Annotated in this window: 52 protein-coding genes (2 of these 52 only partly in view); 8 read left to right on the top strand and 44 right to left on the bottom strand. The window is 53.4% G+C overall.

Going from position 1 to position 57,671, the window contains the following annotated elements; translation table 11 throughout:
- The 20 genes from dapA to DESAC_RS12300 all read right to left on the bottom strand — a co-directional run.
- Window positions 1–273 carry the 5' portion of a 4-hydroxy-tetrahydrodipicolinate synthase gene (gene dapA, locus DESAC_RS12395; RefSeq protein ID WP_013707419.1) on the bottom strand. Its footprint begins 600 nt before the window's first position, so the window shows 273 of its 873 coding nt (coding positions 1–273); its start codon is at window positions 271–273; its stop codon lies beyond the left edge, outside the window.
- Window positions 274–288: 15 nt separating this feature from the next.
- Window positions 289–1,110: a diaminopimelate epimerase gene (gene dapF, locus DESAC_RS12390; protein WP_013707418.1), complete on the bottom strand. Its 822-nt coding sequence runs from the start codon at window positions 1,108–1,110 to the stop codon at window positions 289–291.
- Between the two features lie 34 nt (window positions 1,111–1,144).
- Window positions 1,145–2,407: a diaminopimelate decarboxylase gene (gene lysA, locus DESAC_RS12385; RefSeq protein ID WP_013707417.1), complete on the bottom strand. Its 1,263-nt coding sequence runs from the start codon at window positions 2,405–2,407 to the stop codon at window positions 1,145–1,147.
- 226 nt (window positions 2,408–2,633) lie between these two features.
- Entirely contained in the window at window positions 2,634–3,695 is a 1,062-nt protein-coding gene (locus DESAC_RS12380) for a fibronectin type III domain-containing protein (protein ID WP_013707416.1), read from the bottom strand.
- 81 nt (window positions 3,696–3,776) lie between these two features.
- On the bottom strand, window positions 3,777–5,174 hold the full coding sequence (gene argH / locus DESAC_RS12375) for an argininosuccinate lyase (protein WP_013707415.1): 1,398 nt from the start codon (window positions 5,172–5,174) through the stop codon (window positions 3,777–3,779).
- A gap of 83 nt (window positions 5,175–5,257) precedes the next feature.
- A complete protein-coding gene (locus DESAC_RS17040) occupies window positions 5,258–5,764 on the bottom strand; it encodes an REP-associated tyrosine transposase (protein ID WP_013707414.1) in 507 nt (168 codons plus the stop codon).
- A gap of 819 nt (window positions 5,765–6,583) precedes the next feature.
- The gene (locus tag DESAC_RS12365; protein WP_013707413.1) at window positions 6,584–7,015 is read right to left on the bottom strand and encodes an SdpI family protein; all 432 of its coding nucleotides are present in this window, start codon (window positions 7,013–7,015) and stop codon (window positions 6,584–6,586) included.
- A 35-nt stretch (window positions 7,016–7,050) separates the two neighbouring features.
- Entirely contained in the window at window positions 7,051–8,253 is a 1,203-nt protein-coding gene (locus DESAC_RS12360; RefSeq protein WP_013707412.1) for an argininosuccinate synthase, read from the bottom strand.
- Between the two features lie 17 nt (window positions 8,254–8,270).
- A complete protein-coding gene (locus DESAC_RS12355; protein WP_083800291.1) occupies window positions 8,271–9,095 on the bottom strand; it encodes a potassium channel family protein in 825 nt (274 codons plus the stop codon).
- A 65-nt stretch (window positions 9,096–9,160) separates the two neighbouring features.
- On the bottom strand, window positions 9,161–9,364 hold the full coding sequence (locus DESAC_RS12350; protein ID WP_013707410.1) for a RelB antitoxin-like protein: 204 nt from the start codon (window positions 9,362–9,364) through the stop codon (window positions 9,161–9,163).
- A 155-nt stretch (window positions 9,365–9,519) separates the two neighbouring features.
- Window positions 9,520–9,801, bottom strand: coding sequence for a type II toxin-antitoxin system Phd/YefM family antitoxin (locus tag DESAC_RS12345; RefSeq protein ID WP_013707409.1), 282 nt, complete (start codon window positions 9,799–9,801; stop codon window positions 9,520–9,522).
- Window positions 9,802–10,001: 200 nt separating this feature from the next.
- Window positions 10,002–10,922, bottom strand: coding sequence for an ornithine carbamoyltransferase (gene argF, locus DESAC_RS12340; protein ID WP_041283968.1), 921 nt, complete (start codon window positions 10,920–10,922; stop codon window positions 10,002–10,004).
- Window positions 10,923–10,981: 59 nt separating this feature from the next.
- On the bottom strand, window positions 10,982–12,220 hold the full coding sequence (locus DESAC_RS12335; RefSeq protein WP_013707407.1) for an acetylornithine transaminase: 1,239 nt from the start codon (window positions 12,218–12,220) through the stop codon (window positions 10,982–10,984).
- 76 nt (window positions 12,221–12,296) lie between these two features.
- Window positions 12,297–13,181, bottom strand: a complete 885-nt coding sequence (gene argB, locus DESAC_RS12330) for an acetylglutamate kinase (RefSeq protein ID WP_013707406.1) — start codon at window positions 13,179–13,181, stop codon at window positions 12,297–12,299.
- Window positions 13,182–13,218: 37 nt separating this feature from the next.
- Window positions 13,219–13,590 carry a four helix bundle protein gene (locus DESAC_RS12325; protein WP_013707405.1) on the bottom strand — a complete coding sequence of 124 codons (372 nt, stop codon included), beginning with the start codon at window positions 13,588–13,590 and terminating at the stop codon, window positions 13,219–13,221.
- Window positions 13,591–13,650: 60 nt separating this feature from the next.
- Window positions 13,651–15,042, bottom strand: a complete 1,392-nt coding sequence (gene hslU, locus DESAC_RS12320; protein ID WP_013707404.1) for an ATP-dependent protease ATPase subunit HslU — start codon at window positions 15,040–15,042, stop codon at window positions 13,651–13,653.
- Between the two features lie 75 nt (window positions 15,043–15,117).
- Window positions 15,118–15,669 carry an ATP-dependent protease subunit HslV gene (gene hslV / locus DESAC_RS12315; protein ID WP_013707403.1) on the bottom strand — a complete coding sequence of 184 codons (552 nt, stop codon included), beginning with the start codon at window positions 15,667–15,669 and terminating at the stop codon, window positions 15,118–15,120.
- 33 nt (window positions 15,670–15,702) lie between these two features.
- On the bottom strand, window positions 15,703–16,728 hold the full coding sequence (locus DESAC_RS12310) for a tyrosine recombinase XerC (protein WP_218915679.1): 1,026 nt from the start codon (window positions 16,726–16,728) through the stop codon (window positions 15,703–15,705).
- Window positions 16,729–16,914: 186 nt separating this feature from the next.
- Window positions 16,915–17,196 (bottom strand): antibiotic biosynthesis monooxygenase family protein, encoded by a 282-nt coding sequence (locus DESAC_RS12305; RefSeq protein ID WP_013707401.1) that lies wholly within the window; start codon window positions 17,194–17,196, stop codon window positions 16,915–16,917.
- 267 nt (window positions 17,197–17,463) lie between these two features.
- A complete protein-coding gene (locus DESAC_RS12300; protein WP_013707400.1) occupies window positions 17,464–18,360 on the bottom strand; it encodes a DNA-methyltransferase in 897 nt (298 codons plus the stop codon).
- A gap of 368 nt (window positions 18,361–18,728) precedes the next feature.
- Here DESAC_RS12300 and DESAC_RS12295 point away from each other — a divergent pair, with 368 nt between their 5' ends.
- The 4 genes from DESAC_RS12295 (at window position 18,729) to DESAC_RS12280 (ending at window position 22,491) form a co-directional block, all read left to right on the top strand.
- Window positions 18,729–19,895: a deoxyguanosinetriphosphate triphosphohydrolase family protein gene (locus DESAC_RS12295; protein ID WP_013707399.1), complete on the top strand. Its 1,167-nt coding sequence runs from the start codon at window positions 18,729–18,731 to the stop codon at window positions 19,893–19,895.
- Window positions 19,896–19,922: 27 nt separating this feature from the next.
- Window positions 19,923–20,684, top strand: coding sequence for an endonuclease/exonuclease/phosphatase family protein (locus DESAC_RS12290; RefSeq protein WP_013707398.1), 762 nt, complete (start codon window positions 19,923–19,925; stop codon window positions 20,682–20,684).
- A gap of 342 nt (window positions 20,685–21,026) precedes the next feature.
- Entirely contained in the window at window positions 21,027–21,935 is a 909-nt protein-coding gene (locus DESAC_RS12285) for a L,D-transpeptidase family protein (protein WP_169311541.1), read from the top strand.
- A 61-nt stretch (window positions 21,936–21,996) separates the two neighbouring features.
- Window positions 21,997–22,491, top strand: coding sequence for a hypothetical protein (locus DESAC_RS12280; RefSeq protein ID WP_148231243.1), 495 nt, complete (start codon window positions 21,997–21,999; stop codon window positions 22,489–22,491).
- 400 nt (window positions 22,492–22,891) lie between these two features.
- On the opposite strand, the gene DESAC_RS12275 is transcribed toward DESAC_RS12280, so the two are convergent.
- Entirely contained in the window at window positions 22,892–23,794 is a 903-nt protein-coding gene (locus DESAC_RS12275) for a L,D-transpeptidase (protein ID WP_013707395.1), read from the bottom strand.
- An 85-nt stretch (window positions 23,795–23,879) separates the two neighbouring features.
- Between DESAC_RS12275 and DESAC_RS12270 the strand changes: the two genes are divergently transcribed.
- On the top strand, window positions 23,880–24,230 hold the full coding sequence (locus tag DESAC_RS12270) for a Smr/MutS family protein (protein WP_013707394.1): 351 nt from the start codon (window positions 23,880–23,882) through the stop codon (window positions 24,228–24,230).
- 10 nt (window positions 24,231–24,240) lie between these two features.
- Window positions 24,241–25,083 carry an amidohydrolase family protein gene (locus DESAC_RS12265; protein ID WP_013707393.1) on the top strand — a complete coding sequence of 281 codons (843 nt, stop codon included), beginning with the start codon at window positions 24,241–24,243 and terminating at the stop codon, window positions 25,081–25,083.
- Between the two features lie 60 nt (window positions 25,084–25,143).
- On the opposite strand, the gene glmS is transcribed toward DESAC_RS12265, so the two are convergent.
- The 20 genes from glmS to DESAC_RS12165 all read right to left on the bottom strand — a co-directional run bounded on the left by glmS (window position 25,144) and on the right by DESAC_RS12165 (window position 49,653).
- Window positions 25,144–26,973 (bottom strand): glutamine--fructose-6-phosphate transaminase (isomerizing), encoded by a 1,830-nt coding sequence (gene glmS, locus DESAC_RS12260; protein WP_013707392.1) that lies wholly within the window; start codon window positions 26,971–26,973, stop codon window positions 25,144–25,146.
- An 8-nt stretch (window positions 26,974–26,981) separates the two neighbouring features.
- Window positions 26,982–28,343 (bottom strand): bifunctional UDP-N-acetylglucosamine diphosphorylase/glucosamine-1-phosphate N-acetyltransferase GlmU, encoded by a 1,362-nt coding sequence (glmU, locus tag DESAC_RS12255; RefSeq protein WP_041284580.1) that lies wholly within the window; start codon window positions 28,341–28,343, stop codon window positions 26,982–26,984.
- 237 nt (window positions 28,344–28,580) lie between these two features.
- Window positions 28,581–29,360, bottom strand: a complete 780-nt coding sequence (locus DESAC_RS12250; RefSeq protein ID WP_013707390.1) for a 4'-phosphopantetheinyl transferase family protein — start codon at window positions 29,358–29,360, stop codon at window positions 28,581–28,583.
- Window positions 29,361–29,884: 524 nt separating this feature from the next.
- The gene (locus DESAC_RS12245) at window positions 29,885–33,838 is read right to left on the bottom strand and encodes a non-ribosomal peptide synthetase (RefSeq protein ID WP_013707389.1); all 3,954 of its coding nucleotides are present in this window, start codon (window positions 33,836–33,838) and stop codon (window positions 29,885–29,887) included.
- A gap of 347 nt (window positions 33,839–34,185) precedes the next feature.
- Complete coding sequence (locus DESAC_RS12240; protein WP_013707388.1) at window positions 34,186–34,593, bottom strand: F0F1 ATP synthase subunit epsilon; 408 nt, start codon at window positions 34,591–34,593, stop codon at window positions 34,186–34,188.
- 23 nt (window positions 34,594–34,616) lie between these two features.
- Window positions 34,617–36,029: a F0F1 ATP synthase subunit beta gene (gene atpD, locus DESAC_RS12235; protein ID WP_013707387.1), complete on the bottom strand. Its 1,413-nt coding sequence runs from the start codon at window positions 36,027–36,029 to the stop codon at window positions 34,617–34,619.
- 28 nt (window positions 36,030–36,057) lie between these two features.
- Window positions 36,058–36,927: an ATP synthase F1 subunit gamma gene (gene atpG / locus DESAC_RS12230; protein ID WP_013707386.1), complete on the bottom strand. Its 870-nt coding sequence runs from the start codon at window positions 36,925–36,927 to the stop codon at window positions 36,058–36,060.
- 41 nt (window positions 36,928–36,968) lie between these two features.
- On the bottom strand, window positions 36,969–38,489 hold the full coding sequence (gene atpA, locus DESAC_RS12225) for a F0F1 ATP synthase subunit alpha (RefSeq protein ID WP_013707385.1): 1,521 nt from the start codon (window positions 38,487–38,489) through the stop codon (window positions 36,969–36,971).
- Window positions 38,490–39,041, bottom strand: a complete 552-nt coding sequence (gene atpH / locus DESAC_RS12220; RefSeq protein WP_013707384.1) for an ATP synthase F1 subunit delta — start codon at window positions 39,039–39,041, stop codon at window positions 38,490–38,492.
- Window positions 39,038–39,640 (bottom strand): F0F1 ATP synthase subunit B, encoded by a 603-nt coding sequence (gene atpF, locus DESAC_RS12215; protein WP_013707383.1) that lies wholly within the window; start codon window positions 39,638–39,640, stop codon window positions 39,038–39,040. Before atpF ends, atpH begins: the two co-directional genes overlap by 4 nt.
- The gene (locus DESAC_RS12210; RefSeq protein ID WP_013707382.1) at window positions 39,637–40,065 is read right to left on the bottom strand and encodes a F0F1 ATP synthase subunit B; all 429 of its coding nucleotides are present in this window, start codon (window positions 40,063–40,065) and stop codon (window positions 39,637–39,639) included. The genes atpF and DESAC_RS12210 overlap by 4 nt, the downstream gene beginning before the upstream one ends.
- 257 nt (window positions 40,066–40,322) lie before the next feature.
- Window positions 40,323–41,441, bottom strand: a complete 1,119-nt coding sequence (rodA, locus tag DESAC_RS12205) for a rod shape-determining protein RodA (RefSeq protein WP_013707381.1) — start codon at window positions 41,439–41,441, stop codon at window positions 40,323–40,325.
- A 116-nt stretch (window positions 41,442–41,557) separates the two neighbouring features.
- On the bottom strand, window positions 41,558–41,824 hold the full coding sequence (locus DESAC_RS12200) for a type II toxin-antitoxin system RelE family toxin (RefSeq protein WP_013707380.1): 267 nt from the start codon (window positions 41,822–41,824) through the stop codon (window positions 41,558–41,560).
- Window positions 41,821–42,060 carry a hypothetical protein gene (locus DESAC_RS12195; protein WP_013707379.1) on the bottom strand — a complete coding sequence of 80 codons (240 nt, stop codon included), beginning with the start codon at window positions 42,058–42,060 and terminating at the stop codon, window positions 41,821–41,823. Before DESAC_RS12195 ends, DESAC_RS12200 begins: the two co-directional genes overlap by 4 nt.
- A gap of 198 nt (window positions 42,061–42,258) precedes the next feature.
- Complete coding sequence (recR, locus tag DESAC_RS12190; RefSeq protein ID WP_013707378.1) at window positions 42,259–42,864, bottom strand: recombination mediator RecR; 606 nt, start codon at window positions 42,862–42,864, stop codon at window positions 42,259–42,261.
- A gap of 118 nt (window positions 42,865–42,982) precedes the next feature.
- Window positions 42,983–43,294: a YbaB/EbfC family nucleoid-associated protein gene (locus DESAC_RS12185; protein ID WP_013707377.1), complete on the bottom strand. Its 312-nt coding sequence runs from the start codon at window positions 43,292–43,294 to the stop codon at window positions 42,983–42,985.
- Window positions 43,291–44,931 (bottom strand): DNA polymerase III subunit gamma/tau, encoded by a 1,641-nt coding sequence (dnaX, locus tag DESAC_RS12180; protein ID WP_013707376.1) that lies wholly within the window; start codon window positions 44,929–44,931, stop codon window positions 43,291–43,293. Before dnaX ends, DESAC_RS12185 begins: the two co-directional genes overlap by 4 nt.
- A 374-nt stretch (window positions 44,932–45,305) precedes the next feature.
- Window positions 45,306–46,574 carry an MFS transporter gene (locus DESAC_RS12175; RefSeq protein WP_013707375.1) on the bottom strand — a complete coding sequence of 423 codons (1,269 nt, stop codon included), beginning with the start codon at window positions 46,572–46,574 and terminating at the stop codon, window positions 45,306–45,308.
- Between the two features lie 107 nt (window positions 46,575–46,681).
- Window positions 46,682–48,559, bottom strand: coding sequence for an ATP-dependent zinc metalloprotease FtsH (gene ftsH / locus DESAC_RS12170; RefSeq protein WP_013707374.1), 1,878 nt, complete (start codon window positions 48,557–48,559; stop codon window positions 46,682–46,684).
- Between the two features lie 188 nt (window positions 48,560–48,747).
- Window positions 48,748–49,653 carry a prenyltransferase gene (locus DESAC_RS12165; RefSeq protein ID WP_013707373.1) on the bottom strand — a complete coding sequence of 302 codons (906 nt, stop codon included), beginning with the start codon at window positions 49,651–49,653 and terminating at the stop codon, window positions 48,748–48,750.
- 264 nt (window positions 49,654–49,917) lie between these two features.
- Here DESAC_RS12165 and DESAC_RS12160 point away from each other — a divergent pair, with 264 nt between their 5' ends.
- Together DESAC_RS12160 and DESAC_RS12155 are read left to right on the top strand one after the other, a co-directional pair.
- Window positions 49,918–51,423, top strand: coding sequence for an acetyl-CoA hydrolase/transferase family protein (locus DESAC_RS12160; protein ID WP_013707372.1), 1,506 nt, complete (start codon window positions 49,918–49,920; stop codon window positions 51,421–51,423).
- Between the two features lie 159 nt (window positions 51,424–51,582).
- Window positions 51,583–52,587 (top strand): zinc-dependent alcohol dehydrogenase family protein, encoded by a 1,005-nt coding sequence (locus tag DESAC_RS12155; RefSeq protein ID WP_013707371.1) that lies wholly within the window; start codon window positions 51,583–51,585, stop codon window positions 52,585–52,587.
- An 89-nt stretch (window positions 52,588–52,676) separates the two neighbouring features.
- Here DESAC_RS12155 and DESAC_RS12150 read toward each other — a convergent pair whose 3' ends face one another.
- The 3 genes from DESAC_RS12150 to DESAC_RS12140 form a co-directional block, all read right to left on the bottom strand.
- Complete coding sequence (locus DESAC_RS12150; protein ID WP_013707370.1) at window positions 52,677–55,304, bottom strand: PEP/pyruvate-binding domain-containing protein; 2,628 nt, start codon at window positions 55,302–55,304, stop codon at window positions 52,677–52,679.
- A gap of 37 nt (window positions 55,305–55,341) precedes the next feature.
- Complete coding sequence (locus DESAC_RS12145) at window positions 55,342–56,190, bottom strand: prohibitin family protein (protein WP_013707369.1); 849 nt, start codon at window positions 56,188–56,190, stop codon at window positions 55,342–55,344.
- A 659-nt stretch (window positions 56,191–56,849) separates the two neighbouring features.
- A protein-coding gene (locus DESAC_RS12140) for a Glu/Leu/Phe/Val family dehydrogenase (RefSeq protein WP_013707368.1) crosses the window boundary here: on the bottom strand, window positions 56,850–57,671 show its 3' portion. Its footprint extends 438 nt past the window's final position; only the last 822 of its 1,260 coding nucleotides appear in the window; its start codon lies off the right edge, out of view; its stop codon occupies window positions 56,850–56,852.

Here is a 57,671-nt window from a genome sequence, read left to right as displayed (position 1 = left end):
GGCGTGTTTGGTAAGCTCCACCGCTTCGGCGGTGTTGTTGGAACCGGTGCCGGCGATGACCGGAACCCGTTTTTTCACCTGCTCAATACAGATTTCTACCACACGCTTGTGCTCGTGGTGGGAGAGGGTGGCGGATTCCCCGGTGGTGCCGCAGGGTACGATGCCATGAGTACCGCCGGCAATCTGGAACTCAATGAGTTCCCGATAGGTCTCTTCATCCAACTGGCCATCCTTAAACGGCGTCACGATGGCGACAATAGCTCCTTGGATCATACTTTCTCCTCCTTACTACAATTCATCGCGCCATAATTCACCCTGGAAGACTACCGCAGCGCCGCCTTCCAGAAATACTGACCGAAAAATATCCCCTGCAGCATCAAAATAAATCTTTAAGGTTTCACCGCTGGCAGGGTGGACAACGACTGGTGAGGCCATACCCCACAGGCGGGAGGCGATCAGGGCCGCGGCCACGGAGCCGGTGCCGCAGGCCAGAGTCTCGGCTTCAACGCCCCGTTCATATGTTCTCACCTGTAATTCCCGGAAGCCTGAACGTCGGATAAAATTGACGTTGGTGCCGGCCGGTTCGAATAGACTATGAAACCGTATGGCCCGGCCTACTTCCGTCACCGGAGCGGCCTCAAGATCGGCAAGCGGCAGGACTACATGGGGGACACCGGTGTTGATGAAATGGCCGGTCCAGGTCTTGGCCGACAGCGGAATTTCCAGGCCAAGCCTGAGACCGTGGGGCGGACTTAATTCGAGTTTCACCCGTCGGTCCAGGACTTCGGCATGGATGACCCCGGCCAGGGTTTCGAATGCCATCTTTTCCCCGGCAATGCCATGCAAATAGGCGAAGCGGGCGGCGCAGCGGCCACCGTTGCCACACATCTCGGCCTCAGAGCCGTCGGCGTTAAAAAAGCGCCACCGGAAATCGACCGTTGCCGACGACTCAAGAAAAATCAGCCCATCGGCCCCTACCCCAAATTTAGGGGCGCAGACTTTTCGGGCAAAACCGGCGCGCTCGCCATCGCTGATGAAAGATCGGCGGTGGTCGATGAGAACAAAATCGTTGCCGCTGCCCTGCATTTTCCAGAAGGGAATACGGTTCATAAAAGGATATTAACCATCACAGAGTCTTCCCAGATTAACCGCCGGTTAGACATATCGGTATTTCTTCACCCCGAATCAGATCTTCGTAGGTTTCTCGTTGTCTGATAACATAAAACTCATTTTTGTGCACCAAAATTTCCGGGACCCGGGGGCGGGAATTGTAATTCGAACTCATGGTGAAGCCATAAGCCCCGGCGCTCATCACCGCCACCAGCTCGCCCGGATCAAATGCCGGCATCAGCCGGTCTTTGGCCAAAAAGTCGCCTGACTCGCAGATAGGACCGACCAATGAGGCGGTTACTTCCCGCCGGTCTTTCTCCACTACCGGCTGTATGCCGTGATAGGAGCCGTAGAGGCTGGGGCGGGCCAGATCGTTCATCGCCGCATCCGCGATGATAAAGTATTTGGCTTCGGTCTGTTTGGTAAATAAAACCTTGGTGACGAGAATACCGGCGTTTCCGACCAGCACCCGACCGGGTTCCAGGATCAGGGTGCAGTCCAGGCCTTGCAATTCCTGAATGATGCTGCGGCCGTATTCCACCGGATGCGGGGGCGTCTCTTCGTTATACTGAATACCCAGGCCGCCGCCGATATCCAGATAGCGGATCTGGATATCCTCGCGCCGCAGTCGAGCGATGAGTTCCTTCAAACGACCCAGGGTTTCGATGAAGGGAGAGAGCTGAGTCAACTGTGAGCCGATGTGACAGGCCACCCCTACGATCTCCAGGTGCGGTAATTGCTTGGCGATTAAATATTCTGCCACCGACCGATCGATATCGATGCCAAACTTATTCTGCTTCAGACCGGTGGAGATATACGGGTGGGTCTGAGGGTCCACATCCGGATTGACCCTTAAGGCAATGCGGGCCCGCCTGCCCATCTGACCGGCGGCCTGATTGAGGACCTGCAGTTCCTGGGGCGATTCGATGTTGAACATGAGGATGCCCTGTTCCAGGGCATACCTGATCTCATCCGGCCGCTTGCCGACACCGGAATACACCACCTTGCCTGGAGCCACCCCGGCCCTGAGGGCCCGGAAGAGCTCCCCTCCGGAGACGATATCCACGCCGCCCCCCTGATTAATGAAAATCCGCAAGATGGCGAGATTGGAGTTGGACTTGACGGCAAAACAGACCAGATGGGGGGTTTCACCAAAGGCCCGGTCAAAGACCTGGAAATGGTGTTGCAGCGTGGCATGGCTGTACAGATAAAATGGAGTGCCCACCTTAGCGGCGATAGCGGCGACGGCCACGCCTTCACAATACAACTGACCGTTGGAGTAATGGAAATGGTGCATCGCTCTCGACCTGTAAAGGAGTATCCGGTTTGCGGTTTCAAGGAAAAGAAGATATCACAGTATAGGCTATTTCGAAACTCCCAAATGTACGAGATTGTCATCCTGAGCCGAGCGATGAATCCCGTATTTTTAAAAACATCAGATTATTCACGTTGCTCAAGGTTACAAAAAAACCGTTTTTAACAGTCTCTAATATAACCTGCTAATACCGATATACTTGGCTGAACTAGCGCGTTGCCTCCACCACCTCAGAGGGTTGGCTCGGGTTGGCGCGGCGGGAGTTATCGACCGCGATCACATAGTAATAATAGCTTACACCTTTAGTTGTCTGTTGGTCTATAAAATAGGGTTTAGTGAGCAACTGCGTATTGAGCAGCCGGAACTGCGGTTCCGCCAGGGAGCGGCGGTAGAGGCGATAACCGGCCAGGTCGGGTTCCGGGCTGGCCTCCCAGCGCAACTCCAGGCCCTTCATGGTGGGCGCCGCCACCAGGTTGAGCACCGGCGCCGGGGGAGTCAGATCCTCGGGTTTAGCCGTTTGTATGGCAGAATCGAGGCTTTCCAGGGTATCTGAGCGGATAGGGCGCACTGCCCGCACCAGGTAGCGATAGTCGATATCGTTAAGAACTGCAATATCCTGAAACCTTGGCTCTCCCAACGGCTCGGGGTTGGCGGCGACAAAACTCTCCCCTGGGGCCTGCCGGTAGACGTTGTAGCTCACCGGACCTGATAAAGGACGGCCGTTGGCCAGAAGGTTTACCGGCGTCCAGGTGAGCAGCACCTGTCGATCCCCGGCTTGCGCTTTTAAACCTCCCGGCGTTTGGGGAAGGATGTCCCACTCACGCGAGACAGTAGGCGATTCCAGGCCAAGTTTGCCGTTCGGGTCGTAACCCACGATCTGATAAAAATAGCGATAACCCGGTTCCAGCATCTCATCCCGGTATCGCACCTGCTCTCCCTGAACCTCCCCTGCCTGGGGAAAGGCCAGATCAATATCCGCCAGCCTGGTCAACTCCGGCGGACACGCGGCAGTAGAATCCAGGCGGTCCTGACTGCGCAGAATCCGAAAACCTTGGATATCGGTGAGCGGCTGGCCTTCGATATTCACCCTGGGGAACAGCCATTGCAGGCTTAATCCCTGACCATCCTGAACTACCGTAAAATTGCGCACCGCTCCGGGAACCAGGGAATCCGGCGGTATGGGATTCATTTTTTTGCCGCAGCCGCAGGCTATTAAGGCCCCGAGAAAAATAATCAGGCTTATCCGAAAAAAGAGATCAATCAGTTTCATAGAATAATATGTGATGGCACAACCCCTCCGGGTGTATTGCCATTATCAGTATTTCATAAAAATACATTAGCTTACGCCATTTCAGGAAGTCAGTCCCAATTCCTGCTCCACCGCGGCCAAGGCCTCCGCCACCCGCCCGGCGGCAGTACCACCGGGGGAGCACCGCCGGTTGACGGACTGCTCAATCTGCAGCCACCCAAAAAGGTCGGCTTCTGCCAATGGTGCGAACTGCTTGATTTCCTCCAGAGTCAAATCTGCCAGCTCTTTGCCCTGGGTCTCGGCGAAGCGCACCGTCTGTCCTACCTGCGCGTGGGCGGTGCGGAACGGCACGCCCTGGGTGACCAGATAGTCCGCCATATCAGTAGCCGTCAGGAATCCCCCCTGCAAGGCGGCGGCGATTTTTTCCTTTTTTAAAGCGAGATTGTCAAGCACCCCGGCCATGAGGCGGACGCACGGCAATACCGTATCCACGGTGTCAAAAAGTGGTTCTTTGTCTTCCTGCAGGTCCCGGTTATACGCCAGAGGCAGGCCTTTCAAGGTTACCAGGAGGCCGGTGAGATGGCCGATAACCCGACCGCTTTTACCTCGGATCAACTCCGCCACATCCGGGTTCTTCTTTTGAGGCATGATAGATGAGCCGGTGCAGAAGGCATCGGCAATTTCAATAAAGGCGAATTCCGCCGAGGACCACAGGATCAATTCCTCCGCCAGGCGGCTCAGATGCACCATAATCAGACTGGCGGCGGCGGCGAACTCCACGATAAAATCCCGGTCGCTGACGGCATCCAGACTGTTGTTTAAGATGGCCGGGAAATCCAGCAGTTCTGCGGTATAGGGCGGGTCGATCGGGAAGGTGGAACCGGCCAGCGCCGCCGCCCCGAGCGGGCAGACATTGAACCGTACCAGACAGTCCCGCAGCCGCCCCTGATCACGCCGCCACATCTCATCATAGGCCAACAGGTGGTGGCTGAAGAGCACCGGCTGGGCCCGCTGCAGGTGAGTATAGCCCGGCAGGATGACGCTGAAATAACGCCGGGCCAGCCGCACCCCGGCCCGCCGCAGGTCCTGCAGGGCCTCTATCAGGACGCCGACCTGATCCCGTAGAAACAGCCGGATATCCAAGGCTATCTGATCGTTGCGGCTCCGGGCGGTATGCAGTTTGCGGCCGGCCTCCCCGATAATCGCCGTCAGGCGCCGCTCTACGGCCATGTGGATGTCTTCATCGCCAGGGTCGAAAAGGAACGTCCCGGCGTCGATCTCACCCTGCACCGTCTGGAGCCCGTTTACGATGGCCTCAGCCTCCGCGGCGGTCAGAATCCCCTGCCGGGCCAACATGCGGGCATGGGCCATGGACCCGGCGATATCATAGCGATACAGGCGCCGATCAAAGTGCAGGGAACAGGTGAATTCCTCCACCAGCTTGGCGGTGCCACCGCCGAATCGCCCGCCCCAGGGTTTTTCTTTGTTGTTGCTGTGCATGGTTTTCCGTAAAAACTCTTATTATAGGGCGTGCCGTGCACGCCAATTTTTTTTCGGCGACCGCGGGCCGTCCTATGACTTGATCATTCACGGCCGACATGATCGGGGATATGTATTGATTCCCCCCAATTCGGTGGGTATAATCCTTCCTCTATCAATCGATGTAGGCTGGTCCATTGCCAATCTCGGGGGGTTTCAACATACCCGTGCTTTACCGGATTATAATGGATATAATTCATATGGTTTTCAAAATCCTGTTCGTCATTAATTACATGGGCCCAAAACCGGCTTTGCCAAAAAGGAGGATTTCTTTTCTTGCCATCTCTGAAACCCTGAGTAAATCGGCGTTTGATTATGCTCCATTGGCGAGAATAATTTGTATCCGAATGATCCAATCGCCATATACAATGTAAATGATCGGGCAATACAACCAAGGCCTCAATGGAAAAAGGATATTGGTTTTGGCATTCGTGCATCGCAATTCTAAGAAGATGAATTGTGTTATCGGTTATGAGAATTGGCCTTCTTTTATAGGTAACAACTGTAAAGAACCAAAGGGTACCAGAATAGAATCTGCGATAATTTGGCATTTTGCTATGAGTGCTCTTAGATAAGAAGCTTTTCATAGGGCGTGCCGTGCACGCCGTTTTTTAAGCGGCGGCCGCGGGCCGCCCTATGGTATATTTTGTTTTATTCTGGAAGTGACAAAGAGCCTATAGTCCCTTTCCGACCTATTATTTCGATTCTGGCACGGCAAACTGGACGCCTCGCATCGGGGCGTAGTCAAGTAGGTAAGAAGCTTTTCATAGGGCGAGCCGAGCACGCCGTTTTTAAGCGGCGGCCGCGGGCCGCCCTATGGTATATTTTGTTTTATTCTGGAAGTGACAAAGAGCCTATAGTCCCTTTCCGACCTATTATTTCGATTCTGGCACGGCAAACTGGACGCCTCGCATCGGGGCGTAGTCAAGTAAGTAAGAAGCTTTTCATAGGGCGAGCCGAGCACGCCGTTTTTAAGCGGCGGCCGCGGGCCGCCCTATGGTGTAATTTGTTTTATTCTGGAAGTGACAAAGAGCCTATAGTCCCTTTCCGACCTATTATTTCGATTCTGGCACGGCAAACTGGACGCCTCGCATCGGGGCGTAGTCAAGTAAGTAAGAAGCTTTTCATAGGGCGAGCCGAGCACGCCGTTTTTTAAGCGGCGGCCGCGGGCCGCCCTATGGTGTAATTTGTTTTATTCTGGAAGTGACAAAGAGCCTATAGTCCCTTTCCGACCTATTATTTCGATTCTGGCACGGCAAACTGGACGCCTCGCATCGGGGCGTAGTCAAGTAAGTAAGAAGCTTTTCATAGGGCGTGCCGTGCACGCCAATTTTTTTTCGGCGGCCGCGGGCCGTCCTATGACTGTCATTTCAAATCCGGTACGGCCGACCGCACGCCTCGCATTGAGCCGTGGAGAGGGCCGCATCGTCGGGCAGTTTCTGGTAATGCCCGCAATGCCGACAGCGCACCACCGGATGATAGGCAATCCAGCCCTGGTCTTTCCAGAAACGCAAGGTGCCGTATTTGCGGTAGTATATCACCATGGGGCAGCCCAAGCTCACCCCCAGTAACACCACCGTGGCCGCGATGAAAACCTGCCACGAGATGAATGCCCCCAACCCCATACCCAGGACCAATACGATTCCCAAACGCCAGGATGTATCCCACAGCTCCCGGTCGGCATAGGTCCACGGCAACCGCACCCCGATCCAGGCGTTGGGCCCCGGATGCCAGCACAACATCAAAATACTCAGGCCGCACAACACGGCTCCCACGATAAAGAGCGGCAGGGGAGGAATCATGCATCCATCTTTCTGATGATTATGATCAACGTTCCTTAACGCTCTCCCAACTTGGCCCGGATCTTCAGGCGCAGGGCATTGAGGCGGATGAAGCCGGTAGCGTCGGCCTGCTGGTAGTCGCCTCCGGCCTCGAAGGTCACGAGATCGGGGCGGTAGAGTGACTTCGGAGCCTTGCGGCCCACTACGGTAACATTTCCCTTGTATAATTGCAAGCGGGCCGTGCCCGTCACCGGTTTCTGGGCCTCGTCAATGAGGGCTTGGAGGGCGGTGCGCTCCGGCGCAAACCAATAGCCGTAATAGACCAGTTCGGCGTAGCGGGGGATGAGGCTGTCCCGCAGATGCATGACCTCCCGGTCCAGGGTGAGGGACTCCACGGCGTGGTGTGCCGCCCGCAGGATCGTGCCGCCCGGGGTCTCATAGACGCCGCGGGATTTCAGGCCCACATAGCGATTTTCGACCAGGTCCACCCGGCCGATGCCGTGCTCGCCGCCTACCTTGTTCAGGTGGTCGATGATCTGGAACGGACTCATTTTCTTGTCGTCCACCGCCACCGGGTCCCCGGACGCAAAGTCAATCTCGAGGTACTGGGGGGTATTGGGGGCCTCCTGGGGGGATTGGGTGAGCACAAACATATCCGCCGGGGGTTCGGCCCAGGGGTCTTCCAAAATGCCCCCCTCAAAGCTAATGTGCAATAAATTGCGGTCGCTGGAATAGGGCTTCTCTTGAGTCACCGGCACCGGAATGCCGTGCTTTTCGGCGTAGGCGACGCAGTCGGCCCGGCCCTGCAGACCCCATTCCCGCCAGGGGGCGATGATCTTCAGCTCCGGGGCCAGGGCCATGTAGGTCAGTTCAAAACGCACCTGGTCGTTGCCCTTGCCGGTGGCCCCATGGCTCACCGCGTCGGCCCCGGTCTTTTTGGCCACCTCCACCTGGGCCTTGGCAATGAGGGGCCGGGCGATGGAGGTGCCCAGCAGATAGGCTCCTTCATAGAGGGCATTGGCCCGGAACATGGGAAAGATGAAATCTCGGGCAAACTCTTCCTTCAAATCCAGGATATGTACTTCCGCGGCGCCGGTGGCCTTGGCCTTCACCGCCACCTCGGACAACTCATCCCCCTGCCCCAAATCGGCGGCATAGGCCACCACCGGGCATTGGTAGGTCTCCATGAGCCACTTGAGGATGACCGAGGTATCGAGGCCGCCGGAGTAGGCCAGGACGATTTTATTTAGTTCATTCATAGTGACCTTCTCCAGAATCAATGTCCTTTTATCTTTCTTGTTATAATACCTATTCCAAGTCCAAGTAATAAATAACCTATAAAAATATTAAAAATGATTACTAATTGCGCTTCCCATCTTATTGGAAAAATATCACCATAACCTAATGTGGATATTGTCACAATTGAAAAATAAACAGGTGATATAATGTTATGCCATTTGCTTTGTCCATTGATTATAATATATTTATATCGATAAAGATATTCATAAAGAAAAGAAAATAACAATATAAAAAGCAACACAATACAATACCATCTTTGAAAACTAGTTCCAAAAATGCTTGATAATTTCCATATTTTTAAGGAAAAACAAGAAACTTTTTTTGATGTAAGTAATTTTATTTTAGTTTCTTGTTCTTCAATATACATCTTCTCTGACAATTCAGAATTTCCGATGTCAAAATAACAATTTTTTGATTGAGCAAAAGATCTTACGGCAAGTTCTATGTTTTTGCTATCTTGACAATCTTTTAATACAGAACCTGCATTAGCGTATGCTCTTGCAGCTTGATTAATATAATTTGTGATTTTTAATATATGGCCTGCATAATGGAAATACTTTCCTGACTCTTCTTTATCTATTTCTTTATTAAATTTTGCAACAGCAAGAGAATAGAAGCCAGCCTTGACATGTTCTTCAGGACTTGATGCAAGTCTATTATTCTCAATGAATTTTTTTACATCGCTTTCCTTAGAATTTTTACATAATTTGAAAGCTTCTTCAAAAAATGCTTTTGCCTTGGGGTCAGAAATATCATTATTATATAAATTCATTTTTGGTAATCTTTTTCTTTCATCATTCATAAATTTATGCTACTGAAAATTGAATAGTTCTTTCTGAGCGCGCCTTCCCATGGAAATATGGTATTTCATCGCGGTTGATGTTCAATTTCAGCCACGGCCTGCTCAAAGGGGATAATCTCCTCCCCGGATGCCTTGGCGGCATCGTAAGCACGAATGGATTCCAGCTCTTCCAATTCTTCTAATAATCTTTGATGGTCGGCAATATCTAAAACCACGCCAATCCGATTGCCATTGGCATCGGTGATAAATCGTTCGTGCAAGGTAGGCATAGCAATCCCCTTTTCCTTTCTTGTCGCCAGTTGGCATTTACCATCACGGACTATCCCACCCGATTAACCACTCCAGCGGGCCTTCTGGAAATGCAGGCGGTTCTTGGCCTAGTCCCACGCCGCCGGTTTAAAGGTGATGTCGTAGGCCACGAAACCTATAGTCCCAGGTCGCGTTCAACCTCTTCCAGAGAAAGCACTCCCGGTTCCTTCAGGGCTTCTGCCGCCGCCTCTCCATCCACTCTGTCCTCCAAGGCTCGCAAAATCTCCACATCCTCCCAAGGCACAATGGCCCCCATGGGTTTGCCTTGGCGGGTGATCACTACTCTTTCTCCGGACAGCAAGGCCCGTTCGAGTAAAAGGGAAAATTCTTTAAAATTATCTAATAGTTCCATACTGACCGACGGTTCCTCAGTCATTATTTGGGCAGGTGCGGTCATCGTATTACTCCAAAAGCTCATTAGGGATGGGCAACGACCACTATTTTTGCACAGGCTAGCAAGCCTGTGCCACCAGATTTTATCGGCTTATTTTCTTCCGACATTCAATCTGTCAACCAGTTGTGTAGGAATGTATCATGGATACTGCCTACCATTTTCTCTTACTGAGCCGCCTCCACCCCCCCATTTCTCCCACAATATCAAGGCGTATCCCACCCGATCAGCCATTCCAGCAGCGCCTTCTGCAGGTGCAGCCGGTTCTCGGCCTGGTCCCAGGCAGCGGACTGGGGGCCGTCCAGGACCTCGCCGGTGATTTCCTCTCCCCGGTGGGCCGGCAGGCAGTGCAGGATGATGGCATCGGGCCGGGCGTGCTGCAGGAGAGCGCCGTTCACCTGGTAGGGGGCAAAGACCTTTTTTCTCGCCTTAGCTTCAGCCTCCTGTCCCATAGAGGCCCAGACGTCGGTATTGATGACATGGGCCTCCTGTACGGCCCGGACAGGATCATCCTGGAGATAAATAGGCCGCCCCTCTTGGCGGGCCTGCTGCAACAGTCCGGCGTCCGGTTCGTAGCCCGGCGGGCAGGCCAGAGACAGGCTGAAATCCAGGCGCAGGGCCGCAGTAATCCAGGAGTTGGCCATGTTGTTGCCGTCGCCGATCCAGGCAACCTTTAAGTCCGTCACCCGGCCGAAGCGCTCCTGGATAGTCTGCAAGTCGCTTAAGACCTGGCAGGGGTGATGACTGTCGGTCAGGCCGTTGATGACGGGGATGTCAGCCCAGCGAGCCATGTCCTCCACAATATCATGGCCGAAGGTGCGGATGACGATGCCGTCCACATAGCGGGCCAGGACCCGGGCCGTATCGGCAATCGGTTCACTGCGGGAGAGTTGGCTGTCATTGCGGCCTAGATAAATGGTGCTGCCGCCCAGGTGGGCAATGCCGGCTTCAAAAGAGACCCGGGTACGTGTCGAGGGTTTCTCGAAGATCAGGGCCAGGGTCTTTCCGGCCAGCGGCTTGGGATCGTGGTCTTGTTGGTGCAAGACCTTCAGCGCCGCGGCCCTTTCCAGGAGTTGGTAGATCTCGGCAGCAGTTAAATCCAATATAGTCAACAGGTCGCGGTTCATTGTATTATTCGCATTCTGGAGGGGTCGGGTTACCCGCCCCCCATGCATTGCTAACAACGCTACGGTAAAACATCATCCAAAATAGCCAGGAACCGGTCGATCTCCTCCCGGCTGACGACAAGCGGCGGCAGGAAGCGCAGCACATTCCCTTGGGTGCAGTTGATCAGGGCGCCTTTCTCCCGGCAGGAGTCCACTAACGGAACGCCATCGCCGTCGATCTCTATTCCTAAGATGAGCCCCAAACCCCGAACCTCTTGGATGAAACGATGCCGGGGCTGCAATTGGCGCAGGCCATTCAGGAAATACTCGCCTTTGGCCTTGACTTCGGCCAGGAAATCGGGCTGCGCCAGGATCTCCAAGACCGTCAGGGCCGCGGCGGTCACCACCGGCCCGCCGCCAAAGGTGCTGGCGTGCGTCCCCGGAACGAAACCCGCTGCCACCTCCTCCGTGACCAGGAGCGCCCCGATGGGCAGGCCGTTGGCCAAACCCTTGGCCAGGGTCATGATGTCCGGAGTGATGCCGAAGTGCTCATGGGCGAAGAGTCTGCCCGTTCGACCTAAGCCGACCTGAATTTCATCCAATATCAGCAGCAGGTTATGTTTATCGCATAAGTTCCGCACCTCCGGAAAATAATCGGCGGTGGGTATTTTGACTCCACCCTCGCCTTGGACCGGTTCCAACAGCACGCCACAGGTCTGGTTGTCAATGGCCGCCTCTAAGGCAGCCGGGTCATTAAAAGGAACGAAGACAAAACCGGGCAGGAGCGGCGCAAATCCCTGCCAGAACTTCTCCTGGCCGGTAGCTGACAATGTTGCCAGGGTGCGGCCGTGGAAGGAATTGGCGGCGCAGATGATCTTATAGCGGTCAGGTCCGAATTTTTGCCAACTATAACGCCGGCAGAGCTTAATGGCGCCCTCATTGGCTTCGGCGCCGCTGTTGCAGAAAAACACCCGGTCGGCAAAACTCAGCTCCACCAGCCGTTCGGCTAATTTGATCTGAGGGATGGTGTGATACAGATTGGATACATGCACCAAGTCCTGAACCTGTCGACAGACCGCCTCGGTTATGGCCGGATGGGCGTGTCCCAGGTTGCACACCGCAATTCCGGCCAGAAAATCCAGGTATTCCTTGCCGTCCAGGTCCCAGAGCCGGACGCCCTGACCCCGCATTAGCACCATGGGCTGGCGCGCATAGGTGTTCATTAAGGTGCGTTTGCCCCGGTTCATCCACGCAGCACTTGCAGAGTGAGTTTCGAGTTTCGAGTTACGAGTATCGGGTATAGGTATATCAGTTTTCATGTCTGCAAGATCTCCAAAGAGGCACAAGTTTTTTTCTCTAGAAGATGGTCTGATACCCAATCTCTCCGGACCGGACTTACTGGCAGATGATTTGGGTACCAATACCCTGATCGGTGAAAATCTCCAACAATACCGAATGCGGTGTGCGGCCATTGATGATATGGGCCTTGGCCACCCCGTTCCTAAGCGCCTCCAGACAACAATTGACCTTGGGTATCATGCCGCCGGTGATGATCTCCCGGTCGAGGCCGTCCAGGACATCGACCCGGGTGAGGGTGGATAAGACGTTGCCTTCGGGATCGAGGACGCCTTCGACATCCGTTAATAGGATCAATTTGGCGGCTTTCAGGGCCCCAGCAACCTGTGAAGCTACCAGATCGGCGTTGATATTATAGGTTTCGCCCTCTTTCCCGACGCCCACCGGCGCAATCACCGGGATAAAATTGCTGGCCTGCAGGGTTTCAATGACCCCCGTCTGGATGGCGGTCACCTCTCCCACCATGCCGATATCGATGATCTCGGGCGGCTCTTCGTCCCCCCGAGGCCGGTAGAGGTGCATCTTTTGAGCCCGGATGAGCTGTCCGTCTTTACCGGAGAGCCCCACGGCGCGGCCGCCGGCGGTATTGATCAGGCTGACGATCTCTTTATTCACCTTACCGACCAGCACCATTTCCACCACGTTCATGGTCTCGCCGTCGGTGACCCGCATGCCCTCAATAAAACGGGATTCGATACCCATGCGCTTCAGGGTCTGGCTGATCTGTGGCCCGCCGCCATGCACCACCACCGGGTTCAGTCCCAAATACTTCAGCAGCACAATGTCCTGGGCGAAACCCCGCTTCAGGTCTTCGTCCTTCATGGCATGACCGCCGTATTTGATCACCAGCGTCTGCCCCTGAAACCGCCGCATATAGGGCAGGGCTTCGATGAGGACGTCGGCTTTTTTGATCCATTCCTGCATAAGGGAAGTTTCGAGTTTCGAGTTTCGAGAAAAAGATTTAGATGTTCTGTTTGAGATGATTCATCAAACCTTTTATCATTCCCGTTAACTCATCGGTTAATAAAAATAATCGGTTCTGAATCTCGTCAGAGAGATAACCTATTTCTTTAGCAATAGTGATTTGAGTTTCTATTTCTGCCAATGATCCCAAAGATATATTCAAAAAATATAAAAACTCCCTTCTGGAATTTCTGGCCTGTCCTTCAGCTATATTCGACGCTACCGAAACGCCATTCCTCGTTAGCTGGCTACTCAGGCCAAACATTTCTTTTTTAGGAAACGCATCGGTTAATTCATAAATATTTTTGGCTAGAGTAATTGCCTTCCTCCAAACTTCCAGGTCTCTATAGGAGTTTGACTTTATGACCATCACTCCCAGCCAATTATAGGGCGGGCCGCGCCCGCCGTTTGTTGGCGTGCACGGCACGCCCTAGAGAATATATCTACTCAAGTCCTGATCCCCCACCAGGTCGGACAGGCGTTCGCGCACGTAGTCGGCGGTGATGGTGATGGTGCCCTGCTGCCATTCGGGGGCGTGGAAGGAGATGTCTTCCAGCAGTTTCTCCATTACCGTGTGCAGCCGCCGGGCGCCGATGTTTTCGGTGCGCTCGTTGACCTGCGTGGCCAGGACGGCGATCTCTTTGATGGCGTCGGGGTCGAAATCCAGCTCGATGCCCTCCGTGGCCATCAAGGCCCGGTATTGTTTAATCAGGGCGTTCTGGGGTTCGGTCAGGATGCGTTTAAATTCTTCTACCCCTAGGGACTGAAGTTCCACCCGGATGGGGAAGCGGCCCTGCATTTCGGGAATGAGGTCGGCCGGTTTGGAGGTGTGAAAAGCCCCCGAGGCAATAAAAAGGATATGGTCAGTGCGCACCATGCCGTGTTTGGTAGTGACGGTGGAGCCTTCGACAATGGGGAGAAGGTCTCGCTGTACCCCTTCCCGGGAGACGTCCGGCCCGCGGGCGTGATCCCGGCCGACGATCTTGTCGATCTCATCCAGAAAGATGATGCCGCTCTGTTCCACTTTGCGCCGCGCCTCGTTTACCACCCGGTCCATATCGATAAGGCGCTGTGCCTCTTCCTGCATAAGGATATCACGGGCTTCCGAAATTTTGACTTTCCGCTGTTTGGTCCGGGACGGGAAGATATTGCCGAACATCTCTTTAAAATTGATGTCCATCTCCTCGATGCCAGCGTTGGAAAAGATCTCCACAATGGGGATGTTCCGTTGACTGACCTCCAGATCGATAAAGCGCTCATCCAGGCGGCCCTGCCGGAGCAGCTGCCGCATTTTTTCGCGGGTGGGGTCCACCCCGGTTCGGTTCGGCTCTGCAACCTCGGCAATCGGTTTAGAGGCGCCGGGTAGCAGGATATCCAGCAGTCTCTCCTCTACCACTTCCTCGGCCTTGGCCTTGACCTGTTCCCGCGCTTCGGCCTTCACCATATTTACTGCCAGCTCCATCAGGTCGCGGATCATGGACTCCACGTCCCGACCCACATAGCCTACTTCAGTGAATTTGGTAGCCTCGATTTTGAGAAAAGGCGATTGCGCCAGCTTGGCCAACCGGCGGGCAATTTCGGTTTTGCCGACGCCGGTGGGGCCGATCATGATGATGTTTTTGGGGGCAATCTCATCCCGCAGACCCTCGGGGATTTGCTGGCGGCGCCAGCGGTTGCGCAGGGCGATAGCCACCGACCGCTTGGCGTCGGCCTGGCCGATGATATATTTATCCAACTCGGCGACGATCTCCCGGGGGGTCAGGTGATCGCCCCGCGGCGGTTCGTTAACGGGTAACAAAGCCTGGCTTATTTCAATAACCATATTCTTATACTTTTGAGCCCGGATGCAGGTTGCGGATTGAGGTCCGCCTTTTTTGTCTTCGGGTCCTACTGCGGGCTACAGCTCCTCAAGAGTGAGTTGATTGTTGGTAAAAATACATAATCCTGCGGCAATCTGCATCGCCTCACGACAGATCTCCTCGGCGCTCATGGTGGTGTGCTGCACCAGCGCCTGAGCTGCGGCCTGGGCATAGGCGCCGCCGGAGCCGATGGCCATGACCTCATCATCCGGCTCAATGACGTCGCCGGAACCGGAGAGCAGGAAAAAGTTGTCACGGTCCACTACCAGGAGCAGGGCCTCCAGCCGCCGCAGGATTTTATCGGTGCGCCAATCCTTGGCCAACTCCACGACGGCCCGGGTCAGGTTGCCCTGATGCTTCTCGAGCTTGGATTCAAAACGCTCCAACAGACTCAAGGCGTCGGCGGTGGCTCCGGCGAAGCCGACGATGATCTTGCCGTTGTAAATCTTGCGAACCTTCCGGGCCCGATGTTTCATGACGGTGTTGTTCAAGGTCACCTGGCCATCCCCGGCCACGGCGACTTTCCCGTCCCGGCGTACTGCCAGAATCGTTGTTCCCCGAAAGAGCGGTTCTCGGTCTTTGATCTTCATTTCCCCTCTTCCCTTTTCCCTAATCCCTCTCCTTCACTTCCGCGGGTGCGCCTTATCATACACCTCCATCAGATAATCCAGATTAACGTGCAGATACTTCTGCGTGGTGGAAAGTTGGGCATGGCCGAGGAGCTCCTGCACCGCTCTGAGGTCGGCCTTGCCCTCCAACAGGTGGGTGGCGAAGGTATGCCGCAGACCGTGAGGCGACAGGGGTTGGCCCAAACCGGCTTTTATCGCCCATTTTTCAACTAGCCGGGCCACGCTCCTGCTCGTCAAACGACCACCCCGGTAGTTAAGAAAGACCGCCTCCCGCCCGGAGACCGGAGAATCGGGGGTTATGAGTTCCCGCCGGACCAGCAGATAGGAGTTCAGGGTCTGCAGGGCCTGGCGGCCGATAATGACCAACCTCTCTTTGCCGCCCTTGCCCCGTACTTTGGCCAGATGCTGTGGCAGATCAAGGTTGTCCAGGTTCAGACCTACCAGCTCCGCCACCCGCAGCCCGCCAGAATAAAAGAGCTCCAGGATAGCCCGGTCCCGCACTGCTAACACCGTCTGCCCCCAGGTCTGCTCCAATAGGTGAAAGACTTCGTCGATGGTCAGAAACTTTGGCAACCGGGCCTCTAACTTCGGCGTGGGGGTCAAGGCGGCGATGTTGTGGGAGAGCAGACCCTGGCGGGTCAGAAACTTGCAGAAGGTGCGCAACGCCGCCAGTTTGCGGGCTATAGAGGTCTTGCAGTTCAGCCGATGCCGCTCGGCCAAAAAAGCCCGTAGGTCCTGATACGTCAATTCTCCCAGTGAGTGCCCCGGCCGGCGGTAGTTCCAGAATTCCATAAACTGGCCGATGTCACTGAGGTAATTACGAACCGTGTGGGCTGCTAGAGACCGCTCTATCCGCAGGTGACGGGAAAAATCCAACAAGGTCCTGTCGGTTTCGCCCTGCGGGGTTTCACTACCGGAAATGTTCATCTTTTGGCCATAATATTTTCGGCTCGGGGTTTCGAGGTGAAAGGGGCAGGGTGAAACGGATGTCTCCTGCTGCGATCCCCGGTTGCCAGTCAACTACAATGTTTTCCGATCCAGGGTGACTCTTTTCCGAAGGGGCTTCTCTCCAAGGTAAAAAAATATTAAAAATTATATGTTTATATTATTTTTAGTGGGAAATCAATTTATTTATCCCAATCTTAATGGAAAAAAAGGGCGGCTTTTGGCCGCCCGGCGAAAGAATAGCGTCGGTTGATTTCAGCCTCAATACGTGAAGATTCGCATGTTTGTCGGCACTTCCAGATATTTGTCCAATTCCGCCTGCAGCTTCTGGCGTTCCGGGTTGTTGAACCAGGCTTCCCAATCCTTGAGATTTTCCCATGTGCTGATTACCAGGTAGCTGTTGGGATCGTCGATGGCGTGCAGGGTCTCACCGGAGATATAGCCCGGCTGCTGCATCGCCTTAACCCTGAGCATCCTCAGGAGCCGGACGATCTCACTCACATTTCTGCCTTTGATGGTGCGCTCCATAATGACTTTAATCATGGTGTCTTCCTCCCGCGGGGACGATTGAACGCCAGCACACTTTTGCCTTTATGACTTTACCTTATCGCTGATTTCTATCATGATGCAAGAAATTTTTTCCCGGTAACCGGGTCAGGTCACGGCGACCGAGAAATTTTGTTTGCGGGAGGCGTTTGTTTCGTTATCGGAATGATAGTGAGAAGTTTAGGCCAGATCGTTTCTATCCGGATGATTGTAAGATAGTTCGAAAACAAGGAATATTTGCCCTTTGATACATCGATTGCGGTCTTAAATACCCAACTTCATCTGCAACTTATAAGGCGCAATCCTCTCTTCAGCCAATTTTACATACTTTGGATTGTTTTCATATCCGATGTATTTTCTGTCAGCCTTTAGAGCAGCAATGCCCGTTGTGCCGCTGCCCATAAAAGGGTCTAGGATCACATCCCCTTTGAAAGTATAAAGTTGAATGAGGCGATAGGGTAATTCTACCGGGAACGGTGCCGGATGCTCTACTTTTTTGGCTGACTCCGGGTTCATCGTCCACACTGATTTTGTCCATTCCATAAATTGCTCTCTGGAGATGGTATTTTCTCTGTTCTCCGGCTTCTGGCGCATGAAAGCGCCTTTTGAAAAAACCATGATGTATTCATGCACATCTCGCAAAACAGGGTTTGAGGCGGATTGCCAACTGCCCCAGGCCATAGAAACACCCGCACCTGCTCCCTTGTTCCAGATAATTTCTCCACGCATTCGGAAGCCGATGTCAATCATCATTGTAGAGATAAAATCGGATAGAGGAAGATATGGCCGCCGTCCTAAATTTGCGATATTGACACAAGCCCTGCCCCCATTAACCAGCACCCGATACGTTTCGGAAAAAACCATTCGTAATAATTGGAGGTATTCTTCAAGAGATAAATTCTCGTCATATTCTTTGGTTACATTATAAGGGGGGGAAGTAATCATTAGGTGCAGTGAATTGTCGGGAATTTCAACCATATTCTCGGAACTGTGTGCAATAATCTGGTTCTCATATGGCACAGGGAAATCATTGTCGGAGATAGAATCCTCACCATTATGGGGAGGCAATTCCGAATACATCCGGGAGCCATAATAATCTGAGGAGTCATGGTTGATTCTAACATTGGTACCAAATCTGCTGGTCCTGGAACCTTTTTTCATAAGCCACCCCAACTCAACTGAACCATAGTGGTATCCTATTCGGGTCAATATGTCTGACCGAATCTTAAATCCTGATATGCACCTTCTGACAAGTAATTATAACCCTTGCCAATCTTTTGCCGGTCATTTTTTTATCAAGAGAGGACTGCCAAATACCTTTATAGCTCCTTCAGGCTCTACTATCGGAATATTTATCTCTCCATTTTGTTGCCCCAAAAAGCCGTGAGGGCGACGCGTCTTCGGCCTTTGGCGTTGGCGGGGGGGATGATTTCTTTCTCAAACCGGCAAAAATGTCTCGCACTCTCCTGCAAAAATGTTATCCTTTCTCCCCGGTCTCATGCTATCATATCTCATGGAGTATGGATTACATGGCATCTGATCTGAGAACCCTGCGTGACCAGTTGGAGCGGCGTGAGGATGAGGAGTTATCGCCCTACGCGGCCAGGAGCCGGCAGGCCATCCGGCGCCGATACGAGGAGAAGATCGATTTCGGGCACCGTCAGAATTATGCCATCGATACTGACCGCATTCTGCACTCCCGGGCTTATACGCGCTATATAGACAAGACCCAGGTTTTCTATCTCATCGATCATGAGCACATCAGCCACCGGGTGCTGCACGTCCAGTTGGTCTCGAAGATTGCCCGTACTATCGGCCGTTACCTGCGCCTGAATGAGGATCTGTTGGAGGCCATCGCCCTCGGGCATGACATCGGTCATCCTCCTTTTGGCCATGACGGTGAAGCCATACTCTCGCGGCTCTGCCAGGAGCATGGAATCGGCCCATTTCTGCATAGTGTGCAAGGTGTTCGCTTTCTGGATGAGATTGAAAAAAAAGGTCGGGGGTTGAACCTGAGCCTGCAGGTTTTAGATGGCATCCTCTGTCACGACGGTGAAATGCACCTGGAGCGCCTGGCTCCGGATCGGGAAAAGAATTTTGCTGACTTTACCCGCGAAATTGAACTGAAACAGAGCGACCCCGGGCAGAATCTGAAGCCCATGACCCTCGAGGGCTGCGTCGTCCGCCTGGCCGATACTATCAGCTATATCGGCCGCGATCTCGAGGACGCCATCCTCCTCAAACTCATCCGGCGCCAGGATCTGCCTTCTCTGGTTCAGGATCGCCTGGGTCAGACCAATGGGACTATCGTCTACACTCTGGTAACCGATCTCATCAGCAATAGTATGAACAAGAATTACGTCTGTTACAGTCGGGAGGTCGGCGAGGCCTTGCGTTGTTTAAAAGAATTCAATTATCGCTATATCTATCAGGATTCCCGCATCAAAGCCCAGACGGCCAAGATTGAATCACTCTGCGGGGCGCTTTTCTGCCGTTTTTTACAGGATGTTAAGCAGAACCGGCAGGATTCGCCCATCTGGGTGGATTTCCTCCTTAACATGGAAGATAGGTATTTCCATAATCATCAACCGGCCCAGATGGTCCGGGATTTTCTGGCCTCAATGACGGACGCCTATTTTTTGCGGCAGAGTCAGGAGCTCTTTTTCCCCCGGAATATTGTGGTGCCGTTTGCATAAACTTTTTGATCGGCAACGGTGAAAGATATGCGCATCATGACGTTTAATCTGCGATTTCAAAATCCCCTTGATGGTCCCAACCAATGGAAGTTTCGGAAAGAGCTGGTGCTGGAAACCATCTGGGCCTATCAGCCTGATCTGTTGGCCGCCCAGGAGGTGACTATTCCGCAGTTGGACTATCTGGCGGCGAACCTGACGGGATATGAACCTTTCATTAAACACCGCAATATTGATCTAACCTGCCAGTATCCAACGATTTTTTTCCGATCCCAGACCATTGTTGCCGGAGCAGGGAATGAATTCTGGCTGTCTGAGACCCCCGAAGTGCATCGCAGTAAGAGTTGGGAGAGCGCCTTCCCGCGCATGGTCACTTATGGATCCTTTCGAGAAGTGGACCGTGATCTGTGGTTTTGTTTTGCCGATACCCATTTAGATCACGTTTCCGCTTTGGCGCGGCAGAAAGCGGCGACTATGCTGCGGGAGTTTTTCCTGCAACTAAACCAGCCAGCCATTTTGGCGGGAGATTTCAATGACCATCCGCAATCGTCCGTGCACCGCGTTTTAGCCCGAGGGGACAGCCCGTTCCGGGATAGTTGGGAGGTCTTGGGTCATTTCGAAGAAGGGGTCTCCACGCAACATAAATTTGACGGCGAATTCTTTGGCGGCAGGATCGATTGGATTCTGATAACCGAGCCTTTTCGCTTGAAAGCCGCAGAAATTATCACGTATAATCAAGCCAAGCAGTATCCCTCGGATCATTTCCCCTACTATGTTGAAGTGAATTATTAGTAGTCGGCGGGGGATAAAGGAAATTACAACCGTTCGTTACACCCGGGTATCATCGATTAGCGAGAGCCTGGGCTCATCGAACCGGGGGCCGGCTGCAGATCTGCTCGATAGCGCACAAGATCTGCCGAACATCGAGGTAATGAGCCGCTTAAATGGGAAATCGGTCGTGATGAATCAAATGTCTGCAATCCAAAACCCTGAGGAGGAGCAATGCAGTCTGGGGCGTGGAAAAACACTCTCATTTTCTTGACATGTTCCCTGCTGTGGGTTTCACTGGGCTGGGCTGACGATTTACCCGGCTCAGAGAGCTATAATCAGCTCGGTGGCGGATTAGAGGAGTATTTGGTCAAAAGAGGAGACCAACTACCCGCCATCGCTCAACGGCGGGCTATGCGCTGGCGGGTGCTGGCCAAACAGAACAGACTGAAAAACCCTAATCGGCTCAAACCCGGGGCTACCCTCAAAATTAACAATCGTTTTATCCTGCCGAACGACCTGACTGATGGCCTCTTGATCAATCTGCCCGAGTTGACGCTCTACCATTTTGATAAAGAGGTTTTTCGGCGCCGCTATGCTTTGGCTGTAGGAAAGAGTGATTGGCAGACTCCTACAGGAACGTATATCATACTCAATAAAGTGAAAAACCCTACCTGGATCGTTCCGGCCTCCATTCAAGAAGAGATGGAGGAAATGGGAAAAACCGTCCTGACCAGGGTGCCTCCAGGGCCCACAAACCCTTTGGGGGCCTACTGGATGGCCACCTCCGCCCCGGGAGTGGGGATTCACGCCACTACGAGGCCGTGGAGCATCGGCTATTACGCCTCCCATGGCTGTATCCGGATGCTGCCGGACGAGATCGAAGAACTGTTCGGTCAGGTGGAGGTCGGTACCCTGGTAAAAATTATCTACAAACCGGTAAAGCTGGCAGTAACCCCGGATAATCGGATTTTCCTCGAGGTTCATCGCGACGTCTATAAAAAGATTCCTGATTCCTTAGCGATGGCAGAAGCCCTCATAAAAGAGAGGCAGGTGAACTCATTGGTGGATTGGCGTCGTGTTTATCAGGTTATTAAAGACCGGGATGGCATTGCCGAGGAAATCACCAAGAACCCTGTTCCGGCTGTACCTGACCATCTTTCCAGCGAGCGGTTATATTCCGGCGAAATTATTTTGAAAACCAATGATTCGACTAGCGGGACAAATCCTCCGCTTGATCCCAAGAAAAAGGCTGTCGGACAGCCAGGCTCCTGATCCTAGACCCCATTCAATCTAAAGGAGATGACCTATGCAGTTAGCCCAGATAGGATGGCGAATGAGCGCGGTATGTATCATCTTTTTTCTGCTCACTGTTTTACCTGCCGGGGCGCAAAAGCCGCCGCAAGACCATAGCCAGATCTATAAACAGGCCGTGGCATTAGTCGAACAGGCCGAAAAAAAATTGGCCGGGAACTATACCGCCGAAGCTAAGGCTTTGGTAAAAGAGGCTAACTCTTTGTTTGGCATCTTAGTGAAGGAACTGCCGGAACAGTTAAAGGAACGACAACTCACCCTGAAGCAGGATGAGCAGTATAATATCAACCAAAAGATGGCGGCAGACAGCTCTGCCCAGGGTGAGAGAATGGAAAAATCAGCCCAGGAGAAGCAGCGGCAGAGCGAAACCCTCGATGCCCAAGGACAAAAAGAGGCGGCGATTAAATTGCAGCAGGAGGCGGTGCGCGAGTTTAATCTGGCCAATAAAGCCTATCTCAGAGCCCAGATTTACCACCTCAAAAATCTGCAGCAGGTCTATAGTTTCCTTTACCGATGATGACCGCATTCATTCTCACGGGAGTTATGCTGGCGGGGGTAAAGCTAGAAACCTGTGTGTCATGCTGAGCAAAGCGAACCACCTCTGCTTCGTTGTGTTCGGCAGAACATGAGCACTTGTATAAAAACAGTGAGCCGTGAGCCGTGAGCCGTGAGCCGTGAGCAGCAAAAACATTATTGTGAGCAGCCGCCACGATTCTGTTTTTATGCTTCGTTGTGTTCCTTGGAACAAGAAAACTTATATAAAAACAGAATGTATTTGTAGGGTGGGCAATGCCCACTACGCCACTACGCCTTTACGCCTCTACGCCTCTGTTTTCATGCTTCGTTGTGTTCTTGAGAACATGTGAACTTATATGAATATCAACGGCGTTACGGTAAAGCAGGCGATTCCGAACCGGCTAGCGGGTGATGTCCACCGGGGCGCCGTTTTTCTCCTCCAGGGCCTGCAGCAGACGGGTCCAATTGATCCGGTTGCCGATCTGGCGTGATTCGATCAGGTTCATGGCGTGGTTCAGCATGTTGGGAATTTTTTGATAGACGTCTTGGTGAACTTCAACAAACACCCGGCCGTGTAGAAAACCGATTTTTACCGGTTCATAAACGATGAGCACCGGTGTCCCTACCGGGACCAATTCAAAGAGTTCTTTGATATCTTCATTATAGTGGCGGATGCAGCCGTGGCTGACCAGGCGCCCCACTCCAAAGGGGGCATGGGTGCCGTGCATGCCGTAGTGGGTCAGCCCCAACCAATGGGTACCCACCGGGTTTTCTTCTCCGGGGGGCATGTAGGCCATGCCGTATTTAGCCTGCAAACCGGCAGGGATACGCCATCCCGGATTTTCAGCTTTCGACGAGATGCGAAAACGCCCGAAGGGGGTCTTGTAATCGAAGACCCCGATGCCGATGGGATAGGTCCTTACCTGCCCGGTCTTAGGGAAAAAAAGGTAGTCCCTTAATTCAGCCACATTGATTACTATGCCTTCCCCGGCTGGCGCCGGGGGTAGTACCCAACGAGTGGGGATGATCATATCCTGGTCTTTGGGAAGATAGAAGTGGTCTAGCTGCCGGTGGAAACGGGCTAACTCCCAAAAGCCCAGGTCATAGTGCCGAGCAATTTCATACATATTTTCATGGAGTTTGAGAAAGTGTGTCTGGAATTCCCCTACTACCGTGACGGCCTGAGGATCAATGCCCGTTGCGGCGGCAGGCGGGCGATAGGGAAAAGGCCCCGCCGCCAATACCGGGGCTGCCAGAGCCAGCGTGATCAGACTTAGGGAAATGACAACCATACACCGAAACATAGGGCGCCCCAATGAAAGTTTTGACGTTTTGATCTCTACATTCCTATAACCGATAAAATGACTTTATTTCAAGTGCCTTAAGTATATGTCAAAAAGACCGCCCAAGAACCAAAAAACATCTGTTCAGTCCGAGAAAAATGTCTGCTTGCGGGATGATGAGGATTTCTTTCCGGAACCCGTGGTCATACCCATCGAAGAAGAGCTCGATCTCCATACCTTTTCAGCCAGAGAGGTTGAGCCTCTTCTCGATGATTATCTAACGGCTTGTGTCCGGAAAGGATTTAGGGAAGTAAAGATCATTCACGGCAAAGGGACGGGGGTTCTTAAGGCCAGGGTGCGCAGTATCCTGGCAAAACATCAGCTCGTGCTTCATCTGGCCGATGCCGACTACCAGACCGGCGGCTGGGGAGCAACAAAGGTAATCTTAAAACAATAGTGAGACAGTGATGATTGACGTGCATACACATATCTTTCCGCCGGAGGTGGCCAGCCGCCGCGATGATTTTTTAAAGGATGATCCTGCCTTCCGCTGGCTGTACCAATCCCCGAAAGCCAGGCTGATTAACGCTGATGAGTTGGTTCAAGCCATGGATGCCCATGGGGTGGAAAAGTCAGTTACCTTCGGGTTTCCCTGGCGCACCATGAAAATAATGCGTTGGCATAACGACTTCATTTTAGAGGCGCAGCATCGCTATCCCCGGCGCCTGATCGGCTTTGCCTGCGTCAACGCCCTGGAGCCGGGCGCCGCCGGGGAAGTGGAACGTTGCCTTGCTTTGGGTTTACAGGGGGTAGGGGAGTTGGCCTTCTATCAGGAGGGGCTGGGAGATGAGATGCTCTCCGCCCTCTCGCCCATTGTCGATCTCTGTCAGGGCTACGGCGTTCCGCTCCTGCTTCATACCAACGAGCCCGTCGGGCACGCCTACCCCGGCAAAAGCCCTATGCAGTTGGGCGATCTCTATAAATTAGTCAAGGCCTTTCCGGACCTGAAACTGATCTTGGCCCATTGGGGCGGCGGAATCTTTTTCTACCACCTGTTGAAAAAGGAAGTCTCGGACACGTTAAAAAACGTCTACTTTGATACCGCGGCTTCTCCATACCTGTATCGGCCGGAAATCTACCGCCTGGCCGTCGAAATCATGGGACCGGAGAAAATCCTCTTCGGGAGCGACTATCCGCTCCTGCCGCCTTCCCGCTACTTCAAGGAGATGCAGAATGGTGGTCTCTCCCCCGAACATCAGAAACTTATCACCGGCGAAAATGCGGCCAGATTATTAGACGGCCAGCATTAAAAAAGGGGCCGATTATTCGGCCCCTCTTGTCACCGTTCCCTTTTCCCTTTTTGCCTGTCGTTACTCCACCGTCACACTCTTGGCCAGATTCCGGGGCTGATCCACGTCGGTGCCTCTGAGGTCTGCTATATGGTAGGCCAGCAGTTGCAGAGGCAGCACGAGAAGAATGGGTGATAGCTCTAAAGACGTCTCCGGCACGGGTATGGTCGTTTCCACCTTTTCCCGAACGGTATCATTATCGCTCTCGCTGACGGCAATGACCCGGCCGCGGCGGGCGATGACTTCTTCAATATTCGACATCATCTTTTCAAAGACCGGGCTGCGGGTGGCCAATACCACCACCGGCAGATGTTCATCGATCAGGGCGATAGGTCCATGTTTCATTTCACCGGCCGGATAGCCCTCGGCGTGAATATAGGAAATCTCCTTCAGCTTTAGTGCTCCCTCCAAGGCGATGGGATAATGAATACCCCGTCCCAGATAGAGGAAGTTGTTGGCCTTCATATACTTCTGACCGATTTCCCTGATCGCGCGGTTCTCATCCAACACATCCTGTAAAAGAGTCGGGAGCTTGAATAAGGCCTGTAGATTTTGCTGAATCTGATCCGGTTGGCGATATCCGAGTTGTTTGGCCAGATACAGCCCAATAAGGTAAAGCGAAACCAACTGGGTGGTAAAGGCCTTGGTCGATGCCACCCCGATTTCCGGCCCGGCGTGGGTGTAAAAGACACTCTCGGATTCCCGGGCGATAGAAGAGCCCACGGCATTGCAGATGGCCAGGGAACGCGCTCCTTTGGTTTTGGCCTCTCGCAAACCGGCCAGGGTGTCTGCGGTTTCCCCGGATTGGGAAATACTGATCAATAGGGTTTGCGAATCTACAAAGGGGTCACGATAACGGAACTCTGATCCCAGGTCTACCTCCACCGGCAGCCGGCAGAGGCTTTCGAGCATAAATTTTCCCACCAGGGCAGCGTGAAACGAAGTGCCGCAAGCTACCATAGTGATCTTTTTCAGACGCTTGACTTCATCTGGATTCAGGTGAAACTCCTCCAGGATAATTTCGCCCCCATGAGGATCGACCCGATGCCGGAAAGTGTCGATCAGAGCCCGCGGCTGCTCAAAGATTTCCTTAAGCATGAAGTGCTTATAGCCGGCCTTTTCCGCCATGGCCGGGCTCCAGGTAATATTGGTAACCGGGCGGTCGATGGCATTACCCTCCAAATCCTGGATCTGTATGCCATCATCGGACATAACAACGATATCGTTGTCTTCTAAAAAGACCATGCGGCGGGTATGGGAGAGGATGGCGGGGACGTCCGAGGCCAGAAAGTTTTCGCCGTTGCCCAGCCCCAGGATCATCGGACTTTCTTTGCGGGTGCCGATAAGGGTCCGAGGTTCTCGCTCATTGATAACGACGATAGCATATGAACCGCGCACCTGTTGTAAAGCCAGGCGCACGGCTTCCCCAAAGGTGGCACCCCGAGAGCTGTATTTATAGATAAGGTGGGAGATGATCTCGGTATCAGTCTCGGAAGTGAAAGTGTGGCCTTCTTCAATGAGCTTTCTTTTCAATTCTAAATAATTCTCGATGATGCCATTGTGGACCACTGCGATGTGGCCAACCTGGTGGGGGTGGGCGTTATTTTCCGTGGGTCGGCCATGCGTGGCCCAGCGGGTGTGGCCGATGCCAACGGAGCCGCGTAATGGGGCCTTTGCCAACTGGGATTCCAATTCCTTCAGCTTGCCGACGCTGCGGCGGATTTCCAGGCCGTGGCCACCCATCACCGCCATTCCGGCGGAATCGTATCCCCGATATTCCAGACGCTTCAAACCGTCAAGCAATATCGGCATAGCTTCTTTATCGCCCAAATATCCCACAATACCGCACATAGATGCTCCTATTTTGGTTTTATTTCCTTGATTACCTGCCGTCCCCGGGCAATGGCCAGTGTATCAGGCGGCACATCCTCAGTGATGGTAGAACCGGCTCCCACATAGGCCCCGGCGCCGACAGTCACCGGAGCCACCAGAGCCGTGTTGCTGCCGATAAAGGCCCCGCCGCCGATGACCGTCTGATATTTTTTCTTGCCGTCATAATTGCAGGTTATCGTGCCAGCGCCGACGTTGACATTGGCGCCCACGACAGCATCACCCAGATAGGTTAAATGGCCGGCTTTCACCCCCGGATGCAGCAGTGACTTTTTCACTTCAACGAAATTGCCTACCTTGGCTCTGGCTCGGATGTCCGAACCGGGTCGCAGATGGGCATACGGACCTAACTGCACGGCATCGGCAATCAGACTTTCCGCCATTACCGTTCCCATTTTGATCGTGACCCGATTGCCTACGGTGCAGTCCTGAATCTTGACGTTGGGTTCCAGCAGACAGCCAGAACCGATAGTGCTCCGACCCATGAGGTAACAATTGGGAAAAATAACAGTATCAGGACCGATCTGCACATCGGCCTCAATATAGGTGGCCGCCGGGTCGATAAGCGTGACGCCAGCCAGCATATGCCGTTCGTTGATCTGCCTGCGTACCCGACCGGTAACCTCTGCCAGTTCGGCCCGGGTGTTGATGCCCTGAAAGCTTCTGACATCCGTGGTCTTCAGGCTGACTATCTGCAATTTTCGGGCCGCTGCCTCGGCGATGACATCGGTAAGATAAAGTTCATGTTGATCATTGTTGGGCTGCAACGCCTCCAGGGCCTCTGCCAGAAAAGGGTATTGGAAACAATAGATGCCGGTGTTGATTTCTCGAATTGACAATTCTGTCGGGTTGGCGTCGCGAGCTTCGACAATTTTGAGAACCCTGCCCTGATCGTCTTTGACTATGCGGCCATACCCGCCGGGTTCGGGCAGGTCAACCGTTAGGATGGTAACCGCCGCACCGCTTTCCCGGTGGCGCTGGAATAACTGCCGTAGGGTATCGGCCTGAATCAGAGGAACGTCGCCGCACAGCACCAGAATGGTCTCCTGGCGGCCATCCAAAGCCGGCATGGCAGTCTGAACCGCATGACCCGTGCCCAGTTGCGGTTCCTGGATAACGAAATCAGCCGGATAGTTAGAAAAACGAGCCTTGACCGCTTCCGCCTGATGTCCGACCACTACAACGATTCCGCCCAACCCCAACTGTCTGAGCGTCTCTAAGGAATAGGCCAACATCGGTTTTCCCATGATGGGGTGCAAAACCTTGGCCAACTCCGATTTCATCCTGGTGCTTTTACCCGCCGCCAACACCACTGCGGCTACATCATTCAGCGAAAAATGCATTGCCCTGTCCTTTGCCGGAGAAATACCCATAATGTAACTGTCATTATGCAAAAATTACTGCCAGCTCTGAAAATCATTGATCAACGGCGCCGGCTTCCAGCCTGTGCAGAACTCAATTTTTGCATAATAGCGGAAACCGGAAACTTTAAACTATAGTATCATGAATACGGCCTATCGACCAGCAGGTTGATTTCTTTTAAGAAAAATAATATCAGGATTGAACCATCAACAGGATGAATCAGATGGGATGTCAACCTCAGGTTTCCATTGGAAGCAGCGGAGACGATAGTTCCCCCCCTCGACCGCTAACGCGGCGATAGAGTCTGGAACCGGGGTGAGAAACTGCAATGACCAGTTACCGGACTGGGATGGTTTTCCAGACACCTCCGGTTGAGCAGGTTCCAAGGGCCTGAAACGAAACGCCGGCCTCGATCCCAGGCTGCCTAAACCCGCCCCGATGGCCTTGAGATATGCTTCCTCCCTGGTCCACATCCGGTAGAAAGCCAGGTGCTTTTGGATGTTGGAAAGTTTTTGCAGAGACATGGCTCCTTGAGGAGGAAACCAGCGGTTCAGCAAGGCATCTATCTCAGGGATGGTGTGAAGCATTTCGAGATCGACGCCCAGGCTTCGCTGGCGGCTGATGGCGTAAACGGCTGTTCCCTGGGAATGGGAACTGCTGAATTGCCAGGATCCGCTCCCGGCATCGTTGCCAAGATAAGGTTTCCCGCAAAGCCCATACCGGAAGCGAATCAGTTGAGGCGTCAGGTTTAGATAAAAACTCAAGAGTTTCTTTAATAAAATACGCCTCTTCATGAAGCGTCGGCGGTCCGGCTCAAAATGATAATGTGCCGCTCTGGATAATTCCTCGGTATTCAGGATATCCTTTAAGGAAAATATCTCGGAATCCGGCCAGTCACCAAGCGATACCGTCCAGACGTGCACCTCGGAATCGGAAACTCTGCCTTTCCCGAAGGTTGAGATCGGCTGCAAATGAGAGAAAGTCATCGATATGTAGCTCAACGATCTGAATCGACCGATAGACCCTAAAATGCCTCCAAGTTAATTTTTATGACCTGTAAATCAGCCGCCAGCCATGGAAACCCTCTGCCGGTGCAGAAGATATTTGCCATACAAATTGTCATGTTCTGCTGATCACAACGAAGCATGAAAACAGAACTGTGGCAGCTGCTCACAAGAATGCTTTTTCTGCTCACCGCTCACTGTTTTTATATAAAATTTTTTCTCATCGACCATATTAAACATAAGCGGCTATCCCATTATCGATGATTTATTGGCAATCTACGCATAGGGCGGGCCGCGCCCGCCGTCTTTAAGAGCACTGTTTTCATATAAATCGGCATGTTTAAAAATCACAACGAAGCATAAAAACAGTTGATTTTTAGCGGATTGTCCTTGCCTCTTACCCCTTACCTCTAACCTGTTTTCATATAACTGCCATTCTATCAAAAGTACCCACAAGGCAGGTAAATAATTTTTATTCTCACCAGGTTCCCATTAAGCGTAGATTATTATTGTAGAGACGAATCTTGTATTCGCCGCAATCTGCTGATCATGGCCTGCACCTCCAGCAGGTTGTTTCTGAGATACCCCCCCCAAATTCCTACAGACGGTTGGATGGGGAGTTCCTCATGATTGACATTCAAGGTTCGAATTTCCGCAGGGCCTTGAAGAATATTGGACCAGTTAAAATTCGGTTCCGAGTACTGATTGCTGAGCTGAATGAGCAGTGTACGGGTCCGCAGCGGTTGAGGGGTATACTTACATACCATAAACATGGCATCTTCACGGGACAGGTCCTTTATCAGAGCCTGCGGGATAGAAAGATTGGCGCGGCGCAGGGCCAAAGCAATGCCTCTCTTGATTCGGATGAGGAAAATCTTTTGAAGATACTTCAGCCTGTCTCTGGGCTGCAGGCGGAAAAAATATCTCACCATATATCGGTAATTGAGTTGAGCCGCTTTTAATCGGGAAATTTTAGGCGGGGTAGGGTCTAGTAGGAATAAGAGAGCTACCTCGTCGCCCTGCTCCATAAGCAGACGGTTAATCTCGATTGCCACTAAACCTCCGGCGGAATAACCTCCTAAAAAATACGGTCCTTTGGGTTGCACTTGGCGAATTTCCTGTAGGTAACGCGCCGCCACTCCAGAAATCCCCTCTCCGATTAAATCTATGTCTGTGATCTCAAAAGGAGAATCAAGATTGTATAAAGGTTGCTCAGCTCCCAAAAAACCCTTTAGAAATGGCGCAGATTTCATCATATCGATCAGGAAAAGAGGTGGTTTGGGGCCGTGAGGATTTATGGGTTTTAAGAAGGAGCAGGGGATATTCTGGAATAACTGAGGATTGCGGAAGACCTCGGCAAGTTGAGCTACCGTAGAACGCTGATAAAGCATGTACAAGGGAACTTTTTTACCGAATAGTTTTTCCAACTGAATAAATATCCGAGCGCCCAGCAGGGAATGTCCCCCGAGAGCAAAGAAATCATCAAACACGCCGATAGGGCGGATACCCAAAACCCTTTCCCAGACCTGGATTAATTGTCGTTCGACCGCATCCCGGGGACCTATAGAGCCCCGAGCGTCAGTGCGATCGGCCAGATTCGGAATAGGCAGAGCCTGTCGATCTATCTTTCCATTCGGATTCAAAGGGAATTTATCTAAAAAGACAAAAAAGGCCGGTATCATATAGGGAGGCAGTCGGTCCCGGAGAAAGTTTCGCAAGACCTCGCTGGTAACCGAAGCCTCTCGGGAGGTCACAACATAGGCCAGCAACCGTTTATCCCCGGATTCGTCTTCCCGGGCTACAACCAAGGCCTCTTTAACCCCGGCATGGTTCAGTAAGGCCTCTTCAATTTCTCCCGGTTCAATGCGAAAGCCGCGAATCTTGATCTGGTGGTCTAGGCGTCCCAGGAACTCAACATTCCCGTCCGGTAGATAACGGGCCAGATCTCCGGTCTTATAAAGGCGAGAACTGCTCTCCGGATGAAACGGGTCGGGAATGAATTTTTCGGCCGTTTGCTCGGGCCTTCTCAGATAGCCCAGGGCCAGGCCGTCACCGCCGATGCACAATTCCCCGGTGATGCCGATGGGGACCGGCTGGAGCTTGCGGTCCAGAATATAAATCGACGTATTCGCAATGGGCCGGCCGATGGGAATAGGAACGTTTTCCCTTGGAATCTCTGATACTTCATACCAGGTGGCGAAGGTGGTACATTCGGTCGGACCATACGCATTGAGCAGACGAGCCGGGGGACCATGCTGCATCACTTTCCTGACCCAACGCGGTTCCAGAATTTCTCCGCCCATGAGCAGGTCTCGAAGGGGTCGAAAAGTATCGGGGACTTCACGAGCACATTGATGAAACAGGGCTGGCGTCAGAAACAGGACATTTATCTTCTCTTTTCGGATAAAATCGGCCAGATCGGTTGGGGATAAGAGAATCTCTTTAGGAATTCCAATCAGGCACCCCCCGTTGAGGAGGGCTCCCCAGATTTCGAAGGTGGCGCCATCAAACGAGACATTGGATGCTTGGGCAACCCTGTCCGATGGCTGAAAATGGACATAATTGGTATGTAGTACCAGGCGGTTGATGGCATAATGGGGGACAGGCACCCCTTTGGGCCGGCCCGTCGATCCCGAGGTATAAAATATACAGGCCGGGAGATCCGACCTGGCTTCGCTTGCGATCCTCTCGGTGTTTTCTGATGAAAATCTACCGCGATCCTTGTCCATCAGAATGGTTTGAATCGGCAATTTAGGCATTTGCCCCACAAGGCTCTGTTGGGTGAGCAGTACCGGGGTCTGAGTATCCTCAAGCATAAAAGCGATTCTCTCCCGGGGATATTCCGGATCAAGAGGGACATAGCAACCGCCGGCTTTGAGGATGCCTATCACTCCAATCATCATCTCCAGCGAGGGCTCCACACAGATACCTACCGGAACTTCCGGACCGATTCCCAGTTTTTTGAGGCAATGGGCCAACTGGTTTGCTGAGGCGTCAAGTTGTTGGTAGGTAAGCTGACGCCCGCCGAACTTTAAGGCCGGCGCCTCAGGGGTTTGCAAGGCCAGGTTTTCGAAAAGGTGATGAATGCATTGATCTTTCGGATAATCTGTTTCAGTGGCGTTCCACTCCACCAGAATCTGATGCCTTTCCGGTTCGGTCAGGAGCGGCAAGGTGCAGATAGGTTCCTCGGGGTGAGTCGCTAGGCCATTCAGTAACGTCAGGAAATGCCCCGTCAGGCGCGATATGGTAGGCGCATCAAAGAGATCGGTATTGTACTGAAAGGAACAATGGATGCCATCGTCCCGCGGCCAAACCGTTAAGCTGAGGTCGTACGGCGCTATGCCAGGATCAAAGCGTACTTCCTCAAAAAGCAGATCCTGCAACTGCACCCGGATTGTCGGGGTAGAAACATAATTATACCGCGCCTGGAAAAAGGGTGTCCGGCTTAAATCGCGTTCTACCTGTAACGCCTGGACAATCTCGGCAAAATGAACCCCCTGGTGGGCAAGGGCCTCCCGGTAGCTAATTTTAATCTCCTCTAATAGCTGGCGGAAGGAATGCATATCAGAGACCTGCGTCCGCAGTACCAGGAAGTTTTCCAAATAATCGATACGATTTTCAGATCCCGGCCAAGTCCGGCCAGGAAGGGAATATCCCACAGTAAGATCCGGCTGGTGGGTATAGCGGTAGAGCAGGGTGAACAGCGCTCCCAGGATGAGGAGAGACAGGTCAGCTCCTTCCCGTTGACTCAAGCTTTGCAGTGTCTTAGCCAAAGTACCTGGGAGAACTACTGATTGAATTGCTCCGCCATACGTCTGAATCGGCGGACGAGACCTGTCAATGGGAAGCTCCAACGGCGGAAGATTGCCGAGCTGATTTTTCCAATAGGAAAGGTCAGCCTCGATCCGATTTTGACCCATTTCAAGTGGTAACCTATCAGAATAAGAGTCATAATCGGATGCCGGGGGCGATGGTAGGGAGGCGCCGGACGAAATGGACTGATAAACCTCGATTACCTCTCTTAAGAGGATTTTAATAGCATACATGTCACAAATAATCTGGTGCAGCAGCAGAAAGAGAATGCTTTCGCTATTGCTGAGGCGAAATAAGGTCATCCGCAGTAAAGGGCCGCTGGTTAAATTGAAGGGGACTTTTACTGCCGCAATCATTAAACGCTCAGCCTCAGATTTCCGTGACTGGTAGGGTATTTCTCCTAGATCAATGATTTCGAGGTTTCGATGGGGAGGGTGAATAAAGGCCACGCTTGGATTTCCGTCGCGGAAAGGAAACTCTGCCGACAAGAATTTATGGCGTCGGACTATCTGGTAAAGGGTTTCCTCCAAGACGCCGATATCAAGCGATCCGGTTAACTTTAACGCCCCAGAGATATTGTATCCGAAACTATCAGGTTGGATTTGCTGCAAAAACCAGAGGCGTTTCTGAGCTGCGGATACCATCATTTTTACCCGATCCATTAATTGGTCTGAGTATTTCACCTTTCAATTGAGTTAAAAAATAGTCTGCCAGGCCGGCAAGGGAAGGGCATCGCGTCTTTCGTGTCTGTTCCGCCGAATACCGGCTTCCCTCGGTCTTGGGATTATTTCCCAGGATTGCCTTGTTTTTTAAGGCAGTGAAGGAAATTATACATAATTGGCAGGATTTGGCAAATTTCATTTTCGCCGTCCAATACTGCAGAGGCGAATCTTGTATTCGCCCCAAAATGTTAATAGGTATCTGGTTCATCTCCCAAAAACCAAAGGCAAGCCTTGTTGGCTTGCCTTTGATAGTTGGGTTAAGTTTAGATGGTTTACCGGCCGGCGACCTTCATTCGGGAAATGGAGCGCCGTAGGGCGGCTTCAGCCCGGGCCCAGTCGATTTCTGCGGTCCGGCCCATGGCCAGGCGCTTCTCGGCCCGTTCCCGCGCCCGCTTGGCCCGCTCGATATCGATTTCCTTACCACGTTCGGCCGAGTCCGCCAGGATAGTGACCTTGGCGCCGGTAACCTCCGCAAAGCCGCCGCCAATGAAGATATACTCCACTTGACCGCCTTTGCGATAGTACATCTCCCCGATCTCGAGTGCCGAGAGGAAGGGGATGTGATTCACCAGGACGCCGAACTGGCCTTCTACTCCGGGTGCAACGACAATGTCGACCTCGGTAGAGACCACCTGGCGGTCCGGTGTCACAACTTCTAATAACAGGCTTTTTTCTGCCATAATTCCCTCCTAGATCAGAGGGCTTAGCCCATAGCCGCTAAGCGCTCAGCCTTGGCTACGGCCTCTTCAATGCCACCGACCATGTAGAAGGCCTGCTCGGGCAGGTCGTCGTGTTTGCCTTCGATAATTTCCTTGAAGCCGCGCACGGTATCGGGCACGGAGACGAACTTGCCGTCCATGCCGGTGAAGGTGGCCGCCACAAAGAAGGGCTGTGACAGGAAGCGCTGAATCTTCCGGGCCCGGGCCACGGTGATCTTGTCTTCGTCAGAGAGTTCATCCACGCCCAGAATGGCAATGATGTCCTGAAGCTCTTTGTATTTCTGCAGGATCATCTGGACCTGGCGGGATACCCGATAGTGCTCCTCACCCAGGACCATGGGGTCCAAAATCCGGGAGGTGGAGTCCAACGGGTCCACGGCTGGATAGATACCGAGTTCGGCGATCTGCCGGGAGAGCACCACGGTGCCGTCCAAGTGGGCAAAAGTGGTGGCCGGGGCCGGGTCGGTCAAGTCGTCGGCGGGCACGTAAACGCACTGCACCGAAGTAATGGAGCCCTTCTTGGTTGAGGTGATCCGTTCCTGTAATTCACCAAGGTCAGTACCCAGAGTAGGCTGGTAACCGACCGCCGAAGGCATGCGGCCTAAAAGCGCCGAAACCTCGGAACCGGCCTGGGTAAAACGGAAGATGTTGTCAATGAACAGGAGCACGTCCTGGCCTTCTTCATCCCGGAAATACTCGGCGGCGGTCAGACCGGTCAAGGCCACGCGGGCCCGGGCACCGGGAGGCTCGGTCATTTGGCCGTAAATCAGGGCGCATTTGGGGAGAACGCCGGAGTGTTTCATTTCGAGGTAGAGGTCGTTGCCTTCACGGGTGCGCTCGCCCACACCGGCAAACACCGAAATGCCGCCGTGGTGCATGGCGATGTTGTGCACCATCTCCATCATGATAACGGTCTTGCCGACGCCGGCGCCGCCGAACATGCCCATCTTACCGCCACGGGGGAAGGGAACCAGCAGGTCGATAACCTTGACGCCGGTCTCCAGAACTTTCACCGTGGTGTCCTGATCGACAAAGGCCGGAGCGGGACGATGGATGGTATAATAATTCTTGGCCTCAACTGTTCCTAAGCCGTCCACGGGTTTGCCGACCACGTTGAGAACGCGTCCCAGGGCCTCGTGGCCTACGGGCACGGCGATGGGTTTGCCGGTAGCCTTGACCGGCATTCCCCGTACCAGACCGTCCGTAGTGTCCATGGCGATAGTGCGGACGACATTGTTGCCTAAATGTTGGGCCACCTCAACGACCAGGTTGTCTTCGGTGTCGTCGATGGCCGGGTTGGAGATGAGCAACGCATCCAGGATGTGAGGAAGTTGACCTTCCTCAAATTCTACGTCGACAACCGGTCCGATGACTCGGGCGATTTTTCCAATAATCATGGTTCTAAGGTCCTCCTCAATGGGCGGGCTAGCCTTTCAAGGCCTCGGCGCCACCGATAATATCCATTAATTCTTTTGTAATAGCCGCCTGCCGGGCTTTGTTCATTACCATAGTGAGGGACGTAATCATGTCTTTACAGTTGCTGCTGGCGTTGTCCATCGCGGTCATCCGGGCGGCGTGCTCACTGGTGGAGTTCTCTAGGAAGCCCTGGTAGACCATGACATTGATGTAACGAGGCAGGAGATATTCCAGGAATTGATCCGCCGCCGGTTCCGTAATATACTCCTGGCTGACGGCACCCTCTTCCGCGGCTTCCGGAATGATGGGCAGCAGAGGTATCAATACCGGCCGTTGGGTCACCATGTTCACAAAGTTGGCGTAAATCAGATAAACTTCCTGGACCTCAGCGTTGGTAAAGGGGCTTACCGAGTCGCGAGCCACAGTCTGGGCGTTGGAGAAATCGAACTTATTCCAGACGTCGACATACGTTTGCCGAATATCAGCCTGCCGCCGACGGAAATAATCCCGCCCTTTGCGACCGACCGTGGTCAGGACCACTCCGATGCCTTCCGCCTTTTTCTGTTTGATGAATTTATCGGCGGCGTTGATCAGGTTCATATTAAAACTGCCGCACAGACCACGGTCGGCAGTCATCAGCACCAACTCCACCTTCTCCACTTTTTCGGCCTGTTGAAAGAATGGATGGGCCTCGGGCTCCACCCGGGAAGCGATACTGGCCAGCATCTGCTTGAAGGCGGCAGCATAGGGGCGGAACTGCTCCATACGCGTCTGAGCACCCCGCAGTTTGGCCGCCGAAACCATATTCATGGCCTTGGTGATCTGCTGGGTCTTTTTCACCGCCGCAATTTTTTGTCTGATGTCTCGTAATGTTGCCATGGATTAGATTACCCTCCTTGATTTCCGGTGTGCGCCGGTCATCAGGCGGCCAGGCTGGCTTTGAAATCGGCCTTAAAAGCCTCCAGGGCGGCTTTCATCTGGTTGTCCAGGTCGGCATTGATTTCCTTAGCTTCTTTCAGCGTATTAAAAATCTCCGGGTGCTTGCCGCCGATGTACTCATAGAGCTGTTTCTCAAAGGCTCCCAGAACTTCCACCGGCAGATCGTCCAATATCCCCCGGGTACCGGCATACAGAATAGTAATCTCTTTCTCCATCGGTAGCGGGTCATACTGGGGTTGTTTAAGGATTTCCACCAGGCGGATACCCCGGTTGAGCTGGGATTGAGTAGCTTTGTCCAATTCAGAGCCAAACTGGGCAAAGGCGGCTAATTCACGGTATTGGGCCAGATCCAATCGGAGCGAACCGGCAACCTGCTTCATGGCCTTTACCTGAGCGGCGCCGCCGACCCGGGAAACCGACAGACCGACGTTAATGGCAGGGCGCACGCCAGCAAAGAAGAGTGCCGGTTCCAAGTAAACCTGGCCGTCGGTGATGGAAATAACGTTGGTGGGGATATAAGCCGAAACGTCGCCCTGTTGGGTTTCAATGATGGGCAAAGCCGTCAGAGACCCCCCGCCTTTCTCTATATTGAGTTTGGCGGCCCGTTCAAGCAGACGGGAGTGATTATAGAAAATGTCGCCGGGGAAGGCTTCACGTCCGGGAGGACGGCGGAGCAGCAGGGAGATCTGGCGATACGCAGTAGCCTGTTTGGACAGGTCATCGTAGATGATCAGGGCGTGACGACCGGAATCCCGGTAATATTCGCCCATGGTGCAGCCGGCAAAGGCAGATACGTACTGCAACGGCGCCGGTTCACTGGCGGTAGCGGAGATAACGATGGTGTGCTTCATAGCATCGTTACGCTCCAAGGCATCCACCACCTGGGCTACGGTGGATTTTTTCTGACCGATGGCGACATAGATACAGACGACGCCGGAATCTTTCTGATTGATGATGGCGTCAACGCACAAAGCCGTCTTGCCGATCTGACGGTCACCGATGATCAGCTCCCGCTGACCGCGCCCGACCGGGGTCATGGCATCGATGGCCTTATAACCGGTATACATGGGTTCATTCACCGGCTGACGCTCGATAACGCCAGGGGCCTTCAGTTCGATGCGGCGGTATTCCTTGGCCTCCACGGGGCCTTTGCCGTCGATGGGATTGCCCACCGGGTCAAGTACCCGACCCAAACAGGCCTCGCCGACGGGCACCTCAGCGATACGGCCGGTCCTTTTGACCATGTCGCCTTCCTTGATATGAATATCTTCACCCAGGATGGCGCAGCCGACGTTGTCTTCTTCCAGGTTCAAGGCGATGCCAAAGATGCCGCCGGGGAATTCCAACAGCTCCATAGCCATACACTTTTCCACGCCGGAAACGCGGGCGATACCGTCGCCGACGGAAAGAACGGTGCCGGTCTCAGCCACCTCGACCTTTTTCTCATAGTCCTTGATCTGGGTCCGAATAATCTGACTGATTTCTTCTGCTCTGATTTCCATTTAAGCAACCTCACCTCTTATCAAAGTTTCTTTTAAACTCTGGAGCTGGGTCCGCACGCTGCCATCAAGCACCAGATCGCCGACTTGCGCAATGATGCCACCGATGATCTGAGAATCATCCGTGACATCTAGAACTACAGCGCCGCCGGTGATTTTCTCCAGCGCCTGGCGGATGCGGTCGATCACGTCCTCTCCCAGGGGGGCAGCGGTAGTGACTCTGGCGCGGCTGATATTCTCCAGCTTATCTACCAATTGTTGATATTCTTGATTGATTTGAAAGACGCCATCGATGCGTTGTTTATCGAAAAGCAGGTTGATGAAGTTCGTGACAATGGTTGAGAGTTGAATCATCTCCAGGATCTTATCCAAAACTTTTTTGCGATCGTCACGAGGGTAGATGGGATTGATGATGGCGTTTTTCAGCTCCGCTTCTCTTTCGAGAAGATAGGTAAAGGAGTTGAGCTCCTCCCCATATTCCTTATACCGGCCATCCTCCTTGCCGATGCTCAGCAAGGCTTTGGCGTAGCGACGTGCAAGCGACAGGTTTATCAATGAGCTTCCACCACCTTTATTAAGTAGTCATCAACCAACCGCTGTTGGTCTTCGGCGACGATTTTTTCTTTGATAAGCTGTTCCGAAAGCGCGACTGCGGTTTCGACAATCTCTCGCTTCAGATCGGCCGCGGCTTTCTTGGTCTCCGCCTCTATGGTCATCAGGGCCATGTCTTTCAGGCGCTGCGCCGACTGTTCAGCTTTCTCGATAATCTTTGCCTTTTCCGCCTCGCCTTCAGCTAGATATTGCTGGATGATCTGTTCCCGCTCAGCAGCAACCGCCGCCAACTGCGACTTGGCTTCCTTGAGGGCTTTTTGCACCGCAATCTTCTGAGTTTCAAGATCCTGCAACTCCTGGCTGATGTCTCTCTTGCGGTTGGCAAAAAACTCCTTCAGGGGCTTTGCCGCCAACTTGAAGAGAATCGCGGCGAAAATGAGAAAATTGACGGTCCTCCAGAGAAGATCGTTTAATTTGGCTGCATCTATGCCGCCATGTCCGTGAGCTTCACTGGCCCAGGCCGCCCCAGCCATTGCCAAACCGGCAGCGATGGCCAAAGAAGCGCTCTTAACCCCGACCCCGCAGATGTTTTTGATCCTCATGCCATCTCCCTCCCCAGTATTTTGGCAGCCAGGTCAAGAGCAAAGGATTGAGCCTGCGGTCTCAAAGCCTCCCGGGCGGCGGCGACGTCAGACTTGATCTTCTCCGCCATGCGCGCCGCTTCGGCGTCAGCTTCGGCCTTCGCTTTTTCCATCAGGCCGGCTTCCATGGCGCTGCCCTCCTGCTTGAGCATGTCACGCTTGTTCATCCCGCTTTTGCGAGCCGCGAGCAACTCGCCTTGGATGTCTTGGCGCACCCCCTGCTCCGCCTCGGTTAACGAGGAGACCTCCGAACTAAGGCCAGAAAAGAGATTCTGACGCTCCTTCAGTACCCCCCGTATGGGCCGGAACAGAACCATGTTCAAGAGAAAGACCAGGACGAGGAAATTACCAATCTGCACAAACAATGTCCAATCAATGTCAATCATCTACTGGCCACCTCTTATAACGTTTTGTTATTGCAAATAAAACGACTATGTGAACTTTTATGCAAAGTCAATTTGGATTATTACCTTATTTTGGCCGTTCTGTCAAAGGTTTTTTTCAAAAATCGTCTGGCGCCTCGGCACTCCCAAAAATATCTGAAATGCTGCGATAAAATGAAAATTCAGCTTCCTCCTCTTTAAATCGCTTAAAAATGCTCAGACTCAGAGTTATATTAAAAAGATACCACTTGTTTAAAAAATCACAAGGTCGGACTGAAAAAGAGGAATTGGCGCATGCGGATATTGAGGAGCAGCCCGATGCCGATGAAGTTGGAGATGAGCGAAGAGCCGCCATAGCTGAACAGGGGCAGGGGAATGCCGACTACCGGCAGCATGCCGGTCACCATAGAGATATTAATGAATATCTGCCAGAAGATCATGGCCGAGATACCGACGGCCAACAGGTTGCCGAACCGTTCGCGGCAGGAGCGGGCGATCTGCAAACTCCATAATATGAGCAGGGCATAGAGCACAATCAGGCCGGCCGAGCCTAAAAACCCCCACTCTTCGGCAAAAACCGAAAAAACAAAATCAGTATGTTGCTCCGGCAGGAAATTGAGTTGGCTCTGGGTACCATGGAGGAAGCCCTTCCCCCACAAAAGGCCGGAGCCAACAGCAATTTTTGACTGAATGATATGATACCCGGAGCCTAAAGGGTCCTGCTCCGGGTTTAAAAAAGTGAGTATGCGCTGTTTCTGGTAATCTTTCAGAAAAAACCAAGAGACCGGGGATAAGGCTACAAAAGATATTATCAGGGTGACCAGGATGTGCCACCGGACGCCGACGAAGAGGATGATCGTGGAGGCCACGGCAGTGATCAGGAGGGCGCTGCCGAGGTCCGGCTGTTTGGCTACCAATGCAAAAGGCGGCAGCACCAGCAGACATGAAATGATCAGCTCCCGCCAGGATAAAGGATCAAATCTTTCCTGACGATAGAAATAGGCCGCCAGAGCGAGTATGATGGCGACCTTCGCCAACTCGGAAGGCTGAAATACCATCGGTCCCACTACCAGCCAGCGCTTGGAGCCGGAGACCACTTTCCCCATCAGTATGACCGTGATCAACAGAATAACAGCCAGCCAATAGACCGGATAAGCAAGCTTTTCAAGGTAGCGGTAATCGAAGGTGGTCATAAACACCATCAGGCCCAGACCGATCGCCAGCCAATAAAGTTGCTTGAGATAGAGCGGAGTATCACGCCCCGTGTCCTGGTTCAGACCGGCGCTGTAGAGATTGACAATACCGAGAGAAACGATCAAAAGAGTTAGAATCAGCAGAATCCAGTCGATGTTTTTGAAAAGGCGGCGGTCAATGATCATATCGAAGCATAGAAAACTGTAAAAATTGTTTGAATCTCATTCAGTTATATTATCAAGTCATAGCGCTAACTAAAGAAAGGAATAGTCTTGGAACCTTAACATCTCAACGTTATTGATTAAACCTTATCATAGGCCGGTTTGCGATGGCAGATAGCCGTCACAAATACTGTTTGTCTGCCCTTATCTACGAAATAAATTATGCGCCAGTCGCCCACTCGTGAGGTCCGACGGTTCGCCGACATGGTCAGGGGCTTGGAGATTCTCGGGTCGAAGGGGTTTTGGGCTAACTCCCGGAAGCGCTTCTGAAAGCGTTTTAGGGTTTCCCGTTCTAATTTTTCCGCCTGTTTGTCAGCCCGTGCATCAAGTTCGACCCGGTAGCTCATAGCCCGTGTTTCTTTTCAAACTCTTCCAGAGAAATGAACCGGCTCAGGTCGCCACGCTTGACGGCGGCCACGACCTCTTCCAAGACCTGTAATTCTTCCGGGTTCAGAGGTTCTGTGTCGTATTCTTCTTCCACTTTCTCATAGACGCTGTCGATGATCTTGTTTAGCATCGTTCCATAGCTGGTCTGGGAAATGACCTTGACCTTATGCAGCAGGTCATCAATGAGAGGTTCCATACCTTCAAACTCCTTTTTATGGGGCTTATCTCAATTATATGATATAAATTGGCATATTATAGTGATCACAACGAAATATGAAAACAGATTTTTTTAAGGTAAACTTCGTTAGGCTCTTCATCAGTAGGTCACATTTAAAAGGGTTACATTGATAAGGTGGGATTATTATTTGTAAGATAATCAAATACTAATATTATATCACGCCCTCACCCGATGCCGCAACGACTCTTTAATAGTCTGTTGGTCGGCGTACTTCAAATCGCCGCCCATGGGGAGACCATAGGCAATCCGCGTTACTTTTACCGGTTTGCCCTGCAGCTCTTGGGCCAGATAAGCCGTTGTCGCCTCCCCCTCGAGGCTCGGATTCAAGGCCAGGATGACCTCTTCAATGGCTTCGGAGTGCAAGCGGCTCAAAAGCTCGGAAATATGCAAATCCCTCGGTCCAACGTTGTCCAGAGGGGAGATGAGGCCGCCCAGAACATGATATGCGCCTTGAAAAAAACCGACCCGCTCCAGGGCGATCAGGTCCCCCGGATCGGCCACTACCACCAGCTGACCGTTATTCCGCCCCGGATCAGCGCAGATGGGGCAAAGTTCCTGGTCGGCAAAGGCAAAACAACGGGAGCAGAGCCTGATCTTAGCCTTCAAGTCGATCAGGGCCTGAGCCAATTCGGTTACTTCGGTATCTGCCGCCCGTAGTAAGTAGAGGGCCAGCCGGGTGGCGGTTTTTTCGCCGATTCCAGGCCATCTGCTAAGTCCCCGGATAACCTTCTGCAGAGGTGCAGGATAGAAATTTCTTGCCATGGCTTGGTCGTCAGTGGTCAGTGTTTAGAGGTTAGCCGGATGATCCTTAACTTCCTAATTTCCTTTTGCAATGACTCACCTCATCATGCCGGTGGTTGAAGGCTCAACATCGGCCCGGCTAAAACAGGCCGGGAATCTTCATGCCGCCGGTGAGCTTGGCCATCTCATCGGCTACCATCTCCCGGGAACGGTTCAGGGCATCATTGACCGCGGCGAGAACCAGATCCTGGAGCAGGTCGACATCCTCCGAATTAACCACCTCCGGGTCGATGCGCAGGGAGATCAGTTCCTGGCGACCGTTGGCCACTACTTCCACCATACCGCCGCCTGCCTGTGCGGTGACGGTCCGGTTGCCCAATTCCTCCTGCATGGCCAACATCTTACTCTGCAGTTTCTGAGCCTGTTTCATCATGCTGCCTAAGTTTTTCACTTCTTGTTCTCCTTTGCCACATCGGTGGGCATTGTCTCAGTCAGCCAGGTACCCCCAAAAATGCCTTCGGCCAACTGTTTGATTTCGTCAAGTGACAATTGACGTCGGGATGCAGGGGTCTCGCGGCTGGACTTGGCGGCGGCAGTGGCTTCAATGACCAATTGGCATTGCGGGCCGAAAAAATCCCGCGCCAGGGCTTGAATCTGTTCCAGATGCTCGGGCTGGGCAGTGCGCCAGGCGGGGCCGGGGGCGACATGGAGACGTCCGTCTCTCTGTTTATGGAGGTGGCTGTTGTGGAGCTTTCCCCCTAAAGGTATGCCGCCCCTTTGCGTTACAAAATGTACAAACGATTCCCACGATGCCGGGCTGTCGCCCTTGGAGGGCTCGGCCACCGACGGCGCCTTTGACGTTTGCGATGATCGATCAACCGACTTTCCCTGAGAGACGGATCTCTGGGGTGCATCAGTCCCTAGAGCTGGAATATGTCCCTGATCCAGCTTCATTTCGAGAGCTGACAACCGCGTCAGCCACTCGGGCAGGTCCAGCAGCGGTTCCAAACTTACCAGGCGCAGCAATAATATCTCCAGGGACAGGCGCGGCAAGGGGGAACGCCGCAGTTCTTCTTCCCCTTTTAAGAGTGTTGTCAGCAGATTGAACAGATGAGCCAGATTGGTCTGGCGGGCCATCTCCTGCAAACGGTCCCACTCCTGGTCGGCGAGATCCGCCAGCCGCCGGACTTCCGGGCCGAGCGCGGCGATGACCAGGTGTCGACTGAAAAAGAGCAGATCATGGAAAAAGCGCCGGAGATCGTGGCCGTGCTCATGCAGTTCAGCTAAAATATCGAGGAGCTGGGCCGCCTGGCGGTTCAGTATAGCCTCCAGGGTTTGCAGCAACAGGAGCCGATCGGTTACCCCGAGGATACGGGCGATCTCCGGGGGAGAGACCTCGGTGCCGCCGAAGGTGATCACCTGATCCAATAAACCTTGGGCGTCCCGCATGCCGCCTTCGGCCTCTTGGGCGATGAGCAGCAGTCCCTCCGGTGCTAGATGCCAGCCCTCCTGGGCCGTGAGATTCGCCAGATGCGCCTGGATGGCGGCAGTGGACAGCCTTTTGAAGTCATAACGCTGGCAGCGGGATAGAATAGTCACCGGCACTTTGTGCGATTCCGTGGTGGCCATGATAAAGATGGCGTGCGGCGGCGGCTCCTCCAGGGTTTTCAACAGGGCATTGAAGGCCTCTTTGGTAAGCATGTGGACTTCATCGATGATGAAGACTTTATAACTGCCATGAGCCGGCAGATATTTAATATTCTCTCGTAGTTCCCGTACCTCATCGATGCCGCGGTTGCTGGCGCCGTCGATTTCCAGGACGTCTAGGCTGTGTCCCTGGGTGATCTCTACACATGATTGGCATCGGTTGCAAGGCGTCGGCGCCGGACCCTCGGCGCAATTCAAGGCCTTGGCCAGGATGCGGGCTATCGAGGTCTTGCCCACCCCTCGGGGTCCGCTGAACAGAAAGGCGTGGGCTACCCGTCCCGACTCCAGGGCGTTTTTCAACGTTCGGGTGATATGCTCCTGACCGACAACTTCGTCAAAATTTTGGGGCCGCCATTTGCGGGCCAAGACTTGATAGGACATGACCTTGGAATAGTCTGGATTGAGCTTATGAATGTTTAACTGTATTCAGCCGTCAGCTTAATAATGAGGTAAACCGCTATGATAGGAGATTATGGGTAATCTATCAAGATTCTAAGCTTACACCTGACTTGTTGATTTAGCTGAAAGCTGTCTGCTAATAACTGAATGCTTATAAATGTTTTACCTTTACCGGCGCTCGTTAGCAAGCGATTTTCTGGAAGGGCGGAAAACCCTGCGAGTTAAAAGGGAGAAAAATACGCCAACCCCATGGTGGCCGCAGGCATCGGAAAAATTCTACTCTTTACCCTGTGGCGCAGGCTTTCAGCCCGTGTGGGATATTTCTTTTGATTAGCTCCAAACCCGAAACTCGAAACTTATTTTCTTTCCCCAAATACTCGGATTGTATCCATCTCTGTATTAAAATGCAGACGCCGCAGTTTTGGGTGAGCCAGCAAAAAAGACAGGGAAAGAATGATAGCCAGGCTGGCACCGAGACGCACCGTGAAACACGGACCGAAATATTGCCCTAAAGTTCCATAAAAAAAGTTTCCTATGGGGGTAAAGCCGATAAAGGTAAAACTGAACAGCGACATAATGCGGCCGCGCAATTCATCCGGAACATTAAGTTGAAAAAGGCTGTTGCTGGTGGAAATATTAACGGTTAGGCCGAAACCGGCGATAAAGAGGCATACGAGGGCGAGTTTATAGTTTTCAGTACAGGAGAAAAAAAGCAGGGCCAGAAACATTAGGAAGGCGCCGCCCCAGAAAAAATATACCGGGGAATGGCGACGGATAAACGTGGCCAGGGTAAGAGCCCCAAAAAAGGCCCCCAAACCGCTGGCGGCCATCAAAAAACCATAGCCTTCCGGGCCGGTTCCGAGAACATCCCGGGCAATCATAGGCAGCAGGACGGTAAAAGAGAAGGCGAAGATGGAGTTGCAGGCCATAATGGTCATCATCCAGCCCAATTCCGGACGCTGATGTCGGATAAAGGTTAATAACTCCTGTAGTCCGGCCAGGGTACGGGGGCGAGCACGCAGGGTAGATTGATAATGCAGGCGTAAGAGCGACAGGCAGATAAGCGGCGCCAGGAAACTGAGAGCGTTGAGAAAAAAACAATTAGCAATGCCCACGGAGGCGATCAGCAGGCCGGCAAAGGCCGGCCCGAGGGCGCGGGTGCCATTAAACAGACTGGAATTTAGGGCAATGGCGTTAGGCAGGTCGGATTTGCCTACCAGATCAATGATGAATGCCTGGCGTCCGGGAATATCAAAGGCCATAGCGGTTCCGACCCCAAAGACCAGGATCATGATCTGCCAGATGGCCACCAGATCAAACGCCACTAGGAGGCCCAAGATCAGGGCCAGCAGCAGGCCGGCAGCATTGGTGAGCATCACCATCCGCCTCTTATCGGCGTGATCGGCAATGACTCCTCCCCAAAAGGAGAAGAGCAACATCGGCAGGGTATGCAAGGCCCCGGCCAGGCCGAGCAGGAAGGCGGAATTGGTCAGGGTCAGGACCAACCATCCCTGGGCTACGACCTGCATCCAACTGCCGATGAGCGAAATCGTCTGCCCCAGAAAGAACAGACGGTAATTGCGGTGGCGAAAAGAGGCAAAGGTTTCGGTAAATGCGGATGGCATATCAATCAGGGGCCTTATTTAGAAAGGCCCGAGGGCACCCGGCGGAGATACTTCCGCCCGCCTGGCTTGGTCCTGCGCCGGAAAGCTCTCCGTTAACCGGGAATTGATCATGCCTGGGAGCTCTCTTCCCCCAATACCTGGCGCAGCTCATCTCCTTCCAGAACTTCCTGGTCGAGCAGCAGTTTGGCCACCCGATCCAAGGTAGAGCGCCTGCTCTCCAGAATCTCTTTGGCTCGATCATGCGCCTGGGCGATTAAGGCGCTTACTTCCCGGTCGATTTCCTGGGCCGTGAGTTCGCTATAATCTTTGGCAGAAGGCGGCATCATCGTTTCGAGAAAGAGCGGCCGCCGCTCCCGTTCAAAGGTCATCGGTCCCAACTTCGGGCTCATGCCGTATTCCCGCACCATGCTGCGGGCGATATCCGTGGCTCGAAAGAGGTCGTTCTGGGCGCCGGTGGAGGCCTCCTGGAAGATGATCTCTTCGGCTACCCGGCCACCCAACAGGACCGCCAGACGTTCCTCCAGTTCGGTCTTGGTCATCAGATACCGGTCTTCGGTGGGGAGCTGCAAAGTATAACCCAAGGCCCCAATGCCCCGCGGGATGATCGAGACCCGGTGCACCGGATCAGCCGTCGGCAGAGATTCGGCAACCAGGGCATGTCCGGTTTCGTGATATGCTACGATCTCCTTTTCTTTGGGATTCATCACCCGGTTGCGTTTCTCCAACCCCGCCATGACCCGGTCGATGGCTTCTTCGAAGTCATCCATAGCCACCGCACTCTTGTTCTTGCGGGCAGCCAGTAAGGCGGCCTCATTGACGATGTTGGCCAGATCAGCCCCCACCATCCCAGGGGTGCGGGCTGCAATCTTATGCAGGTTGACATCCTCGGCCAGTTTGACGGTCCGCACATGCACCCGCAGGATGTCTTCCCGACCTTTGAGGCTGGGACGGTCTACCAAAATCTGGCGGTCAAAACGGCCCGGGCGAATGAGGGCGGGGTCCAGGATTTCCGGCCGGTTGGTGGCGGACATGATAATAACCCCTTTGCGGGTGTCGAAACCGTCCATTTCGGAAAGCAACTGGTTGAGCGTGTTTTCCCGCTCCTCATGGCCACCGGTGATGGGACTCAGGCTCCGGGCCTTGCCGATGGCGTCGAGCTCATCAATAAAAATAATACAAGGGGCTTTTTCCTGGGCTTGGGCAAAGAGGTCGCGCACCCGGGCGGCGCCTACCCCCACGAACATCTCAACAAAGTCCGAACCGGTGAGGCTTAGAAACGGCACCCCCGCTTCGCCGGCCACAGCCCGGCCCAGGAGGGTCTTGCCGGTGCCCGGAGGCCCTACCAGGAGAACTCCTTTGGGAATCTTTCCTCCCAGGGCCTGGAATTTTTCAGGGTTCTGTAAAAATTCAATGACTTCCTGAAGCTCTTCGATGGCCTCTTCTACTCCGGCGACATCCTTGAAGGTGATCTTGGTCTCGTCTTCCACATAAACCTTGGCCTTGCTCTTGCCGATGGACATGAGGCCGCCGGTAGCGCCGGCGCCAATCTTGCGGATAAAATAAACCCAAACCCCGATCAGGAGCACCATCGGCAGGAGCCAGGAGAGGAGCGCCGTGAGCCACGTCTTATCCAGACGGGCGGTGTAGGTTATGCCCTGCTTATCCAGTCGCTCCAGTAAATTCGCATCCTCCAACCGGATGGTGGTGAAATGCGGTTCTTTGTCTTCCTGTTGCTTCAGCAGCTCCGTCAACTCCGGGTTCTTTCCTTCTTTGGTCAAAAACTCCACCCCGGCAGAAGTCAACCGTCCGGTGATAGCCTCTTTGGACAGGACTAGATCCCTCACTCCTTTTAAATCTACCAGTTGCCGGAAGTCACTGTAACTTATGGTCTGTATCCGTTGCTGTTCGAAATAATTCTGCAAAAAGAAAACAACCAGAAGGAACAACAAAAAATACCAGACGGAAAAGCGAGTTATTTTATTCATGCCCTCAACCTCTAGATACTGCTGCCAATTAAAGTCGCTAACGTCCCTGATGTGCTATAAAAGTTAGAAAAAGGGTTCCTGAGCGGTACTGTAGTCTATTTCAAGAGTATCATTACTAACATAATTTTAATCATCGGCTTTTTCAAGTAGGACGGCGCCGTTCTGAGCTAAGGGTATCTGCCCCGATTTTACAGCCAGGCCGCATATAGAAAGGCCAATGTCAGGGCTGATCCGAGGAGAAAGTGGGTTTTAATGGTAAGCGCCTGTATGGGGATAAACTCTTCATCGGTGGGGGGTGTCTGCCAGGCTAACCGCACTGCCTTTACGGCCAGGGGCAGAGCCACTAACCCGGCAAAGAGGTGTCCGGGAAAGTCAAAAGCTTCCATAAGGAGAGGGAGGCTCAGAAAAGGCGCCAACATCAACCCGGTATAAACCAGGAGGGATTTTTTGAGACCCAGGCGAGCTACCAGGTGCTCCTTGGCAACCGCGGTGTCGGCTTCCAGGTCCGGAAATTCATTGATCCACAGGATGGCGGTGATGAGGCAGGCCAGAGGCAGGCCCACGTAAAAACCCTCTGCAGTTGCCCGCCCGGTTATGGCATAGAATGCACCCAGGGTAAGGACCGGACCGAAGGCCAGGAAGATAGTGAACTCCCCCAATCCCTGGCTCATCAGTTGCACCGGCGAGGCGGAATAAAGATAGGCGGCAGCCAGTCCTGAAAGTCCTAGAACCACCACCCACGGCCGGCCGTGAGTCATGAGGACCAGGCCGCAGATCACCCCCAGCCCCAGACAGGCGTACGCCAGGTTCCTGACGGTTTCGACACTGAGCTCCCCATTTTGGATTACCCGGCTGCCGCCGCTGAAAGGGGTGGCAAAGCGGTTAATGGGGTCGCTTCCAAAAGAATCGTAATAGTCGTTGATCAGGTTGCCGCCCGTGTGCAGCCCGGCCACCCCCAACACCGTCAGGAAGAAATAGAAAAACCCTTCCCAGGTGCCCCGCCAGCAGGCCAAGGCCGCGGTCAAAGCCACCGGCATCAGCGATCCGGTGAGAAAAGGCAGGCGCGCCGCCCGGATAAATACTCCTAAACGCATATCTTTCCCCCCCCTAAATATATATCGGGATTATAAGAACTCCCTTGAAACCTGTCAAAGAAAAATGGTCTCTACCCCTGTTGTCCCATAAGAAGTTTGCCTTTTAAACTCATTATTTGGTATGATATCGCCGTTTACCTGAGGGAAAGTAATGAGGGACCAGTGTCCGGGGGATCGATGATGGTCAGTATTTTCTTAAATACCGGCCGCTGAACACAGGGTACCGATTACTCCTTATTCGACGACACTCCGGGAGGGAGCATCATGACCACGCCTGTCCAGCAGAAAATCCGTGATAAAAAAAGAACTCCACAGCAGATTCTGGATCTGGTCAGATCCGGGGATTGGATACAGCCCGGCTCTGTTGGAGGGGATTCCACCGTCTTGATGAAGGAATTAGCCAAGCGGTTAAGTCCCCAGCTTCGGGATATCGAACTCTGGCTCTACGCCACGTTTTATCCTCATCCGGAATTCCAGCAGGTGGATCCCCTCCAGGAATTTCATTGTATCCACGAACACTTTTTCTTTCCCTGGAACCGGCAGGCCCGCGATCGGCATAACGTCAGCGACTGGACCCACTGGGGCTGGTCGCTGGGTATGTGGTTTCACCATTATCGCTTTGCTCACCGCCAGCCGAAACAACGGGGCATCGACTGGTGGTGGAACGCCGCCAGCCTTCCGGATGAACGCGGTTTCTATAATTTTTCCTATGGGACCAATAATTGCAATATCTTTCGCCAGACTGCCAAAAATATTGTCTTGGAGGTCCGGGCCGACTACCCCTGGGCTGAAGGCGGCCGTTTCAACACCATTCACATCGACGAAATTGATTACTGGGTAGAGGTGGATACCGAGCTCCATGCCTGGCCCCAGGTCAATGAACGTCTCTTGCAGCCCAAGCCCGAGGAGATGCAGATCGCCCATCACATTATGGGCATCATGCGGGACCGGGACGTCATCCAACTCGGCATCGGTTCACTGCCCTCAGCCTGTGTTGCGGCCATGGCCGAAGCCGGGTTCCAGGATCTGGGTATTCATACCGAGATGCTCAACTACGGCCTCATCCGGATGATTGAATCAGGACAGGTCACCAACCGTTATAAGAATATCGACCGGGGTCGTAGCGTCTGGTGCTTTGCCTTTCCCTTCGATGCCGAATGGTATTACGATACGGTGCACCGGAACCAAAACCTGGCCGTCTATGATATCGGCTATACCAACAACCTCTATAACCTGGCCCGCATCGACCATATGATCGCCATCGACAACTGCGTGGCCGTGGACCTCCTGGGGCAGCAGTGCTGTAGTTTCTACCATAAGCGGCCCATCTCCGGCTCCGGGGGCTACTTTCAATTCATTTCGTTCTGTTCCCAGTCCAAGGGCGGCCGGGCCGTGGCCTCGATGACCTCCCGCAGTAAACATGGCAGCTCTCGCATCGTTCCCTTCCTGCCCGAAGGTTCGGCAGTGGACGTGCCAGCCCAATTGTCGCATTATATCTGTACTGAATACGGCATCGTCAACCTGAGGGGACTGAGCGGCTACGAACGCGCCGCAGCTCTGATCTCCATCGCTCACCCCGAGGACCGGGAATGGCTCTCCCAAGAGGCCCACAAAGCCGGGCTATTGCCCCCTAAATTCCCCGTCCCTATGCTGGCCCAGGAAGGTGGGGACCGGCGCTATCCCTCCTACGAGGACCGGCGGAATTACAAGATCCCGTTTCACAGCGATTTTTGGGGCTTCGATTGGGATCCCTATCAATCCGGTAAGTAGCAAGTTGTTCGTTTCTGGTTTCTAGTGTATAAATCTTGGTTTTTGGTTTTCGGTTTCCTGTTGGCCGGGAAATAACTTCCTTGAATCTCCTCTCCCTCCGAGGGTTGGGGTGAGGGCAAAAATAGAGTCATTTTTAACGATGATCGGAAGGATACTTCAATGCAAGCCATGGTCTTGGAATTCCCTGCGCCTATCGGCAGTAATCCCCTCCATCTGGTAGAGCTCCCCCCGCTGTTGCCGGGACCGGGGGAGCTGATGATAGAGATAAGTTATTGCGGCGTCTGTCACACTGATCTGCATATCGTAGAGGGGGAGCTACCTCTGGCCCGGCTGCCACTCGTTCCCGGTCATCAGGTGGTCGGTCGGGTGAAGGAGTTGGGACCGCGTACCAAGCGGTTCCAGGTCGGTGATCGGGTAGGGCTGGCCTGGTTTCACTGGGCCTGCGGCAACTGTCGTTTTTGTGCCAAAGGTCTGGAGAACCTGTGCGAACAGGCGCAGTTTACCGGTTATCACCGCGATGGCGGCTATGCCCAGATGACCGTGGCGCCGGCTGATTTTGCGTATCGCCTGCCCGAGAATTTTCCCGACCTGGAGGCGGCGCCGCTGCTCTGCGCCGGCATTATCGGCTACCGGGCCCTTCGGCTTAGTGAGATCAAACCGGGGGGGAGATTGGGGCTGTATGGTTTTGGTGCTTCGGCCCATATCGCCATCCAGGTGGCCCGTTACTGGAACTGTGAAGTCTTTGTCTTTACCCGCAGTCCTGGCCACCAGGAGTTGGCCCGGAAACTGGGGGCCGCCTGGGTGGGACAGGCCCAGGACCTTCCGCCGGCCCCCCTGGACAGCGCCATCATCTTCGCCCCCGCCGGCAGCCTGGTCCCGGAGGCATTACGGGTTTTGGATAAAGGCGGCGTTCTGGCCCTGGCCGGTATCTATATGTCACAGATTCCGTCTTTGGATTATGAAAAACATCTTTATTACGAGAAAACCGTGCGTTCGGTGACTGCCAGTACCCGCCGGGACGGCGAGGAACTCCTCCGGTTAGCGGCGGAGATTCCTATCCACACCGAAACCCAGGTCTTTGACCTTGCCGAGGCAAACAAGGCCCTGCAGCTTATCAAAGCCGGAAAGATCAACGGTGCCGCGGTATTGGCCATTAATCCATAAAGAGATGGGGACGTAACCTATAGACAGTGGACAGTGGACAGTGAACCGCCAAGATAGGGGAAATTACTGGAGGTATAAATCCATTATTCTCAGCACTCATGATCTCTAATAAAGCAGAGGGCCTGCTGTTGGCGCGGATCAGCCACTACTTGAACAAAGCGGCCGCCGGTAACCGCGGGAACATCGATCACCTTGATGAATTCCTCGAATCTCTGAGCCTCGGGCAGGATGCGGCTTAAAATATTAGGTGAGTTCTGGAAAAATTCGAGATTAAAGTCAGCCTGAGGGTCATCCGGATACAGCGGCAGGTAGATAATCTGGGATTCCACCAGATCTTGAAAGAAATGGGTGCCGTATGACACATCCGGGATGTGTCCCGCCTCTTCCCGCGCTATTTCCACCAGGACTGAGGTATGGTTGATATCGGCATAGGTAGTGTTTATTCCGAGCGCCACGTTGGAACTGCCCCACCGTCCCGGCCCCATCATCATGATCTGCTGACGGACAATTTCCGGATGGCGATTAATCTCCCCCACGATCCTTCCCATCTCCTGTTTTAATTCCAAGGAGGCCTTTCTGGCGTAGGATTCTGCCCCAATGTAGAGAATGTATCGAATATTCGGGACTGTCCCGCCTGAAATTGTCCGATTGGCCCGGAACAGGATACAATCAGGAGCGATATCCTCCGGGATACTGGCAACCTCCGTCAAACCCGTCAACCGCATGGGACGGCACTGGACCAGATTGATCTTTATTCTGCCCTCGGCATCTACAAAAGCGGTGAATTCCATGTCGATGGGGTAACCGTAGGCCTTCTCGAGTTTTGCCAGGAGCGTTCTCATGATCTTGACAAAATCAGTCCGGGCGATAAGACGGTTGAAGGTCAGGATGCCGTCCTTGAGGCTTTTGAGCCGCGGTCCGCTCGGCTCTCTAAGGTAGCCATCATCCAGAAAAGAAAAATATAGATGCAGGTTAGGAAAGTCCAGATCCGAGATCGCCCTGGCCACCGGCGTGCTGGCGAAGTCATTGGCTGATAAATCCAGCAGGTCCATCTCCCGCTGCGAGTAGGTTGCCACTTTGCAGCCGACTTCGGGGCGCAGTTGCGGGTGGCTGACGGCAATCATCCTCGGATAATCTCCTCCTACCCGGTTGACGGCCCGCGTTCCCAACCCGAAGACCAGTCGGATGATTCCCTGGTTTGGATCTATCCGGTCGGTCCAGCGGTAGAGGTTGTGTGAGAAGGCCACGCCTGCCAGGGGTGGGAAAAAAAAGCTTTTATATCGCATACCCGAGACGCGTTGTACCAGGATAGCCATCTGTTCGTCGGATTCTCCTAAGCCTCGTAGGTGTCGATATGACAGGGCATCCGGATTCACGGCGCTGGCATAGACCAATTTCACGGTTCTAAGAAAATACTCCATCCGTTCTTCGGGATCGCCCTGGTTAACACAGAACTCACTCCGATATTTGCCGGCAAAAGAGTTGCCGAAACCGTCCTCCAGCAGACTGCTCGATCTGACAATAATCGGCGCCTGGCCAAAATAAGCAAGTAGATCTTTGAACTGCTCCATAATCTCCTGGGGGAAACTGCCTGCCAAAAAACGCTCTTCAACCTTTTCGAACTCTTCCGGCGAAATCTGGGAATTCCTGGTCAAGCGCAGCCGCAGGCGGAACAGATCATTATTGACCAGAAAGGTGAAAAAGACGTCCGAACCGATAAAAAAAGAGTCATGCTCCTCCAAAACCCCGGAGAAGTCTAACTCACTAGAATCATTTAGAAGTATTCTGCGGGCCAGCAGCATCCCCGCCGCCTTGCCGCCAATGCGCCCGGAACCGATCAAACGGTTTCTAATGCTCAGAAGATCGTTGAGAGTCAGATACTTGTCCGCCAGACGACGGAATTCCGGGTGCCCGCCGATGATCATCTGGGAAAGCTCCTGCTTGAGAGCCTGAATCTCCGGCGTAGCCTCCAGAAAACTGAGTTCGTCCTCGCTGTACTGGGCCAGTTTGCGGTAGACGCTATCCCAGGGGGCTATCGAATCGGCCTTGACTTTCAGGGGGCTCTTGCTGGCAGTCTGCGATATGGCGGAGGCATCTCCGCTCACCAGGACCGGGGTGAGAATGCCGTTGCTGAGCAGGTGCGGCAGGAACATTTGAGAGGAATACCGGTCCCATACCTTGAGCGGATGGATATAAAGCCGGTCCCCGACATGGTAGAAATCTATCAGGACCTGGGTAGTGTCCCTGATCCGGGCCACGGCGCTATGGGAGTGCTGTCCTCGGGTCAGGGCGAAATACGCCACGGTATCTAGTTCCCGCAGATATGGGCAGGTCAACTGAAAGAAATTCGCCAGGAGCTCATCGGTGGCCCACTCGGCCACCAGCGCCGAAAGGTTGTCAAAGACGTAGAATACGCCCCTGCCATTCTCGTCGATGATCTTGTTTAACTGGGCGCTGAAGGAGTCAAAACCCGGGCGTGGATCAACTTCTTCAGCCAGGAAGCCGGACAGCGGCGTCAGGATATCGCAATGCGGGATAAAGTGGACGTAGATGACCCGGCGGCGGTCCAGCAGGGCTTGCCTGACGAAAGGAATCGCCGCTTTGCGGTAGGTATCCAGTCCGTCCACCTGCCAGACGACGTTATCTCCGAGGCGAAGCCCCTGCAGGATGCTGTCCAGAGCCGGTATGCCGCTGCCAATGACCGGAGAATGTTGCATCGCGCACCTTTTTGAGGTTTACGAAAAGGTTCGGAGGTTATTTCCGTGGGGTTTCACCGATGCCGATAAATGGCACCGCGCCGCCGCCGGTGACCTGAGGCAGGATGCCATTCCATTTCTCTATTGCCCTGAGATTGGCCTCAACCCTTCTGAGCTCTATCAGGTCGGGCGAAATATTCGCTCTCTGCAGCCGTAAAGACTCTGCCTCCGCCGTGGCTGCGGTAATCTTCTGTTCCGCTTCTATCTTGATCCTCTCCAGGTCTCGGCGCGCCTTCAGGGCAAGCTGTTCCGCCGTCTGCTTGGCTTCAATAGCCTCCATAAATATCTTCGAAAAGCTGAAGCCGACGATGGAGAAGGCATCTACGGCGATGTTGTGCTCCATGAGCCTCTCACTCAGGGTTGTCCGCATGGCCTCGCTCACGGCCGGACGCTTGGTGATCAACTCCTCGGCGGTATACCTGGCCGTTACTGCCTTGACCACTTCCTGGACTGCCGGGTCTATGATGCGATCTTTAAAATAAACGCCGATAGTCTGGTAGACAACGTTTGCCTTATCAGGAATAATATGGTAGTTCAGCGCTACTTCGGAACTTACTTCCTGAAGATCAGAGGAGGAGGCGGCGGCGTTGGTCAGAGATTTTTGCACCTTGACGTCCATCAAGGCAATCGTCTGAACAACAGGCATCCTGAAGTGTAAGCCTTCACCCAGCACGTAATCCTGGACCGCGCCAAAATTGAGAATCACGCCTCTTTCCCCCGCCCCGACCTGAACCCAGGGACGCGACAACAGGAAAAGCAGCAGGATAATCCCGATTACCAGAACCAACCGCATGGGGCCTTTCTGAGTTATCATCCGCATAGCCCGTTCGACATCATAATTTGTCATAAAACACCTCGTGCGTTACGCGTCCCAACGGCCGCCAGCAAAAGTAACGTTAAAAAGGGGATGGAAAGTAACTCTTCTCGGGTTACCTTAATAAACCATCCCCTTCCGGTTGACACCTAATACTAATTTGATGTCAAATATAGAGTAATTGAAAAAACGTAACACTTCAGTTGTTTGGGGCGAATACAAGATTCGCCCCTACAGACGGGTCTGTCGATGCTACGGTGCTGTAGGGTGGGCACCGTCAATCATGTTCCTGATTTATTATCTCAGATAGCTGAAGTATTACGAAAAAACTATCGGTGGCACAGGCGTCCCGCCTGTGCAATATTGAACAGGCTGGAAGCCTGTTCCACCTTATTTAATCGATCTTTAAGTCATTTGTGCTAAACTCTAACTTTGATGTTAAATTAGTATAAGTTGTTCAGCAGATTTTAGATCGACAATCCGGCGCCGAATTTCTCTCTTAAGAGCCGAGTGTCCAGGTCGGCTGATCCATCTAGTGTCTTACTATCAGGTTTTTGATCATAAGTCCATGATTATCGGTCGCCGGCGCCGAACTTATTCCGGTTCGCCGCTAAGTCTAGATTCCCCCCGTAGGGGCGAATCTTGTATTCGCCCTCAGATAGGGGCGCCCCTATTTTGATTGCGAATCGGCATTAAATCCAGCCCCGGAGCCGCATCGCTTCCACCACGCGCTCCACCGCCACCACATAGGCGGCCTGACGCATATTGATGACAAACTTTCTGGAGGTCTCCAGGACCTCATGATAGGCCCGGGTCATTTTGGTGTCCAGCTTCTCATGAACTTCTTTTTCATCCCAATAGTACATATAGGCATTTTGTACCATTTCGAAATATGAGACGGTTACTCCGCCGGCGTTGCAGAGGAAATCAGGGATAACGTGTATCCCTTTGCGGTACAGGATCTCGTCCGCTTCCGGGGTGGTAGGGCCGTTGGCCAGTTCCACAATGATCTTGGCCTTCACCCGGTCGGCATTCTTCGCCGTCAGGACTCCCTCCAGGGCGGCCAGCACCAGGATGTCCACGTCCATTTCCATGAGCGACTGGCTGCTGACGTCCTCGGTGCCCTCGCAGTGGCAGACCGACAGGGTATCCTGCTTGTGCTGCGTCAGTTTGGGGATGCAGATGCCATCTTTACAGCCCACCGCCCCCTTGGAATCGCAGACGGCCACAATTTTGCAGCCGAACATCGATTCCGCCAGGGAGGCAGCATAACAACCGGCATTGCCATATCCCTGAATGGCCATAGTGGCCTTGCTGAGGTCGATACCAAGTTCCCGGGCCGCCTCGCGCAGGGTGAACATGCCGCCCCGGGCGGTAGCGTCGGACCGTCCGGGGGAGCCACCCAGCGGCAGGGGTTTGCCGGTGATCACCCCGAATTGGTTGTTGCCCACCATCGAGGAGTACTCATCCACCATCCAGGCCATGATCTGCGGGTTGGTATAGACGTCGGGCGC

The organism is Desulfobacca acetoxidans DSM 11109, from assembly GCF_000195295.1.
GTDB lineage: Bacteria > Desulfobacterota > Desulfobaccia > Desulfobaccales > Desulfobaccaceae > Desulfobacca > Desulfobacca acetoxidans.
Note: the sequence above shows the minus strand (reverse complement) of the source record. Positions and strands in the feature narration are given on the sequence as shown.

Excerpts from the sequence above, each read along its gene's own strand:
- dapF (WP_013707418.1), bottom strand. The coding sequence starts at position 1,110 with ATGAACCGTATTCCCTTCTGGAAAATGCAGGGCAGCGGCAACGATTTT.
- lysA (WP_013707417.1), bottom strand. The coding sequence starts at position 2,407 with ATGCACCATTTCCATTACTCCAACGGTCAGTTGTATTGTGAAGGCGTG.
- DESAC_RS12380 (WP_013707416.1), bottom strand. The coding sequence starts at position 3,695 with ATGAAACTGATTGATCTCTTTTTTCGGATAAGCCTGATTATTTTTCTC.
- argH (WP_013707415.1), bottom strand. The coding sequence starts at position 5,174 with ATGCACAGCAACAACAAAGAAAAACCCTGGGGCGGGCGATTCGGCGGT.
- DESAC_RS17040 (WP_013707414.1), bottom strand. The coding sequence starts at position 5,764 with ATGCCAAATTATCGCAGATTCTATTCTGGTACCCTTTGGTTCTTTACA.
- DESAC_RS12365 (WP_013707413.1), bottom strand. The coding sequence starts at position 7,015 with ATGATTCCTCCCCTGCCGCTCTTTATCGTGGGAGCCGTGTTGTGCGGC.
- DESAC_RS12360 (WP_013707412.1), bottom strand. The coding sequence starts at position 8,253 with ATGAATGAACTAAATAAAATCGTCCTGGCCTACTCCGGCGGCCTCGAT.
- DESAC_RS12355 (WP_083800291.1), bottom strand. The coding sequence starts at position 9,095 with ATGAATGATGAAAGAAAAAGATTACCAAAAATGAATTTATATAATAAT.
- DESAC_RS12350 (WP_013707410.1), bottom strand. The coding sequence starts at position 9,364 with ATGCCTACCTTGCACGAACGATTTATCACCGATGCCAATGGCAATCGG.
- DESAC_RS12345 (WP_013707409.1), bottom strand. The coding sequence starts at position 9,801 with ATGACCGCACCTGCCCAAATAATGACTGAGGAACCGTCGGTCAGTATG.
- argF (WP_041283968.1), bottom strand. The coding sequence starts at position 10,922 with ATGAACCGCGACCTGTTGACTATATTGGATTTAACTGCTGCCGAGATC.
- DESAC_RS12335 (WP_013707407.1), bottom strand. The coding sequence starts at position 12,220 with ATGAAAACTGATATACCTATACCCGATACTCGTAACTCGAAACTCGAA.
- argB (WP_013707406.1), bottom strand. The coding sequence starts at position 13,181 with ATGCAGGAATGGATCAAAAAAGCCGACGTCCTCATCGAAGCCCTGCCC.
- DESAC_RS12325 (WP_013707405.1), bottom strand. The coding sequence starts at position 13,590 with ATGGTCATAAAGTCAAACTCCTATAGAGACCTGGAAGTTTGGAGGAAG.
- hslU (WP_013707404.1), bottom strand. The coding sequence starts at position 15,042 with ATGGTTATTGAAATAAGCCAGGCTTTGTTACCCGTTAACGAACCGCCG.
- hslV (WP_013707403.1), bottom strand. The coding sequence starts at position 15,669 with ATGAAGATCAAAGACCGAGAACCGCTCTTTCGGGGAACAACGATTCTG.
- DESAC_RS12305 (WP_013707401.1), bottom strand. The coding sequence starts at position 17,196 with ATGATTAAAGTCATTATGGAGCGCACCATCAAAGGCAGAAATGTGAGT.
- DESAC_RS12300 (WP_013707400.1), bottom strand. The coding sequence starts at position 18,360 with ATGAAAAAAGGTTCCAGGACCAGCAGATTTGGTACCAATGTTAGAATC.
- DESAC_RS12295 (WP_013707399.1), top strand. The coding sequence starts at position 18,729 with ATGGCATCTGATCTGAGAACCCTGCGTGACCAGTTGGAGCGGCGTGAG.
- DESAC_RS12290 (WP_013707398.1), top strand. The coding sequence starts at position 19,923 with ATGCGCATCATGACGTTTAATCTGCGATTTCAAAATCCCCTTGATGGT.
- DESAC_RS12280 (WP_148231243.1), top strand. The coding sequence starts at position 21,997 with ATGAGCGCGGTATGTATCATCTTTTTTCTGCTCACTGTTTTACCTGCC.
- DESAC_RS12275 (WP_013707395.1), bottom strand. The coding sequence starts at position 23,794 with ATGTTTCGGTGTATGGTTGTCATTTCCCTAAGTCTGATCACGCTGGCT.
- DESAC_RS12270 (WP_013707394.1), top strand. The coding sequence starts at position 23,880 with ATGTCAAAAAGACCGCCCAAGAACCAAAAAACATCTGTTCAGTCCGAG.
- DESAC_RS12265 (WP_013707393.1), top strand. The coding sequence starts at position 24,241 with ATGATTGACGTGCATACACATATCTTTCCGCCGGAGGTGGCCAGCCGC.
- glmS (WP_013707392.1), bottom strand. The coding sequence starts at position 26,973 with ATGTGCGGTATTGTGGGATATTTGGGCGATAAAGAAGCTATGCCGATA.
- DESAC_RS12250 (WP_013707390.1), bottom strand. The coding sequence starts at position 29,360 with ATGACTTTCTCTCATTTGCAGCCGATCTCAACCTTCGGGAAAGGCAGA.
- DESAC_RS12245 (WP_013707389.1), bottom strand. The coding sequence starts at position 33,838 with ATGATGGTATCCGCAGCTCAGAAACGCCTCTGGTTTTTGCAGCAAATC.
- DESAC_RS12240 (WP_013707388.1), bottom strand. The coding sequence starts at position 34,593 with ATGGCAGAAAAAAGCCTGTTATTAGAAGTTGTGACACCGGACCGCCAG.
- atpD (WP_013707387.1), bottom strand. The coding sequence starts at position 36,029 with ATGATTATTGGAAAAATCGCCCGAGTCATCGGACCGGTTGTCGACGTA.
- atpG (WP_013707386.1), bottom strand. The coding sequence starts at position 36,927 with ATGGCAACATTACGAGACATCAGACAAAAAATTGCGGCGGTGAAAAAG.
- atpA (WP_013707385.1), bottom strand. The coding sequence starts at position 38,489 with ATGGAAATCAGAGCAGAAGAAATCAGTCAGATTATTCGGACCCAGATC.
- atpF (WP_013707383.1), bottom strand. The coding sequence starts at position 39,640 with ATGAGGATCAAAAACATCTGCGGGGTCGGGGTTAAGAGCGCTTCTTTG.
- DESAC_RS12210 (WP_013707382.1), bottom strand. The coding sequence starts at position 40,065 with ATGATTGACATTGATTGGACATTGTTTGTGCAGATTGGTAATTTCCTC.
- rodA (WP_013707381.1), bottom strand. The coding sequence starts at position 41,441 with ATGATCATTGACCGCCGCCTTTTCAAAAACATCGACTGGATTCTGCTG.
- DESAC_RS12200 (WP_013707380.1), bottom strand. The coding sequence starts at position 41,824 with ATGAGCTACCGGGTCGAACTTGATGCACGGGCTGACAAACAGGCGGAA.
- DESAC_RS12195 (WP_013707379.1), bottom strand. The coding sequence starts at position 42,060 with ATGGAACCTCTCATTGATGACCTGCTGCATAAGGTCAAGGTCATTTCC.
- recR (WP_013707378.1), bottom strand. The coding sequence starts at position 42,864 with ATGGCAAGAAATTTCTATCCTGCACCTCTGCAGAAGGTTATCCGGGGA.
- dnaX (WP_013707376.1), bottom strand. The coding sequence starts at position 44,931 with ATGTCCTATCAAGTCTTGGCCCGCAAATGGCGGCCCCAAAATTTTGAC.
- DESAC_RS12175 (WP_013707375.1), bottom strand. The coding sequence starts at position 46,574 with ATGCCATCCGCATTTACCGAAACCTTTGCCTCTTTTCGCCACCGCAAT.
- ftsH (WP_013707374.1), bottom strand. The coding sequence starts at position 48,559 with ATGAATAAAATAACTCGCTTTTCCGTCTGGTATTTTTTGTTGTTCCTT.
- DESAC_RS12165 (WP_013707373.1), bottom strand. The coding sequence starts at position 49,653 with ATGCGTTTAGGAGTATTTATCCGGGCGGCGCGCCTGCCTTTTCTCACC.
- DESAC_RS12160 (WP_013707372.1), top strand. The coding sequence starts at position 49,918 with ATGACCACGCCTGTCCAGCAGAAAATCCGTGATAAAAAAAGAACTCCA.
- DESAC_RS12155 (WP_013707371.1), top strand. The coding sequence starts at position 51,583 with ATGCAAGCCATGGTCTTGGAATTCCCTGCGCCTATCGGCAGTAATCCC.
- DESAC_RS12150 (WP_013707370.1), bottom strand. The coding sequence starts at position 55,304 with ATGCAACATTCTCCGGTCATTGGCAGCGGCATACCGGCTCTGGACAGC.
- DESAC_RS12145 (WP_013707369.1), bottom strand. The coding sequence starts at position 56,190 with ATGACAAATTATGATGTCGAACGGGCTATGCGGATGATAACTCAGAAA.